Origin of the sequence: Pseudomonas sp. C6002 (assembly GCF_013385805.1) — a bacterium.
Taxonomy (GTDB): Bacteria; Pseudomonadota; Gammaproteobacteria; order Pseudomonadales; family Pseudomonadaceae; genus Aquipseudomonas.
In genome coordinates, this window is sequence record NZ_JACAPH010000036.1 from 1 (window position 1) to 56,814 (window position 56,814).

At 61.5% G+C, this 56,814-nt stretch carries 52 protein-coding genes and 2 pseudogenes (1 of these 54 only partly in view); 20 read left to right on the top strand and 34 right to left on the bottom strand.

Annotated features, from left to right (window positions below; genetic code table 11):
* Positions 1-316: 316 nt before the first annotated feature.
* Positions 317-1,123 (bottom strand): helix-turn-helix transcriptional regulator, encoded by an 807-nt coding sequence (locus HX817_RS26570; protein WP_177041746.1) that lies wholly within the window; start codon positions 1,121-1,123, stop codon positions 317-319.
* Positions 1,124-1,238: 115 nt separating this feature from the next.
* On the opposite strand from HX817_RS26570, the gene HX817_RS26575 reads away from it, so the two are divergent.
* Positions 1,239-2,123 (top strand): EamA family transporter, encoded by an 885-nt coding sequence (locus tag HX817_RS26575; protein WP_087693085.1) that lies wholly within the window; start codon positions 1,239-1,241, stop codon positions 2,121-2,123.
* On the opposite strand, the gene HX817_RS26580 is transcribed toward HX817_RS26575, so the two are convergent.
* Complete coding sequence (locus HX817_RS26580; RefSeq protein WP_177041748.1) at positions 2,101-2,658, bottom strand: GNAT family N-acetyltransferase; 558 nt, start codon at positions 2,656-2,658, stop codon at positions 2,101-2,103. The genes HX817_RS26575 and HX817_RS26580 overlap by 23 nt on opposite strands.
* A gap of 147 nt (positions 2,659-2,805) precedes the next feature.
* Between HX817_RS26580 and HX817_RS26585 the strand changes: the two genes are divergently transcribed.
* The 5 genes from HX817_RS26585 to HX817_RS26605 all read left to right on the top strand — a co-directional run bounded on the left by HX817_RS26585 (position 2,806) and on the right by HX817_RS26605 (position 9,550).
* On the top strand, positions 2,806-3,306 hold the full coding sequence (locus HX817_RS26585) for a sigma-70 family RNA polymerase sigma factor (RefSeq protein ID WP_003219490.1): 501 nt from the start codon (positions 2,806-2,808) through the stop codon (positions 3,304-3,306).
* A gap of 32 nt (positions 3,307-3,338) precedes the next feature.
* A complete protein-coding gene (locus HX817_RS26590; RefSeq protein ID WP_008432738.1) occupies positions 3,339-4,313 on the top strand; it encodes a FecR family protein in 975 nt (324 codons plus the stop codon).
* Positions 4,314-4,409: 96 nt separating this feature from the next.
* Positions 4,410-6,815, top strand: a complete 2,406-nt coding sequence (locus tag HX817_RS26595; RefSeq protein ID WP_177009178.1) for a TonB-dependent receptor — start codon at positions 4,410-4,412, stop codon at positions 6,813-6,815.
* Positions 6,816-7,037: 222 nt separating this feature from the next.
* Positions 7,038-8,009, top strand: a complete 972-nt coding sequence (locus HX817_RS26600; protein WP_177023251.1) for a type III secretion protein — start codon at positions 7,038-7,040, stop codon at positions 8,007-8,009.
* 926 nt (positions 8,010-8,935) lie between these two features.
* A complete protein-coding gene (locus tag HX817_RS26605; RefSeq protein ID WP_008432744.1) occupies positions 8,936-9,550 on the top strand; it encodes a hypothetical protein in 615 nt (204 codons plus the stop codon).
* 46 nt (positions 9,551-9,596) lie between these two features.
* On the opposite strand, the gene HX817_RS26610 is transcribed toward HX817_RS26605, so the two are convergent.
* Together HX817_RS26610 and HX817_RS26615 are read right to left on the bottom strand one after the other, a co-directional pair.
* Positions 9,597-10,748 carry an MFS transporter gene (locus HX817_RS26610; RefSeq protein ID WP_008432746.1) on the bottom strand — a complete coding sequence of 384 codons (1,152 nt, stop codon included), beginning with the start codon at positions 10,746-10,748 and terminating at the stop codon, positions 9,597-9,599.
* A 278-nt stretch (positions 10,749-11,026) separates the two neighbouring features.
* Positions 11,027-11,272, bottom strand: a complete 246-nt coding sequence (locus HX817_RS26615; protein ID WP_003219506.1) for a hypothetical protein — start codon at positions 11,270-11,272, stop codon at positions 11,027-11,029.
* 92 nt (positions 11,273-11,364) lie between these two features.
* On the opposite strand from HX817_RS26615, the gene HX817_RS26620 reads away from it, so the two are divergent.
* Positions 11,365-12,186, top strand: coding sequence for a helix-turn-helix domain-containing protein (locus tag HX817_RS26620; RefSeq protein WP_168197514.1), 822 nt, complete (start codon positions 11,365-11,367; stop codon positions 12,184-12,186).
* Here the strand turns inward: HX817_RS26620 and HX817_RS26625 are convergent.
* Genes HX817_RS26625 through HX817_RS26655 form a run of 7 tightly spaced genes read right to left on the bottom strand, consistent with a single transcriptional unit; the run spans position 12,128 to position 18,324 of the window.
* On the bottom strand, positions 12,128-13,348 hold the full coding sequence (locus tag HX817_RS26625) for a sugar MFS transporter (protein ID WP_008432753.1): 1,221 nt from the start codon (positions 13,346-13,348) through the stop codon (positions 12,128-12,130). The two genes, HX817_RS26620 and HX817_RS26625, sit on opposite strands and share 59 nt — an antisense overlap.
* 51 nt (positions 13,349-13,399) lie before the next feature.
* The gene (locus HX817_RS26630; protein WP_177041749.1) at positions 13,400-13,747 is read right to left on the bottom strand and encodes an L-rhamnose mutarotase; all 348 of its coding nucleotides are present in this window, start codon (positions 13,745-13,747) and stop codon (positions 13,400-13,402) included.
* Positions 13,744-14,517 (bottom strand): SDR family oxidoreductase, encoded by a 774-nt coding sequence (locus tag HX817_RS26635; protein WP_177041751.1) that lies wholly within the window; start codon positions 14,515-14,517, stop codon positions 13,744-13,746. Before HX817_RS26635 ends, HX817_RS26630 begins: the two co-directional genes overlap by 4 nt.
* Positions 14,514-15,374, bottom strand: a complete 861-nt coding sequence (locus HX817_RS26640) for an amidohydrolase (RefSeq protein WP_023658957.1) — start codon at positions 15,372-15,374, stop codon at positions 14,514-14,516. The genes HX817_RS26635 and HX817_RS26640 overlap by 4 nt, the downstream gene beginning before the upstream one ends.
* A gap of 37 nt (positions 15,375-15,411) precedes the next feature.
* Positions 15,412-16,689 carry an L-fuconate dehydratase gene (locus HX817_RS26645; protein ID WP_177041753.1) on the bottom strand — a complete coding sequence of 426 codons (1,278 nt, stop codon included), beginning with the start codon at positions 16,687-16,689 and terminating at the stop codon, positions 15,412-15,414.
* 20 nt (positions 16,690-16,709) lie between these two features.
* On the bottom strand, positions 16,710-17,555 hold the full coding sequence (locus tag HX817_RS26650; protein WP_102604551.1) for an ureidoglycolate lyase: 846 nt from the start codon (positions 17,553-17,555) through the stop codon (positions 16,710-16,712).
* 28 nt (positions 17,556-17,583) lie between these two features.
* Positions 17,584-18,324, bottom strand: coding sequence for an SDR family oxidoreductase (locus HX817_RS26655; RefSeq protein ID WP_177041755.1), 741 nt, complete (start codon positions 18,322-18,324; stop codon positions 17,584-17,586).
* A gap of 234 nt (positions 18,325-18,558) precedes the next feature.
* Here HX817_RS26655 and HX817_RS26660 point away from each other — a divergent pair, with 234 nt between their 5' ends.
* From HX817_RS26660 to HX817_RS26685, 6 genes are all read left to right on the top strand, one after another.
* A complete protein-coding gene (locus HX817_RS26660; protein WP_177036036.1) occupies positions 18,559-19,320 on the top strand; it encodes a FadR/GntR family transcriptional regulator in 762 nt (253 codons plus the stop codon).
* On the top strand, positions 19,317-20,306 hold the full coding sequence (locus HX817_RS26665) for a diaminopimelate epimerase (protein ID WP_177041757.1): 990 nt from the start codon (positions 19,317-19,319) through the stop codon (positions 20,304-20,306). The genes HX817_RS26660 and HX817_RS26665 overlap by 4 nt, the downstream gene beginning before the upstream one ends.
* 311 nt (positions 20,307-20,617) lie before the next feature.
* Positions 20,618-22,660 (top strand): type VI secretion system tip protein TssI/VgrG, encoded by a 2,043-nt coding sequence (gene tssI, locus HX817_RS26670; protein WP_177041765.1) that lies wholly within the window; start codon positions 20,618-20,620, stop codon positions 22,658-22,660.
* A complete protein-coding gene (locus HX817_RS26675; protein WP_177041800.1) occupies positions 22,660-23,502 on the top strand; it encodes a DUF4123 domain-containing protein in 843 nt (280 codons plus the stop codon). Before tssI ends, HX817_RS26675 begins: the two co-directional genes overlap by 1 nt.
* Positions 23,495-24,289, top strand: a complete 795-nt coding sequence (locus HX817_RS26680; RefSeq protein ID WP_177041768.1) for a hypothetical protein — start codon at positions 23,495-23,497, stop codon at positions 24,287-24,289. Before HX817_RS26675 ends, HX817_RS26680 begins: the two co-directional genes overlap by 8 nt.
* An 11-nt stretch (positions 24,290-24,300) precedes the next feature.
* Positions 24,301-26,451 carry a lipase family protein gene (locus HX817_RS26685; RefSeq protein ID WP_177041769.1) on the top strand — a complete coding sequence of 717 codons (2,151 nt, stop codon included), beginning with the start codon at positions 24,301-24,303 and terminating at the stop codon, positions 26,449-26,451.
* A gap of 2 nt (positions 26,452-26,453) precedes the next feature.
* Here HX817_RS26685 and codA read toward each other — a convergent pair whose 3' ends face one another.
* From codA to HX817_RS26720, 7 genes are all read right to left on the bottom strand, one after another.
* On the bottom strand, positions 26,454-27,689 hold the full coding sequence (gene codA / locus HX817_RS26690; protein WP_177041771.1) for a cytosine deaminase: 1,236 nt from the start codon (positions 27,687-27,689) through the stop codon (positions 26,454-26,456).
* A 27-nt stretch (positions 27,690-27,716) separates the two neighbouring features.
* Positions 27,717-28,934: a PucR family transcriptional regulator ligand-binding domain-containing protein gene (locus HX817_RS26695; RefSeq protein ID WP_177029075.1), complete on the bottom strand. Its 1,218-nt coding sequence runs from the start codon at positions 28,932-28,934 to the stop codon at positions 27,717-27,719.
* Positions 28,931-30,199, bottom strand: a complete 1,269-nt coding sequence (codB, locus tag HX817_RS26700) for a cytosine permease (RefSeq protein WP_003219542.1) — start codon at positions 30,197-30,199, stop codon at positions 28,931-28,933. The genes HX817_RS26695 and codB overlap by 4 nt, the downstream gene beginning before the upstream one ends.
* Positions 30,200-30,400: 201 nt before the next feature.
* Complete coding sequence (locus tag HX817_RS26705) at positions 30,401-31,024, bottom strand: NUDIX hydrolase (protein ID WP_008432778.1); 624 nt, start codon at positions 31,022-31,024, stop codon at positions 30,401-30,403.
* Positions 31,025-31,034: 10 nt separating this feature from the next.
* Positions 31,035-31,487, bottom strand: a complete 453-nt coding sequence (locus HX817_RS26710) for a GNAT family N-acetyltransferase (RefSeq protein WP_087693060.1) — start codon at positions 31,485-31,487, stop codon at positions 31,035-31,037.
* A gap of 89 nt (positions 31,488-31,576) precedes the next feature.
* A complete protein-coding gene (queD, locus tag HX817_RS26715) occupies positions 31,577-31,933 on the bottom strand; it encodes a 6-carboxytetrahydropterin synthase QueD (RefSeq protein WP_003190259.1) in 357 nt (118 codons plus the stop codon).
* 180 nt (positions 31,934-32,113) lie between these two features.
* On the bottom strand, positions 32,114-33,193 hold the full coding sequence (locus HX817_RS26720; RefSeq protein ID WP_177041774.1) for a patatin-like phospholipase family protein: 1,080 nt from the start codon (positions 33,191-33,193) through the stop codon (positions 32,114-32,116).
* Positions 33,194-33,352: 159 nt separating this feature from the next.
* Between HX817_RS26720 and HX817_RS26725 the strand changes: the two genes are divergently transcribed.
* Genes HX817_RS26725 through HX817_RS26740 form a run of 4 tightly spaced genes read left to right on the top strand, consistent with a single transcriptional unit; the run spans position 33,353 to position 35,965 of the window.
* Entirely contained in the window at positions 33,353-33,661 is a 309-nt protein-coding gene (locus HX817_RS26725) for a PepSY domain-containing protein (RefSeq protein ID WP_008432789.1), read from the top strand.
* Positions 33,661-33,984 (top strand): PepSY domain-containing protein, encoded by a 324-nt coding sequence (locus HX817_RS26730; RefSeq protein ID WP_102369441.1) that lies wholly within the window; start codon positions 33,661-33,663, stop codon positions 33,982-33,984. The genes HX817_RS26725 and HX817_RS26730 overlap by 1 nt, the downstream gene beginning before the upstream one ends.
* A complete protein-coding gene (locus HX817_RS26735) occupies positions 33,984-34,652 on the top strand; it encodes a response regulator transcription factor (RefSeq protein ID WP_003219550.1) in 669 nt (222 codons plus the stop codon). The genes HX817_RS26730 and HX817_RS26735 overlap by 1 nt, the downstream gene beginning before the upstream one ends.
* Positions 34,649-35,965 (top strand): sensor histidine kinase, encoded by a 1,317-nt coding sequence (locus HX817_RS26740; RefSeq protein WP_177041776.1) that lies wholly within the window; start codon positions 34,649-34,651, stop codon positions 35,963-35,965. The genes HX817_RS26735 and HX817_RS26740 overlap by 4 nt, the downstream gene beginning before the upstream one ends.
* A gap of 89 nt (positions 35,966-36,054) precedes the next feature.
* Here HX817_RS26740 and HX817_RS31665 read toward each other — a convergent pair whose 3' ends face one another.
* Positions 36,055-36,810: a methyl-accepting chemotaxis protein gene (locus HX817_RS31665; RefSeq protein ID WP_371132963.1), complete on the bottom strand. Its 756-nt coding sequence runs from the start codon at positions 36,808-36,810 to the stop codon at positions 36,055-36,057.
* 102 nt (positions 36,811-36,912) lie between these two features.
* Positions 36,913-38,202, bottom strand: a pseudogene (locus tag HX817_RS31670) (HAMP domain-containing protein); the annotation flags it as partial.
* A gap of 248 nt (positions 38,203-38,450) precedes the next feature.
* Between HX817_RS31670 and HX817_RS26750 the strand changes: the two are divergent.
* The 3 genes and pseudogenes from HX817_RS26750 (at position 38,451) to HX817_RS31680 (ending at position 41,520) form a co-directional block, all read left to right on the top strand.
* A complete protein-coding gene (locus HX817_RS26750; RefSeq protein ID WP_177041802.1) occupies positions 38,451-39,770 on the top strand; it encodes a Na+/H+ antiporter NhaC family protein in 1,320 nt (439 codons plus the stop codon).
* A 70-nt stretch (positions 39,771-39,840) separates the two neighbouring features.
* A pseudogene (locus HX817_RS31675) lies at positions 39,841-40,662 on the top strand (cache domain-containing protein); the annotation flags it as partial.
* Between the two features lie 102 nt (positions 40,663-40,764).
* Complete coding sequence (locus tag HX817_RS31680; RefSeq protein WP_371317785.1) at positions 40,765-41,520, top strand: methyl-accepting chemotaxis protein; 756 nt, start codon at positions 40,765-40,767, stop codon at positions 41,518-41,520.
* Between the two features lie 60 nt (positions 41,521-41,580).
* Here the strand turns inward: HX817_RS31680 and HX817_RS26760 are convergent, their stop codons facing one another.
* The 14 genes from HX817_RS26760 to HX817_RS26825 form a co-directional block, all read right to left on the bottom strand.
* Entirely contained in the window at positions 41,581-41,895 is a 315-nt protein-coding gene (locus HX817_RS26760) for a DNA-binding transcriptional regulator (RefSeq protein WP_177041779.1), read from the bottom strand.
* 263 nt (positions 41,896-42,158) lie between these two features.
* Positions 42,159-43,622 (bottom strand): NADH-quinone oxidoreductase subunit NuoN, encoded by a 1,464-nt coding sequence (gene nuoN / locus HX817_RS26765; RefSeq protein ID WP_003219557.1) that lies wholly within the window; start codon positions 43,620-43,622, stop codon positions 42,159-42,161.
* 7 nt (positions 43,623-43,629) lie between these two features.
* Positions 43,630-45,162: an NADH-quinone oxidoreductase subunit M gene (nuoM, locus tag HX817_RS26770; protein ID WP_003219558.1), complete on the bottom strand. Its 1,533-nt coding sequence runs from the start codon at positions 45,160-45,162 to the stop codon at positions 43,630-43,632.
* Positions 45,163-45,211: 49 nt separating this feature from the next.
* Positions 45,212-47,065 (bottom strand): NADH-quinone oxidoreductase subunit L, encoded by a 1,854-nt coding sequence (nuoL, locus tag HX817_RS26775; protein WP_003219559.1) that lies wholly within the window; start codon positions 47,063-47,065, stop codon positions 45,212-45,214.
* Positions 47,062-47,370 (bottom strand): NADH-quinone oxidoreductase subunit NuoK, encoded by a 309-nt coding sequence (nuoK, locus tag HX817_RS26780; RefSeq protein WP_003219560.1) that lies wholly within the window; start codon positions 47,368-47,370, stop codon positions 47,062-47,064. The genes nuoL and nuoK overlap by 4 nt, the downstream gene beginning before the upstream one ends.
* Positions 47,371-47,372: 2 nt before the next feature.
* Positions 47,373-47,876, bottom strand: a complete 504-nt coding sequence (nuoJ, locus tag HX817_RS26785; RefSeq protein ID WP_003219561.1) for an NADH-quinone oxidoreductase subunit J — start codon at positions 47,874-47,876, stop codon at positions 47,373-47,375.
* A gap of 9 nt (positions 47,877-47,885) precedes the next feature.
* Positions 47,886-48,434: an NADH-quinone oxidoreductase subunit NuoI gene (gene nuoI, locus HX817_RS26790; protein WP_003174725.1), complete on the bottom strand. Its 549-nt coding sequence runs from the start codon at positions 48,432-48,434 to the stop codon at positions 47,886-47,888.
* A gap of 11 nt (positions 48,435-48,445) precedes the next feature.
* On the bottom strand, positions 48,446-49,453 hold the full coding sequence (gene nuoH / locus HX817_RS26795; RefSeq protein WP_003219563.1) for an NADH-quinone oxidoreductase subunit NuoH: 1,008 nt from the start codon (positions 49,451-49,453) through the stop codon (positions 48,446-48,448).
* A complete protein-coding gene (nuoG, locus tag HX817_RS26800) occupies positions 49,450-52,164 on the bottom strand; it encodes an NADH-quinone oxidoreductase subunit NuoG (RefSeq protein WP_102369437.1) in 2,715 nt (904 codons plus the stop codon). Before nuoG ends, nuoH begins: the two co-directional genes overlap by 4 nt.
* A 135-nt stretch (positions 52,165-52,299) precedes the next feature.
* Positions 52,300-53,655, bottom strand: a complete 1,356-nt coding sequence (nuoF, locus tag HX817_RS26805) for an NADH-quinone oxidoreductase subunit NuoF (RefSeq protein ID WP_003219566.1) — start codon at positions 53,653-53,655, stop codon at positions 52,300-52,302.
* Positions 53,652-54,149 (bottom strand): NADH-quinone oxidoreductase subunit NuoE, encoded by a 498-nt coding sequence (nuoE, locus tag HX817_RS26810; RefSeq protein WP_003219568.1) that lies wholly within the window; start codon positions 54,147-54,149, stop codon positions 53,652-53,654. Before nuoE ends, nuoF begins: the two co-directional genes overlap by 4 nt.
* A gap of 2 nt (positions 54,150-54,151) precedes the next feature.
* On the bottom strand, positions 54,152-55,936 hold the full coding sequence (gene nuoC, locus HX817_RS26815) for an NADH-quinone oxidoreductase subunit C/D (RefSeq protein ID WP_003219570.1): 1,785 nt from the start codon (positions 55,934-55,936) through the stop codon (positions 54,152-54,154).
* 72 nt (positions 55,937-56,008) lie between these two features.
* A complete protein-coding gene (locus HX817_RS26820) occupies positions 56,009-56,683 on the bottom strand; it encodes an NADH-quinone oxidoreductase subunit B family protein (protein ID WP_003219572.1) in 675 nt (224 codons plus the stop codon).
* Positions 56,684-56,693: 10 nt separating this feature from the next.
* A protein-coding gene (locus tag HX817_RS26825) for an NADH-quinone oxidoreductase subunit A (protein ID WP_003219575.1) crosses the window boundary here: on the bottom strand, positions 56,694-56,814 show its 3' portion. 293 nt of this gene lie beyond the right edge of the window; 121 of the gene's 414 nt are visible here — the last part of the coding sequence; its start codon lies off the right edge, out of view; the stop codon is at positions 56,694-56,696.

Below are 56,814 nucleotides of genomic sequence, written 5' to 3' on the forward strand. Positions count from 1 at the left end.
CCTGAGAGCCGACCTGAGTGTTGAATGCCAGATCAAAAGCCAGAGCTGCTCTTCTGTAGGAGCTGGCTTGCCGGCGATGCTGACAACTCGGTGCATCAGGTACACCCAGTTGATGCCATCGCAGCGATGCGGCGACCCGACAAGCCAGCTCCCACATTTGAACCGTGCCCGCTTTAGCTTTTGATCTTAGGCACACCGCGCCTAGGCGAGGTGCCGAGTGGTGGGGCAGGAGTGTTTTGCTTGCTTTTGACTGGGCCGGCATTCCGGCTGTTCAAAAGTGACCCGCTGTAAGAGCGGAATCCTAGGTGGTCGTTACCTAAATAACGGATATGTACCGCGACCCACCCCCCCGCAACTCCCTGGTGAAATAACGGCTCGGTACCTCACCCAACACACGCTTGAACACCGTGGCAAACGCACTCGGGCTGCTATACCCCAGATCCAGCGCCACCCTGGTCACCGGTTCCCCATTGCCCAGCCGCACAATCGCCGCCAGCAAACAGGCTTGCTGGCGCCATTGCAGGTAACTGATCCCCGTGGCCTGGCGGAACTGGCGGGTAAAAGTCCGGCGGCTCATACCCGCGCAGAGGGCCATGGCATCAATGCCGATTTCCAACGAAGGCCCGGCCAGGAACTCTTCGCAGGCCTTCGCCAATCGAGGCTCGGCCGGCAACGGCGCACACAGCGGCAGCACCGGCATCCGGGCGATCTCGTGCAGCAGCAAGCCCATCAAATAGCTGTCGCGGCCACCCATCGCGTAACGCGCAGGTACCTCGACGGCCTTCTCCAGCAACTGCCCAAGCAGCGGCGACACATCCAGCACCTGGCACTGTTGCGGCAACTCCAGCCGCCGCGCCGCCTGCGGGCGAATGTAGGTGTTGAGCATCGTCACCGGCCCGCGCATCAGCATGGCGTGGGACACATGCGGCGGCACCCAGATCGCGCGGCAGGGCGGCACCACCCAGTTACCGGTGGCGCTGTAGACGGTAATGACACCCTGGCTGGCATAGGCCAACTGGCCTCGCGGGTGCGCGTGGGCGGGGAACAGCTCGCCGTCGGCATAGTCGATGGCGGTCACGACCACGTCGCGCGGGGTGTTTTCGTAGGGATGAATATCGGACATGGCCTGATTCTAGCCTTTGTTGACCCACAATCGCAGGCGGGCCATCGCGGTTTACGAAAAAATCTGTCGGATGCACGGCCTCCTGTCGTGCCACCGAGTCAATGGACCCGTCACGATGAAGCAAAAACACCTGTTACTGGCCGTCCTGGTGACGGCTGTGTGGGGACTCAATTTCCCCATTACCAAACTCGGCCTGGCCGAGATCAACCCGCTGTTGCTGACGGCCCTGCGGTTCACCCTGGCGGCGTTGCCCTGGGTGTTTCTGGTGCGCCGGCCCCAGGTCGCGGTGAAGTGGCTGGCGGCCTATGGCTTGATATTCGGGGTGGCGATGTGGGCCTTGATCAACCTCGGGATCGCCATGGGCGTGCCGCCCGGCAGCGCGTCGTTGCTGATCCAGTTCAGCGCATTTTTCACCATGGGCTGGGGCGTGCTGCTGTTTCGTGAAAGCCTGTCCGTGCCGCAATTGATCAGCGTGGCGCTGGCGGCCATGGGCCTGGTGGGCATGCTGTTGAGTGTGCAGGGCGCGGCCACGCTGCTGGGGTTTGCCTTGGTGCTGTTCAGCGCGTTGGCCTGGAGCATCGGCAATATCATCATCAAGGTCTCCGGGGTGCGGGAGATCTTTGCCTTCGTAGTCTGGGCCAGCCTGTTTGCGCCGTTGCCGCTGGTGCTGTTGACGTGGCTGCTGGATGGCTCGCAAGCCTTTATCGCTTTGCCTGCTCAACTGAACGGCGTGGCGTTGTTCTCGCTGGCGTTCCAGGTGTATGGCGCGACGCACTTCTGTTACTGGGGCTGGAACCTGCTGTTGCGCGAGTACCCGGTTTCCCGGGTGGCGCCCCTGTCACTGCTGATCCCGGTGTTCGGCATCGTCAGCTCAATGCTGATCCTGGGTGAGCGCCCCGGGGTTTCGCAGTGGCAGGCCATGGGCTTGATCCTCTTGGCCCTGATCGTCGGCCTGAAGAAGGGGCGCCCGTTGTGGGTCAGGCAGGACGGTCACGCTTGAGCAGGCCATACAGCGCGCTGTCCGAGATCTCGTCGCCGACCACCCAGCGCTCGCGCAGCAAGCCTTCGCGGACGAAACCCAGGCGCTCAAGCAGCTTCGCGGAGCCCAGGTTGCGTGGGTCAATGTCGGCTTCAAGGCGGCGCAGCCCGGCGGTGTTGAACCCATGGTCGATCACGGCGCGGGCGGCTTCGCTCATGTAGCCCTTGCCCCAATGCTGGCGGCCCAGGGTAAAGCCGATTTCAGCGCGGCGGCATTGCTCGTCGACATTGAACAGGTCGCAACTGCCGATCACCTCGCCGGTGGTCAGCAACTCCACCATGCACACCAGGTCTTCACCGGCAATCGAGGCTTCCATCAGTTGGCCGAAGCGTTCAACGGCCTGCTCGGCGCGGGTCATGGTGGGAAAGGAAAAGTAGCGCATGGCCTCGGGGTCGGACCAAATGGCAAACAGCGCGCGCCAGTCATCCTGATGGGGAGGGCGCAGGCCCAGGCGTTCGGTGGTGAGGAGAAAGGGGGCGAAAAAGGGCAGGGTCATAAGGTGCTCGTCCGTGAAAGTCACGGGCGAATGCTGCCGGGATTGGGCGGGATGTACAAGGGTCAAGGAAAGAGGACGACGGGAAGCAATTGCTCCACTTAATAGGAAGCATTACTATTCACGCCCCGCCTCCCCAGTGCTTCCTTGATGACTCCTCAGCCGCCCCGCAGAACAGGCTTTTTCGAGCACTACGAAGAGTTGATCGGGACCTGGACGCGCCGCCTGAGAAACCGTCAGCAGGCCGAAGACCTGGCCCACGACACTTTTGTGCGGGTGCTTGAGTCCAGCGCCACCAAGGTTGAGCAACCTCGCGCCTATCTGCATCAAACGGCGCGCAATATCGCCGTTGACGCCTATCGCCGCGAGGACCGGCGGGAAGCGATGGCCCTGGAAGCCTTTGACCAGAGTTCGCCCCACAGTGGCGACCCGGAGCATTTCATGCACGCGATCCAGCTGGCGGATTCCATCGAGCGAGCCCTGGCCGAGCTGCCGCTCAATTGCCGCAAGATTTTCATCTGGCAGAAAATCGAGGGCCTGACCCAGCAGGAAATCGCCGAACGCCTGGGCCTGTCTAAAAACATGGTGGAAAAGTATATGATCCGCACCCTGCGGCATTTACGTGACCGCCTGGATGCGATGGCACCATGACCAATGCCCGCTTTGAAACAGGATCTTCCATGATGGATACCCGTGAGTGTGCCTGCGGCAGCGCGACGGCCCGCGACGAGGCGGCGCAATGGTTTGTGCGTGTGCAGGACAGCCCATTGAGCGCAGAAGAACGCGAGCGTTTTGATGCCTGGCGTGCAGAGCATGCCGAGCACCAGTACGAATTTGATGTGCTGCAAGGTTTGTGGAGTGCCACCGACCTGGTGCCCAAGGCGCGCTTGCAGGCGTTGTGCGATGCCCCGCAGCCGCGTGCGAAGCGCCGGCCCGTGCTGCGTTATGCAGTGGCTGCAAGTGTGCTGGCGGTGGCCCTGGGCCTGGGGTTGTTCAGTGGCCTGGATCATCCGGCGACGTATAACGCCGAGTTCCGCACCGCACTGGGGGAGCGCCGGCAGGTGGCGTTGCCCGACGGCTCACTGATGGACTTGAACAGCCGCAGCGTGGTGGCCGTGCACTATGTAAAAGGCCAGCGCGGCATCGAGCTCAAGCAGGGCGAGGCCATGTTCAGCGTCGAGCACGACACCAGCCGGCCCTTCGTGGTGGACGCCGGGGCAGGGCAGGTGACGGTTACCGGTACGCGTTTCGACGTGCGCCGCGATGACGACCAGACCCGCGTGGTGGTCGAGGCCGGTACGGTCAAAGTGCAAGGGCGCTCATCCGATGACATCGTGATGCTCACGGCCGGTCGGGGCACCCATGTGGATACCCGGGGCCAGGTGGCGGCTGCCTACGCCGTCAACCCTGAAGAGCTCACGGCCTGGCGCACCGGCAAGCTGGTGTTCAACAACGCCACTCTCGGCGAAGTGGCTCGGGAGGTCTCACGTTACCGCGAGCAACCTTTGCGGGTCAGCGCGCCCGCGGTGAGCAACCTGCGCTTGACCAGCGTGTTCAAATCCACCGACACCGACGCCTTGCTCAAGGCCTTGCCGCACATTCTTCCGGTGGCCTTGCGCACCTTGCCGGACGGTAGCCAGGAAATAATTTCGCGATAGATTCAGGTTTTTTTCGAGTTCTTCGTCTTCTTGTGCAACTGCAACTGGTTTGCATTAACAGCCGCACTCTCTTGCGATCACAGGACTACGTTCGACGTGAAAAAACTCGCCATGAAAAACAATAAATCATCCCGCTGGGCACCCCTCGCCCTGGCGCTGGCCGTCAGCGCCGCACTGCCGGCGGCCTATGCTGACGATGGCATTCATATCCAGGCCCAGTCCCTGGGTTCGGCCTTGAGCCAATTGGGTCAGCAGACGTCGCTGCAAGTGTTCTTCAGCCCCGACATGGTGGCCGGCAAACAAGCCCCGGCCGTCGACGGCAACCTGTCGCCCGAACAAGCGCTGCGCCAGTTGCTGCAGGGCAGCGGCCTGGATTACCAGATCGATGCGGGCTCCGTGACCCTGCGCCCGCTGGGCAAGGGCACCGGCGAAGCCGGTTCGCCGCTGGAGTTGGGTGCCACCGACATCAAGGTGGTTGGCGACTGGCTCGGCGACGCGAATGCCCAAGTGGTGCAGAACCACCCGGGGGCGCGCACCGTGGTGCGCCGTGAAGCCATGGTGGAGCAGGGCGCGATGAACGTCGGTGACGTGCTGCGGCGCATTCCCGGGGTGCAGGTGCAGGAGGCCAACGGCACCGGTGGCAGTGATATTTCCCTCAACGTCGGGGTACGCGGCCTGACCTCGCGTCTGTCGCCACGCTCCACGGTATTGATCGACGGCGTACCGGCAGCGTTTGCACCCTACGGCCAGCCGCAGTTGTCGATGGCGCCGATTTCCTCCGGCAACCTCGACAGCATCGACGTGGTGCGTGGCGCAGGCTCCGTACGTTATGGACCACAGAACGTCGGCGGCGTGATCAACTTCGTCACCCGGGCCATCCCGGAAAAATTCTCCGGCGAAGTCGGCACCACCCTGGAAACCGCGGCCCACGGCGGCTGGAAACACATTGAAAACGCCTTCATCGGCGGCACCGCCGACAACGGTATCGGTGCTGCGTTGCTGTATTCCGGGACCAAGGGCGATGGTTACCGCGACCGCAACAACTCCAACGACATCGACGACGTGATCTTCAAGACCCACTGGGCGCCGACCGATCAAGACGATTTCTCGCTGAATTTCCACTACTACGACGCCAGCGCCGACATGCCCGGCGGCCTGACCCAGAAGCAGTACGACGCCAACCCGTATCAATCGGTACGTGACTGGGACAACTTCAATGGCCGGCGCAAGGATATGTCCTTCAAGTACATCCGGCAGATCGACGACCGCACCCAGGCTGAAGTGCTGACCTACTATTCCGACAGTTTCCGCGGCAGCAACATCGCCAACCGCGACCTGAAGACCCTGGGTTCCTACCCGCGCACCTACTACACCTTCGGCATCGAGCCGCGTGTGTCCCATGTATTTGACCTGGGGCCGAGCACCCAGGAAGTCAGCGTCGGTTATCGCTACCTCAAGGAAGGCATGCACGAGCAGGCCACCAGCCTGGCGCTGGTCAACAACGTGCCGACGCCCGTGGGCCAGAGTGACGGCCACGTGTACCAGGACCGTACCGGTGGCACCGAGGCCAACTCGTTCTATATCGACAACAAGATTGATATCGGCAAATGGACCGTCACCCCGGGCATTCGCTTTGAGCAGATTCGCACCGAATGGCACGACCGTCCGGTGGTAGGCCTCAATGGCGCCACGGTTCAGGAGAAACGTCGCGAGATCCACAACAACGAACCGCTGCCGGCCTTGAGCGTGATGTACCACGTCTCCGATGCCTGGAAGCTGTTTGCCAACTACGAAACCTCCTTCGGCAGCCTGCAATACTTCCAGCTGGGCCAGGGCGGTAACGGCGACCAGACCGCGAACGGCCTGAACCCGGAAAAAGCCAAGACCTACGAAATCGGTACCCGCTACAACGACAGCGTCTGGGGCGGCGAAGTGACGTTGTTCTACATCGACTTCTCGGACGAGTTGCAATACGTCAGCAACGATGTGGGCTGGACCAACCTCGGCGCTACCAAGCACGAGGGCATCGAAGCGTCGGCCCATTACGACCTGTCGAACCTCGACCCGCGCCTGGACGGCCTGACCGCCAACGCCGGCTTTACCTACACCAGGGCCACCTCCGAAGGCGACGTTGCCTTCAAGGGCCGCGACTTGCCGCTGTACTCCCGTGAAGTGGCCACCCTGGGGCTGCGTTACGACATCAACCACTGGACCCACAACCTGGACGTCTATGCCCAGTCCGGCCAGCGTGCGCCGGGCACCGGTACCACCTACATCACCCAGCCGACTGCTGATGGCCAGTACGGGGATATTCCCGGCTACGTCTCGGTCAACGTGCGCAGCGGTTATGACTTCGGTGCGCAACTGTCGAACCTGAAGCTGGGCGTCGGGGTAAAAAACGTGTTCAACCAGGAACACTACACCCGCTCCAGCGACAACAACTCCGGGATCTACCTGGGTGAACCGCGCACGTTCTTCGTGCAGGCCAGCGTCGGCTTCTGATGCGTGCCTGATCCCAGGTATCGACAGTGACGAGGGGGCGCAAGCCCCCTCGCCATAGCCCTTCTTCCTACTCTTTTTCTAACGATTTTCTGCGTCCGCAGGAACTGAATCCGACAGGTCTACCACACAAGGAGGTGCCCACTTTCCATGGGATACCTTGTATCGCCGAGGTGTCTTTGAGCCGGGAGTGAATCGTGTCAATACGCCGAACTGGAGATGCCTATGTCGGTAACCTTATCCAACTCAACTGTTGCCAACCCCTCTGATAACGCCGCGCAGCCGCATACTGATGCCGCCACATCGACGCAGTCACGCTCACGCTCCGGGCAGGGGTCGATCCACATCAGCTTCAACTTGCCACAGAATGGGATCGGTCCGGGATATTCGAATTGGACGACGACGCAGAGCACGATGGATCGCCATGGTGCCGCCAACAACTCATTCCGGGCGTCCTATGCAAACTCGTTCCTGGGCGGGCTGATCGGACAGCTTCAGGACTTTCTGCATAAACTGTTCAATCCGTTCCGGCCTCACCCCGGTTATGGTCGTCCTGACCCTTCCATTCCACTCAGGCCTCTTCCCGGACACTGCCGTCCGACCCCCTGCAAGCCTGACCCGGGATACGGTCGCCCGGACCCACACTTTTCGAGGCAAACCCCCGATCAACTGGGGAACCTCCTCAAGAACAAATTTGATGCGTTCACGGTGCCGGGCCAGCCCTTCATCACAAAACAAAGCCTGGAGGAGATGGCGGGCAGACGGTTGACCAACGACCAGGACCGTAATGAGAACATTCTGTTGGCCCGGGAACTGCTGCGACGCCCAGACGTAATACAAGCCTTTGACCGAGCCGGCAGGACCGGTGATCTGGATGGTCGAATCTCCCGGCGGGACCTCAACGCCGTGCTCGACTCCGGCAACGCCTTGAAGTACAAGACCGACAAACAGCTCGCCGAACAGATGTTGAAGGACTTCGACGCCCTGAAGGGTATCTGGAGCCGCTCCATCAGTATCAAAGATTTGAAAAAATTGGCCGCATCGTCGTCGAGCGACCCAAAGCAACAGCGGCTCATCGAGTTGGCCAAGGAAGTCACTCAGCGCTCAAGCCTGTTAACGCTGATGGACTCTCTTGACCGGTATGACGGCAAGATCGGCAGAGCCGCCCTGCGCCACCTCTCTCTGAACCTGTTTTAGCTCGATCACGCCGCGACCCTCTCGCGGCGTGATGACCTGCCTTGCTCAATCCGCTGCTTTCAAACTCTCAGCCAGGGCTCAGACATGGCTACACCTTCGTGTGGATCGCAAAATCCTGGCTATCAGCCAGCCTGTCTTGCGCCGACGGGCAGCGATACCCTGCAACCGCCCCCCGTTGCCGCACCGGGCAAACGGTGCGAAGAGGGCGCCGAAGCCCGGCGAGTGAAGAACTTCACCGGGCAGCACACATTCCAGGCCCCGGCGGCTGACGACTTCATCAAAGGCATGTTGCCGCACGGGCAGTTGCCTGCCTCCCGCGCGCCTGGGTTACGCCCGTTGCGCGCGTTGATGGGCGCTATGGTCGCAGCGATCAAAGACCTTTGGCAGGAGACAAAACCGACCTCGCCAGGGTCTCGAAAAGCCGACTGATTCTTCGGTTTTTACATGTTGTCATTGGAACGCTGCTCTATCTCGGAACCATTGCCACCGGCACACCACACACCTTTGGCCTGTTTTCACCTGAGCGATACGGCGATTGCCGGGATGATGACCAGGTCAATGTGGAACCGGAAAATGGTGGAGATGAATCATGACAATCAACGGCGGGTCGGTCTGCCAGCACCTCGGTGCTACACCCTGTATTGCCCCGGCACTGGACGGCGGTACACGGGCAATTCACGCCGCTTCAAGTGAACCCGGTGAGGCTGCGCGAAAGCACAGCCATCAATCCGGCGGGGCGCCTGTCCGCTCATCAGGCTATCGGCCTCCTCTGCGAGGGGAGAGTCACTGCAGGAGTCTGCTGCAACACCTGGGGCTTCAGAACGAAGTGGCCAGCCGCCTCCGCGGGCCCAATCCCTACATTCGTTTGCCGGACAGCGATTTGGTGAGCGCGGCGAACGCCCAATTTGCCATGCTGAAAAAACTCCATGAGAACTGACGGACTGAAGCTGTCTTCACTGCAACGAATCGCCAGTAAAAAGCTCGGTGCCAGCCGAGAGGCCGACAGCGCTATCCTGCTTGCCAAGGCGATCATCCAGCGTCCGCGCCTGATCGATGCGATCCTCGACCAGGACGGCTACATCACCCGCGAAAGCCTGGCACAGGCCGAGAACGTCGTGTTCGGCAACAGCGATCCCAGTGCCTTCAGCCCGGACCCTTTCCACACAAAAAACAATGCCGATCTCGTCCGTCTGTTCAAGGAAATGTTCACCGAGTTACGGGACCGGTCGCGGGACCGCATGGGGTTTTTCGAGCAGATCTGCTACGTCAATATCGAGGTGCTGGCGATGATGAGCAAAGACCCGGATGAGCTCGACAGCCATGGCCAAGTTGTACTGGACCCGGCCACGGGGCTACCGAAGAAGAAATACGACGAACAGCAGGTGTATATGGCGAAAAACCTTGTGGACCGGCCGGGCTTGTTGCGGTCGCTGGAAAACACCGCCGACAGCGGTCGGCGAATTTTCGGCAGCCATCACCAGGCGGGCTGGCTCAGCAACAAAACCCTTGATCGCTGGCTGGAACTCCAGAAAGCCAAATGACCCCGGGTTGACGCCTCAATGTACGAGGCGTGATGGGGCTGGGTGGTCAGACCCGCAGTATTTTCCCGCTGATCGCCACACCGATCAGCAGTACGGCAATCAGCACAAAGGCAGTGCTCAAGCTGCTGCCATGGGCGATGAAGCCGATCACCGCAGGGCCGGCGAGAATGCCGGTGTAGCCCAGGGTGGTGATGGCGGGCACCGCAATGTGTTCCGGCATGACGGTCTGCTTGCCGACGGCGGTGTACAGCACCGGTACGATGTTCGAACACCCGGCACCGACCAACGCATACCCCAGCAGGGCGGTTTCCCACGCAGGTAATAGCGTCGCCAACAGCATGCCGCCGGCGGCGAGCGCGCCACCGAATACAATCACCCGGGTTGCGCCCAGGCGGCGAACTATCCTGTCGCCGGTAAGGCGCCCGACGGTCATGGTCAAGGCAAAGGCTGCGTAGCCAAGGCCCGCATAGGCCTCGTCAAGGCCGCGCTCGGCACTCAGGAACACCGCGCTCCAGTCCAGTACGGCGCCTTCGGCAAGAAACACGATGCAGCACAGGCAGCCGATAAACAGCACCACGCCGTGGGGCACGGCAAAGGCCGGCCCGGAGCTTTCACTGCCGTAGGGCAGCAGGTGTGGCCCGGCCTTGAGCAAGGCCACTACGATGACGACGATCACCGCGAGGGTGGCCTGCAACGGCGACCAGCCCAACCCCAGCAGCCCGCTGACACCTGCCGCCCCGACGATCCCGCCCAGGCTGAACAGCCCGTGGAAGCCCGACATCATGGTCTTGCCGCTGGCCCGTTCGACCATCACCGCTTGCAGGTTGACCGTGGAGTCCACCGTGCCCAGGCCGGCACCAAACACAAACAGCGCGGCCATCAGCAAGGGAATCGAGGTGACGGTGGCCAGCATCGGCAGGCCCAGGCAGATCAGGAGGGTGCCGCCGGTGGCCACTCGCCGGATACCGTAGCGCGACGCCAGGGCCCCGGCGACCGGCATCGCGATCATCGAGCCCACCCCCAGGCACAACAGCAAAAGGCCGAGGGTGCCCTCATTGAGTTGGGCGCGGGCCTTGGCATAAGGCACCAGTGGTGCCCAGGCGGCGATGCCGAAGCCGGCGATGAAAAACGCGATGCGGGTCGACATTTGTTCCAGCCGCCCGGGTACCACGGGCGCTGGGGTGCTGATGGCGGTCATGAAAAATCCTTGGTTTTGCGTTCAACGAACGATGTGCAGCGCAACATCCTTGCACATCAGGCCGTATCGAGCGAGCCGGGTTCCCTTGGCATGCCTGAACACAGGGCCAAACATTTTTTCCAGGATCATGGAACGCGACGGGCCTTTCCAACCACTATCAGTTCGTAGGACAAGTAACCACTTGAGGTGCGAGGTGGCCTGGAAGGTGCGTAATCCCCGCGAGAACTGGTGAACCCCGGGCTTCCAGCGACGGATTACCACCTTCCAGGCCGATCCTCTCACTTCAGCAGCCGCGCCAGTTTCGCATCCCGCACCTGCAACACTTCAAACACGCCCAGGGCCTGCAGGGCGGGGAGGGCTTGCAGGATGTCCTGTTCGGCCAGCAAGCGCTGCTCGTCCGGGGTGGCCGGATCGCACCAGGTTCTGGCGTTGGCGAGGAATGCGCCCACCGTGCCCTTGCGCACGGTCACGCCATTGAATTGGCCTTGGTCGAGATGGTCGGGAAGCACGTCTTCTGCACGCATGGCGGAGCCCTCAATGAATGAATCCGCAGTCTGGGCGTGCGCAAATGGCTACACTGCCTTATCCAGGTCATTCAATACGGTAAAGCTGCCATATGCCGTCAACACTCGTTTCAGCCCAGCTCGCCAACGCGACCGGCGGTCCGTTGCTGGTGGCGACGTTGCGCAGCAGTCCGGTAGCACGCACCACGGCCCTTCATCAGCATGCCCGCGGGCAATTGCTCGGAGCCCAGCGCGGGTTGTTGTCGGTGCAGGCGGCGCACCAGCATTGGGTAGTACCGGCCACCCACGCGGTGTGGATTGCCCCCGATTGTTCCCACGCCTTGCGTTCCCACGGGCCGTTTGATGGCTGGAGTGTGTATGTCGAACCCCAGGCATGCGCAGGGCTGCCCCGACAGACGTGCGTTATCGCCACGTCGGCCTTGTTGCTGGAAGCCGTCAGGCGCGCGGCAACCTGGAGCCAGCCGCTGCTCGAGCCGCCTCAGTCACGGATCGCCCAGGTGATCCTTGATGAAATCGCCGGGTTGCCCCAGGAGCCATTCGGCTTGCCGCTGCCCCGGGACCCGCGCCTGTTGCGCATCGCCCAGGCGCTGGCCGACAGTCCCGACGACAACCGCCTGCTGGAACACTGGGCGCAGTGGGCCGGTGTCTCGCCGCGCACCCTGGCCCGGCGGTTTGTTGCCGAGACCGGGTTCACCTTCAGCCAGTGGCGCCAGCGCGCACGGTTGTTGCGCGCCCTGGAGTTGCTGGCGGCGCATGCACCCGTGACCCGGGTTGCGCTGGACCTGGGTTATGAAAACGTCAGTGCCTTTATTGCGATGTTCCGGCGTACGTTCGGGACGACGCCGGGGCGGTACTTCACGGATGGCGCAAGCGACTACGGGCATACACCGCCACAATCACGAAACACCCCATAGGCAACAGGTAAGCCAGCGCCACTGTGCTGTTGTCCGCCACCTTGCCCATCAAGTAGGGCATCAGGGCGCCGCCGACGATCGCCATGATCATGAACGAACTGCCGCGCTTGGTGTGCGGACCGAGGTTCTTCACGCCCATGGCGAACAGCGTCGGGAACATGATCGACATGAAGAAGAACACTGCGATCAGCGCGATCACCGAGATACCTTCCAGGCCGATCACCACCAGGCCGCACAACGCGATATTGATCAGCGCATAAATCAGCAGCAGCTTCTGCGCGCTGACCCGGCCCATCAGCCAGGTACTGAAAAAGCGCCCGAACATGAAGGCCAGCATTGCGATCGACAGCAGGTAGGCGGCTTGCTGATTGCCCATCTGTGCCCAATGCTCGGTGACGTAGTTGATGAAAAATGCGCCGACTCCGACCTGGGCCGCCACATAGAAAAACTGCGTGATCACCCCACCGACGAACTCCCGGTGCTGCCACAGACCCTTGCCGGCCGTCGGTTGCAGTGCCTGTTCCTGTGCGCGCAAATCCGGCAGCGGCGTGCGGGCGATCAGCAGCGCCACCAGCAGTACCAGAACCGCGATCACCACGTAGGTGGTCTGCAACGAACTCATGTCCGAGGCCGGTGTGCTGCCGGCGCTGAAGAACATCGCGCCGCCAATCAGCGGGCCGAAGAACTGGCCAAGGCCATTGAATGATTGCGCCAGGTTCAACCGCCGCTCGGCGCCCTGGGGTTCCCCCAGCACCGTGGCATAGGGGTTGGCAGCGGTCTCCAGGCAGCCCAGGCCGCAGGCGATGACAAACAGCGCGAACAGGAAAAACGGAAAGCTCGCCGCCGCAGCCGCCGGCATGAACAGCAGCGCGCCCGTCGCATACAGGCACAGGCCCAGCAGGATCCCGGCCTTGTAGCCGTGGCGGTCCATCAACAACCCGGCCGGCAGGGCAATCAGGAAGTACGCGCCGAAATAGGCGCTTTGCAACAGCCCGGACTGGGCCTTGCTGACGTGCAGGACTTCCTGGAAGTGCTTGTTCAGTACGTCGAGCAAACCGTAGGACAAGCCCCAGAGGAAAAACAGACTGGTCACCAGCATCAGCGCCCAGCGATAGGTCGGCACGGCACGGGTGCCTGGCAGGTGTGTATCTTTGCTTAACATGACGCTTCTCCTGTTGTTTTTATGGGATCAAGGCGTGCGATGCAGCGGGTATCAGGGTTGGTCGGTAAGGCGGAAAATCTGCTCCAGGGGCTGCCATTTGCCGCCGGGGTCAGTCCACGGCGTGGGGGCCTGGAAGCGCCACATCAGGGTTTCCCAGGCTTGCACGTCGGGGTTGGCGCGTGCAGCGTGGTCCAGCCCTTCGAAGCTGAACCCGGCCGCGGTGTCCATGACCATGAACAGCCGCGTGCCCAGGCGCCAGATCTGCATTTCCAGGATTTGCTGGCTGCGCAGATGCTCTGCCACGGCAGGCCAGATGCGTCGATGCAGCTGCTGGTACTCGGCGATCAATGCCGCATCGTCGATCAGGTCCAGCGCCAGGCAGTAACGTTGGCCGCTCATGTCAGCGCCCGGTCGAGGTGGGTGTAGCCTCCATCCACCACCAGCCACTGTCCGGTGGTGTGGGAGGCGCGGGGTGAGAGCAGGAACAGCACGCTGTCGGCAATTTCCTCGGGAGTGGTCATCCGTTTGCCCAAGGGGATTTTTTCGACGATGGCGGCGAGCTTGGCCTCGGGGTTGTCGAAGCCGTCGATCCAGCGTTGATACAGCGGCGTCAGCACCTCGGCGGGCACCACGGCATTGACCCGGATGCCGAACTCCAGCAAGGAGGCGGCCCATTCCCGGGTCAGTGACAGCTGCGCACCTTTTGCGGCGGTATAACCGCTGGTACCGCCCTGGCCGGTGAGGGCCGTCTTGGAGCTGATATTCACGATTGCCCCGCGGCTGGCCTTGAGGGCATCGAGGCACAGGTGGGTCATCAGGTAGTAATGAATCAGGTTCTTTTCCAGGGATTCGACGAAGGCTGCACGGCCCGCATCCAGGCCCACGCCGTCGTTGACCCCGGCGTTGTTCACCAGGCCGTCGATGCGTCCGAAATGTCGCAACACTTCGTTGACGGCTGCGCGGCAGGCGTCCTCATCGCGCAACTCGACACGGATGAAGTGGCTTTGACCGTGCTGCTCAAGCTCGGCCGCGAACGCCGCGGACAACGGTTGATGACCGAAAATCACCGGGATTGCGCCTTCGGCAATCAACCCCAGGGAAATGGCGGCGCCAATCCCCGAGCCGCCGCCGGTGACGATGATCACGCGGTCCTGCAAATGCAGATTCATGGGCAATTTCCTTCAAGGTGATAGACCCGCTGGGCCGTGCCGCCCCAGATGGCCTGCTGTTCATCGGGCGACAGTGGGCCGAGGGTCTGTTGCAGCAATTGGCAGGTGCCCTGGTATTCCCCGGCCAGCAGGCACACCGGCCAGTCCGAACCGAACATCAGGCGCTCGGCGCCGAACAATTCCAGCGCCAGTTCGATGTAGGGGCGCAGGGCTCGGGCGTTGCGTTGCTCGGGCCCGGCTTCGGTGAGCAGGCCCGACAGCTTGCAACTGACGTGGGGCAGGGCGGCCAGTGGCGCCAGGTGTTCGGCCCAACCGACGGGGCCGTTGGCGATGTCCGGTTTGCCCAGGTGGTCCAGCACCAGATGATGCCGGTCGTGGCGCTGGCACAGGGCTGTCGCGGCGTCGAGGTCGGCGCAGCGGATCAGCACCTCGTAGACGTAGCCTTGTTGCTGCAGGTGTTGCAGGCCACGGGAGAACCTGGCGTCGGCCATAAAGCTGGCAGGCGTAGGCTCATCCTGAATCTGATGCCGAAAGCCCTTGAGTCCCGGTGCGTCGCGCCACTGTTCCAGGTGCTGTTCCAGGCGTGGGTCGCACAGGTCGACCCAGCCGACGACGCCGAGTATCCATGGGTGCTGCCGCGCCATTTCCAGCAGCGCGTCGGTTTCCTGCTCACCGGCGCGGGCTTGCACGGCAATGCAGCCATCCAGGTCGGCAGCGTCGAGCAACGGCCGCAAGTCCTGTGGGAGAAAGTCCCGCCGCAGGTCAGCCTCAGCCGTACCGATCCACGGATAATCAGCGGCCCGGTAGCGCCAGAAATGCTGGTGCGCATCGAGCCTCAAAGGTGATGGGGACGACATTGTTATTGTGCTCCGTCCATTCAAATTGCGGTTCAGCTCACGGCCGGTGGCGGTATTGCTCCCGGGACGCGGCTTTCATCTGGATCGAAAAGCCCGGCGCCTTCGGCGGCAGATAGGCCGCACCGCGCACCACGCAAGGTTCCTCGAAATGCTCGTGCAAATGGTCGACATACTCGATCACCCGGCCTTCGTGGGTGCCGGCAATGCACAGGCAGTCGATCATCGACAGGTGCTGCACGTACTCGCAAAGCCCGACACCGCCGGCATGCGGGCACACGGGCAGGCCATATTTGGCCGCCATCAGCATCACTGCCAGCACCTCGTTCACCCCACCCAGGCGGCAGGCGTCAATCTGCACCACATCAATGGCTTCGCGCATGATCAATTGCTTGAAGATGATCCGGTTCTGGCACATCTCGCCGGTGGCGACCTTGACCGGCGCCACGCCCAGGCGAATCTTGCGATGGCCCTCGATATCGTCGGGGCTGGTGGGTTCCTCGATGAACCACGGCTTGGCAAACGCCAATTCGCGCACCCAATCGATGGCGGTGTCGACTTCCCACACCTGGTTGGCGTCAATCATCAATTGGCGGTCCGGGCCCAATACTTCGCGGGCGATGCGTACGCGCCGCAGGTCATCCTGCAAGTCGTGGCCGACCTTGAGCTTGACGTGGTTGAAGCCGGCATCCACCGCTTCCTGGCACAGCCTGCGCAGCTTTTCGTCGCCGTAACCGAGCCAGCCGGCGGAGGTGGTGTAGCAGGGGTAGCCATTGGCTTGCAGGTCGGCCAGGCGTTCAGCCTTGCCTTCGGCACGTTGGCGCAGCAAGGCCAGGGCTTCGCTGGAGGTGATGCAGTCGGTGATGTAGCGGAAATCGATGCAGCGCACCAGCTGTTCCGGGCTCATGTCGGCGACCAGGCGCCACAGGGGTTTTCCTTCGGCCTTGGCCCACAAGTCCCACGCGGCATTGACGATCGCGCCGGTGGCCAGGTGGATCGCGCCCTTGTCCGGGCCGATCCAGCGCAACTGGCTGTCACTGGTGACATGCCGCCAGAAGCGGCCCATGTCTTCGGCGATCCATTCCAGGGTCAAGCCCACCAGCAGCGGCTGCATGGCCTGGATCGCCGCGCAGCAAATCTCGTTGCCACGGCCGATGGTGAAGGTCAGGCCATGGCCTTCAAGGGCCGGGTTGTCGGTCTGCAAAATCACATAGGCGGCCGAGTAGTCCGGGTCCGGGTTCATGGCGTCGGAACCGTCCAGGGACTGGGACGTAGGAAAGCGGATATCTTCGACGCGAATCGCGGTAATGGTAGTCATGAACGGCTCCTAGTCTCTTGTCAGGCGTCGACCGTGGTCTGGTTCTGTTCGCCGAGGCCTTCGATACCCAGGCGGATTTTTTGCCCGGGCTTGAGGTAGACCGGCGTGGGCTTGATCCCCAGGCCGACACCGGGCGGGGTGCCGGTGGAAATCACATCCCCCGGTTGCAGGCTCATGAACTGGCTGAGGTAGCTGATCAGTTTGGGGATTTGGAAAATCATCGTGCGGGTGTTGCCGTTCTGGTAGCGGTGGCCGTCGACTTCCAGCCAGATCGACAGTTGGTGCGGGTCGGCGATCTCATCGCGGCTGACCAGCCAGGGGCCGAGCGGGCCGAAGGTGTCGCAGCCCTTGCCCTTGTCCCAGGTACCGCCGCGTTCCAGCTGGAACTCGCGCTCGGAGACATCGTTGATCACGCAGTAGCCGGCCACGTGCTGCATGGCCTGGCTTTCTTCGATGTAGCGGCCACCCTGGCCGATCACCACGCCCAACTCCACTTCCCAGTCGGTCTTGGTGGAGTGGCGGGGGATTTCGATGTTGTCGTTGGGGCCGACGATGGCGCTGGTCCACTTGTTGAAGATGATCGGTTCGTCAGGGATGGGGGCGCCGGTTTCGGCAGCGTGATCGGCGTAGTTCAGGCCGATGCAGATGAATTTTCCTACCTGGCCGACACAGGCGCCCAAACGGGGATTGCCCGGTACCAGGGGCAGGCTCGCGGGGTCGAGTTCTTGCAGGCGAGCGAGGTTTTGCGGGAGCAGGGCGTCACCGGCGATATCACTGATGTGAGCGGACAGGTCACGCAGACGTCCATCAGCGTCCAGCAGGGCCGGGCGTTCCTGACCTTTTTCACCATAGCGCAGCAATTTCATGAGCAATCCTCTTATTGGAAGTGGGCGGTCAGTTGCTCCAGCCGCCGTCAATGATCTGGGTGGTGCCGGTGGTAAACGCGCTGGCATCGGAGCCAAGGTACAGCGCCAACTGGGCAATTTCCTGGGGCGTGCCCAGGCGTCCCATCGGCTGGCGCGCAGTGAAGGCGGCGTACACCTCGTCCTGTTGACGGCCTTCATGGCGGGCTTGTTCGACGATGCGTTGCTGCAGCGAAGGCGACTCCACGGTGCCCGGGCAGATAGCGTTGCAGCGGATGCGCTGGGTGACAAAGTCGGCCGCGACGGATTTGGTCAGGCCGATGACGGCCGCCTTGCTGGCGCAATAGGCAAAGCGGTTGGGCACGCCCTTGAGGCTGGAGGCCACCGACGACATGTTGATGATCGAGCCGCCGCCCGCCGCCAGCATCCCCGGCAGAAACGCGCGGATCATGCGGTACATGGCGGTGACGTTCAGGTCGAGGGCAAACGTCCAGTCGCTTTCCGGGCATTCGAGGATATTGCCGGCATGCACCACGCCTGCGCAGTTGAAAAGCACGTCCAGAGGGCCGATCTCGGCGGCAAGGTGTTGGATGGCGCTGGCGTCGGTGACATCCAGCACCACCGTTTGCGCACCCGGCAAGCCGGCGAGCGCCTGTTGATTGATGTCGGCTGCAATCACTTCGGCCCCTGCCGCCAGATAGGCTTCGACGCTGGCGCGGCCAATGCCCTGGGCGGCGGCGGTGATCAGCACGCGTTTACCGGTGAGGTCCATGACAGACTCCCTTGATTATTGTTATTGGCTCAATGGTCAGGCCATTGAGGGCGTGAAACACCTGCATCTGCGGCATAGCGAACCCTGGTGGGTTTGCTATGATCAGCACACTGGAAACGATCCAATGGTCAGGCCATTGATCCAATTTTTAGCATGGGTCATCCCGGTCAACAAGCGGCTTTTTTGCGGGTTGATCGCTTTGACCGTGCTGTGCATGAATCGAGCTGAGCCTAGATGCCATTTCAAGTGATTGATAACCAACGTCTTTATCGACAGATTGCCGACCAGTTGCGAGCGTTGATCGACAGCGGAGAATTTCCGCCGGGCAGTCGACTTCCAGCTGAGCGTGAACTCGCCAAACTGCTGGGCGTGAGTCGCGCTTCCGTGCGTGAGGCGATGATTGCCCTGGAGGTGATCGGCCTGGTAGACGTGCGGGTGGGCAACGGCGTGCTGGTGTGTGAACCCGTGAAACCGACAGTCAGCCAGGAACCGGTGATGGCCCAGGCCACCCGGGATCAATGGAAAGAGTTCGATCCGGAACTCAACCTGCACGTCGACTTCAATGCCGAGATTCCACCGTTTTCCCTGCTCCAGGCCCGTCGCCTGATTGAGCCGGAAGCCGCCGCCCTGGCCGCCAAACATGCCACCGACGAAGAGCTGGCGGGGATCCGCGAGGCCTTCGAGCGTAATGTGCAGGACAACCGCGACGGCTCCCATACCCATCCGGGCGATCGCCTGTTTCACATTCGCATCGCCCAGGCCTCGGGCAATCCGGCGTATGCGTTGATGATTGCGCACTTGCTGGGGCATCGTTACGGCAGCATGTTCCAGCGGTTGCAGGCGCATTACACCTCGGACGACATGCCCCATCGCTCGGAAGACGAGCACCGCAAGATCCTCGATGCACTGGAATTGCGAGACGTGGAGGGTGCGCGACAGGCGATGCGCAAGCACCTGGAAGAGGTGGTACGAATCTTTATGCGGACTGCGCAATGACCCTGTTCTACGACGCCCGCGGGAATATCTACGGGGTGGTAAGCCCGGCGCAGTTAGGCAGCAAGGGTATCGACGTGCCGGACCGTGCCGACTTGGCCGCTGGCACCCGAGGTGTTTGGGCATTGGCGGCGATTGCCGCCGAGTGCGGTTGGGATGAGTTGCCGCGCCCGGCAGAGGCCAAGGCGCATCGTTGTGACGGTTTGTTGGTGGGGCCGTTCCAGGCCGCGCCGCCTTTTGACCTGTTGATCGTCAACACCGACGGTTCCCTGGCCGAACGCAGTGGCAATGGCCTGACGATCTTTGCCCAGTCGTTGACCGACCAGGGATTGATGGCGCAAGGCTGTGAGTTGCGGGTGCATCACGACAAGACAGACGCACTGTCGCCGGTGGTTACGCGGGTTGAGCCGGCGGAGTACGAACAGGTCCAGGGGTTTTGGCTGGCGCTGGGGCGTCCCGAGTTCGGGCCTTTGGCGGTAGGGGCTGTTGATGTGGGCGCGGTCTCGCTTGAGGGAACTGAGGTGAGCCATGTTTCGCCACTGGCTGCGCTCAACCCCGAGTGGAATCACAGCCAGTTTGTGCGTGTGGGCAACCCGCATTGTGTGACGCTGGTACAGGACGCGTCAGCGTTGCCGGACAACGCCCAGCTGCATCGATCAGCCTGGTTCGATCCGCTGAGGGCGATTGCTTTCGCACCACCTGCCGGGGCCGGCCAACCTTGTATTTCCGGGGTCAACCTGCAATGGGTCGCCCGGGATTCAGGCAATCGCGTGATCGCGCGGGTGTTTGAGCGTGGTGAGGGGCCCACGGCGTCCTCCGGGACCAGCGCCAGTGCGGTGGCATGCGCCGCCTGGTCTGTAGGATGGGTGACGGCGGGTCAGGTGGCGGTGGTGATGCCGGGCGGTACCGCACCCGTACGGTTGCAAGCAGAGCCGGGTGAGTTGCCGAGCGTTAGCCTGTTCGGGACTGCGCGGCTGCAGGAAGTTTGAAAAAGGCAGTGGCGGGCTTAATCATCTTTGTCAGCTGTTTCTCTATTAATAAGCAGCTCTGGTGAATGGTGGTGTAAGAGTATTCTCGTTAGTCAGTACTGGCTGTTTAACTGCATTTCTGTATTTATAAAAGACCCTTCCAATATCGGTGTGCGAATCTTCTTTTTTATTTTGAAGCGGCCGAATTTCGCCTGAAATCGCTAGTGTTCCTGGGGTTCAGGCACTTTTTATCGGCTTCGAATTGAGTGGCTTTATCTGCGTTTTACGGGAGAAGTTATTTCAGCTCGACAATGAATGGCGGGTAACAACGGATGTTCAATACGCTTGTTTCGTCACGTTTCAAACTGGTCGTTGCAGGAATGAACCAGGCATTTCAGGTGCTGGCTTTTAAAGGCAGCGAAACGATTGACCAGCCTTTTTTCATTGAAGTGCAGTGGGTCAGTGAAAACCCCAGCCTGGATCTGGAGAAGTTACTTCACCAACCGGCCTATCTGGATTTTGGCGAGCCCGGTGAAGGCCTGCACGGGCAAATCTACAGCATTGGCCGGGAAGGCCCGGGGCAGCGGCTGACCCGCTACCACCTCACCCTTGCGCCGCGCGTGGCGTACCTGGCCCATCGTTGCGACCAGCGGATTTTCCAGCAGCGCAGCGTGCCGCAAATTATCGCGGCAGTGCTTGAGCAGCACGGCATCCTTGCTGATGCCTATACCTTCGAACTGGGGCCGGTGGTTTACCCGCCGCGTACGTTCTGTGTGCAATACGCGGAAACCGACCTGCACTTTATCCAGCGGCTGTGCGAGGAAGAGGGCATTCACTACCACTTTCGCCACAGTGCAGACGCCCATGTACTGGTGTTGGGTGATGACCAGACGGTGTTTCGTCGTTTGCCGGCGCAACGCTACTGCCCGGCCGGAGGCCCGGCTGCCGAAACGCTGGTGATCCAGCGTTTCGATGTGCGCCTGGCCACGCGCAGTGCTCAGGTTGTTCTGCGTGACTACGACTTCGAACATCCGTCGCTGCGCTTACAGGAGCAGGCCGGATCTTTCCCGGCACTTGAAGACTATCGATACCCTGCGGGATTCACGGGGCATCTGCGAGGTTCGCAGTTGGCCCGGCGTGGCCTGGAACGTCATCAACGCGACCGCCATCGGGCCCTGGGCCGCAGTGACCAGCCGGCTTTGCGCAGCGGGCATTTCCTGGAACTGCGCGGCCATCCGGACCGCACCTGTAATGACTTGTGGCTGATCACCGGCGTGCGTCACGAAGGCTATCAACCGCAGGTGCTGGAGGAGGCGGTGGTGGATGTCGAGGCATTCCACGGCTACCGCAATCGATTTACCGCAACGCCCTGGCGCGCCGCTTACCGCCCGCCGCTCAAGCACGTCAAACCGCGTATCAGTGGCAGCCAGACCGCAACCGTCACCGGGCCCGAGGGTGAAGACGTGCATTGCGACGCTCGCGGCCGGGTGAAAATTCGCTTTCATTGGGACCGCCTGGACCAGCACGACGACAAGAGCAGTTGCTGGGTGCGTGTGGCGTCCGGATGGGCGGGTGACAGCTATGGCGCGGTGATGATCCCGCGTGTGGGCATGGAGGTACTGGTGACGTTCCTGGAAGGTGATCCAGACCGGCCAGTGATCAATGGTTGCCTGCCCAATACCTTGCAGCCTGTTGCCTATCCGTTGCCCCAACACAAGACCCGCAGTGTGCTGCGCAGCCGCAGTTCGCCGGGCGGGACGGGGGCCAACGAGCTGCACCTTGAGGACCGCAGCGGCCAGGAACTCATCTACCTGCGCGCCCAACGCGATCTGGAGCAGCAGGTCGGCCACGACAGTCGACTGGAGGTGGTGGGCGAACGTCGGGAAACCATCCACGGCTTGAGTGCCACCACCCTGGAAGACGAGGAACACCGCAGCATCGCCGGCGACCGCAAGGTTCGGCTTGGGGCTGATGATCACTTGTACGTGCAGGGCAACAGCCAGACCCTTGTCGGCCAGACCCTGGTGATCGAAGCGGGGCAACAGGTCCATCTGAAGGCGGGGGCCAATCTGGTTATCGATGCCGGTGCGCAGTTGTGCTTCAAGGCCGGTGGTGAGCATTTGCTGATTCAGGCCGGCGGGATTTTCAGCAGTCGGCCGATCACGTTGGGCGGTGCGCCTGCCGTGATTCGCACAGCCAACCCAGTTGGACCGGGTGACGTGGCTGCTTCGTCCGCATTTGCAGCGGATGGGCCGAAGGTTTCGGTTATCCAAGGCGCAGTCATGGAGCTGGCCAGAAGACTGGATGCAGACTTCTGTCCAGTGTGCGAGCGCTGCCGTGAAGGCCTGTGCGAATCCACGGGGAGGGCGGCTTGATGGAGATCGCGCCTGGCCAGTGGATGGCTGAACAGCAGCAGGCAGGGCGCCGGCTGTGCCTGGTTCTACAGGGTGAAAGCGATGCGCGTGGGGTACTGCTGGCGACACGCACGGTCGCTGAGTATCGCTGCCTCTTTGGTGAAACCGTCGCATCGGAAATGGCAGCGGATGGGCCGATGCTCCTGTTGCTCGACCATGTCAGCGAGCCCGCATTGGTGGGTTTGCTGCAAAACCCCCAGCGTAATTGGGGCTGGTTGGGCAGCCTGCCTGGTGATGATTTGTCGGGTGTTACCCGGCACTGGCGCGACAGGTTAGTGGTGGGAACGGCGGGCAGTCAGGCGCTGTACCGCTTCCACGATAACCGCACCTTGGCGCGGGCCTTGGTTCACCTGCCTGCTCGGGACTGGCCTGTTTTTCTCGGGCCGCTGATCGGCGTGTGTTACTGGCAGGGTGAGCGTTGGAGTTGTGTCGATAACCCGGCTCCGGGGGCGTATCCGGTACCCGATCCTGCGCCGTGGCTAGAGGTGCCGAATCCCCAGGCGGGAGTGATTCTGCAAGCCAATATCCTGCGTTACCTGCTGGCTGAGTACAGCGAGGCGTTGAGCGCACTGGTTGAATTTCAAGACCCGAGAATCTGGTTGGCGCAGGTGCTGGAGCAAGCGCGGGCCTGGCAATGGGACAGGCCGGAACAGCTGGAGTTTTTGGTCGTGCGGCGGCTGTTGGAAGCCACTGGGGACGTGCTTATTCGATGGCAGCCGATGCGTGGGGAAGTGGCGGAGGATCATTTTCAGCGGGTGGTTGGGGAGTGGCGTCGGGTGGAGCGGGAGCAGCAGGATGCGTAGGGGATTTATGTCGGGCGTGTGGCGAGGGCTGTTCGTTTGTGGCGGGCTGGCTGTTTCTGGCTGTGCGATGAAGCCGGCGGACAGTTTCATCTTGGAAGTCGATTTGCCGGCGAATTTTCGCTTCAAGAGTGATGCGGCTTACCGGCCCGCAACGGGTGAGACCTGCACCCTGCCCAAACGACGGGGCAAGCGGCCGGAGGACAAGGTTTTTGAAACCCTCGGCAAGCCGGTGGCTCATCGGGTGAGCTTTGAAGTACCACTGACGGAAGTGGTGGATGGGTGCCCGTTGGTGTTACGCAGTATTACGTTTGATATGTACGCGAAGTGGGGGGAGCGGTCGGCGGATGTCGGGGGGGATTTCGCAATTATTAATGTGCGGGATCGGTTGGAAGAGGGTATGGCCGGAATGCCTGAGCCGGGTGTTCAGGAGTTATGGGGGCGGTGTCAGTGGTTTTTCAGGACGATCGGACCGCTGCATGCGATCAGGAAAATCCTTATGTGTAATTCGTTGGACGCCATTGGACAGCCGAGTAAGTCACGAGCAGGAGGCTTTGTACAACGGGATCAGTTAGAGGGGAAAACACTGAGGATGGTGCTGGCAGTAGCAAGCGAGGAGCTACCCGCTGTAGACGACAACTGGGTTGCCGTTCCGGGAGGCTGGAGACGCTGTATGGGGGAAAGCTTGGGCGATGTGTTTGCGTATTGCCGTGGGAATACTACTGATTTCAAAGCTATCAAAATGCCGGATGGACGCGTATGCGACGTCTATCCAACGTGTACAGAATAGGAGGCTTATTCATGAAACAGGATGCATGGAAGCAACCGTTTTTTAGCGACAAGGCACCTGCTTGTTCGTTAAGAGGACATTGGGCAAGTTTCTGCCTAGTAGATGAGTTTGGGGACGGAAAGGCCTACGGCGGTCTGCCTTACACATTTTATGACAGTGCGGGGTGTGAGTACTTCGGTCGTTTGGATGGTGAGGGCTTTGCCAGGCGAGATGATTTTTACTGTGGTCCGCTCGTCATTAAGTTGGATGAACCCTACTCCGGTTCAGAAAAGCCTTATACCGATTTGATGACGCGTCTGGCTTACAAGCTACCCATCACCGAGCTCCAGGTTCGTGCGGAACAAACCCGCTTTCTCCGGGCCAATGGCAAGCGTGTCGAACGAAGCCTTTCGAAAAATCAGACGGACCTGTTCTATCAGGTCGAAGTACGTGATCTGGTCCGATACGCCGCTCACTTGCCACGCATCGTATCCCGTACTCATCGGCCCCCGCGACATGCACTAAAAATGATGGCCGACCTTGGATTCGGGCCACCCCAGCCGACGTTGGTTGGTGTCGTTTTATTTCCCAACCGGCACACAGTACTTGAGGTTCGCCCATTGCGAGCACTGCGCCCTATGCTGTCCATCGAGGATCAATTCTGTGCCTTGAACCTCTATCAGTTGGCACTTATGTCCACGTTGAGCTATTGCGATTTTGGACAGGAGCCCCCAGCAAAACCCATAGACCAAGTCAGCTTTCAACGGGACCCTAGCGTCGGTCATTTCTTTGCCGACAGACTATCGGGCTATCAGGAACCCTGGAAGGTCGATGCTAAGCAAGTACAACACTTTTATCCGTTATTGGAAGAGGTACCGTATTCCCTGCGTTTCGAAATTTTGCCCTTCGATCCTGAGTTGTATCAGCAAAATCGCTCCGAGTTGGGTGAAGAGCAGGAACATCCAGCACGTCTGCACTTTTTCGACGACGAAAAGGATGGCACTGATACTCAGGCATTTATCAGTCATCACGATGAAGTGATCATTATTGCCGTAAGGGGCACGGCCAGCGGAGTCGACATACTGAGGGATGTAAATGCCCATCAAGTGAATTTCATTGATGGTGTCGGCAAGGCTCATGAAGGCTTTTACCAGGCTTATCAAGCCATGCATGATTTTGTACGGCGCTACCTTGACCAATTTTATACGGGGCAGCGCATCGTGATTTGCGGGCACAGCCTCGGCGGTGCGATTGCCTTGTTACTGGCTGAGGGATTACGTCGAACCGAAGATACCCACTACAACATCCTCCTATACACCTACGGAGCCCCCCGAGCTGCCGACTCCGAATTCACCGACGGTGCCTCCGCTCTGGTGCACCACCGCATCGTCAATCACAGTGACCCTGTCCCGAGTGTGCCTGCGCCCTGGATGAACACCACCGCCAATATCTGGATTCCTGGCGCCGTGGTGCTATTCAGTAACCCAGCGCCCGGGGGCCTGCTGTTTGCCTTGGGCCTGGTACGGCTGACCGGCAACCCTTACCAGCATCACGGCGCGCAGCAGCACTTCATGCCGATACTCCTACCGGACGGTACACGGTCCTCCGTTTTGTGGACCCCTGGCTGTGAATCCATTGAGGACGCAGCCTGCAAACGCGCATTGAGGCTCAATGGCGATATGCCGGATCGCGCCAACCTCATCAAACAGCTTGTTCAGAGTGCCCATCACTCCATGGTCGTCAGCTACATCCCCGCCGCCTGGGCCACGTTGCGCCGCTGGCAACAAACACTCGACACCCATGGCACCCTCGTAACTGCCCGTGAGTTTGAACTGATCGACGAAGCCCTGTTCACCATGCAGCACCAGCTACGGGAGCAACGAAAGAAACTGGATCTGCATCGCCCTGCCAACCAGCGTGGCTACGAACACCACGACCCCTTGAGCCAGGAAGTCGACCGGCTGAAAGACAGTCGCGACCGCCTGACAACCCTCCGCTGGCGCCGCCTCCAGGCCCGCGACGTCTACGGCAGCCACGCTTCATCCCCATCCCTGCAATCCAGCCTGAAACGCTGGTTCGCTCACCCGCAAAACCGCGTACTCACCCAAGTGGCGAGCATCCCGCCACAGTCGGATGATGGCTGGGGAAAGCCACAAACCCTCGATATAGATTCAATCGTATGAGCCTACAAAAACTCCACCTGCGCCGGCCGGCGTTTCATCAACACTTTGCCCGCGCGAATCGAATAAAACGGCAAGCCCTGGCTGCGAATCACTTCATAGTCGCTGTCTGCAGACAGGATCAACAGATTCGCCGGGCGTCCCGGTTCCAGGCCATAACGATCCCCCAGGGCCATCGCCCGGGCGCTGTTGTCGGTGACCAGGTCGAGGGCACTTTGCAGGTTGCGGTAGCCAAGCATGTGGCAGATATGCAACCCGGCTTCCAGCACCCGCAAAATGTTGCCGTTACCCAAGGGATACCAAGGGTCGACGATGGAGTCCTGGCCGAAGCAGACGTTCATGCCAGCCTCCAGCAGTTCGTTGACCCGGGTCACGCCGCGGCGTTTGGGGAAAGTGTCGAAGCGGCCCTGCAAGTGGATGCTTTCGGTAGGGCAGGAGACAAAGCTGATGCCCGAATGCCCCAGCAGGCGGAAGAGTTTGGCGCAGTAAGCATTGTCGTAGGAGCCCATGGCCGTGGTGTGGCTGGCGGTCACGCGGGCGCCCATGTCGCGGCTGCGGGCCTCTTCGGCCAGCACTTCAAGAAAGCGCGAGTGTGGGTCGTCGGTTTCGTCGCAATGCACATCGACCAGGCAACCGGTGCGTTCGGCCAGGTCCATCAGGAACTTCACCGAACTCACCCCTTGGTCACGGGTGTATTCAAAGTGCGGGATGCCGCCGATCACGTCGGCGCCCAGGCGAATGGCCTCTTCCATCAGCTCGCGGCCATTGCGGTAGGACTCGATGCCTTCCTGGGGGAACGCGACGATTTGCAGGTCGATCAGGTGGCCGCTTTCCTCGCGTACTTCAAGCATGGCCTTGAGCGCGGTGAGGTCCGGGTCGGTGACGTCGACATGGGTGCGCACATGCTGGATGCCATGGGCGGCCAGGGTCTGGATGGTTTTTTTGGAGCGGGTCTTGGTGTCTTCCAGGGTGATGGTGGCCTTGCGCTCGCCCCAGCACTCGATGCCTTCAAACAGGGTGCCGCTCATGTTCCAGCGCGGCTCGCCGGCGGTCAGGGTGGCATCGAGGTGAATGTGCGGCTCGACGAAAGGCGGGACCACCAGGTTGCCGGCGGCGTCCAGGTCGTCGGGGCCTGCCAGGGGGGCCGCGCCTTGTTGGGTGATGCTGGCGATCCGGCCGTGTTCCAGGTGCAGATCATGCAGGCCTTCACGGTTGCGCAGGCGGGCGTTGATGATGTGCATGGGCAAGTTCCTCTTGGCAAAAAACAGTCAGGCAGACAGCCGCCAGATCATCAGCGCGATGCCGATGTCCAGGCGGTCATAAGCATTGTCCAGCGTCAGCCCGCACAGGGCTTCGATACGCTGGACGCGGTGCGTCAGGGTGTTGCGGTGAACCGCCAGCCGTTGGGCTGCGGCCACAAGGTTACCATTCTCGTGGAACCAGGCCTCCAGGGTCGGCATCAGGCTTGGGCCATGGTGCAGGTCGTGGCGCAGCAGCGGCCCCAGGCGTTCGTTGAGGAACTGATCGAGCAGGGCGCGATCACGTACGCCACTGAGCAGCTTGAGCACGCCCAACTCATCGTAGACACACAGCCCGGCGCGTTCACTGAACCGTCGCGCAGCGGCCAATGCCTGGCGCGCCTCATCCAGGGCCTGGGCCAGGCGCGCGGGTGGGTGCGCGGCAGCACTCAGGCCGATAAACAGTTTCAACGGTGCCAGGCGCAGATTCAGTGCCTTCAACCAACCCGCCAACAACTGACGGTTGGCCAATGCCGCACCCGCGTCTATCGCAGGCAGCAGCAACGTCCATTGTCCGGCACGCCCCAGCACGGGCAGGCGCGAGGGATGCTGCGCAGCAAACTGGCGCAGACGGCGGGTAATCGCATCGTGTTGTCGGGCAAGCTGCGCCTCGACCACTGGCGCCTCACCCTGGGCAAACAGCGCGTCGCTGCCGTCCAGTTGCAACTGGACGAGTTGCCAATGGCCGGCCAGCGGCATGTCCAACTGCGCAGCGCGGTGCAGCAGCAAATCCAGGGATTGATAATCACCGGCCAGCAGGCGCTCCAGCACATCGTGTCGCGAGCGCCCCAACTGCTGCGACTGGATCAACGCCGAACCGATGGCCTGGGTCACCAGTACCATCTTCAACGAGTAAGGCTGTTCGATCAGCGGCATGCCCGCCGCTTGCGCCGCTTCCAGCAAACGCTGGGGAATCGCCTGGATATAGTCCGGCCCCGTGAGGATCACCAGGCCGGCGACCTGGCGCTGACAGGCTTCGTCCAGCAGCACCAACAGATTGGCCTCGTCCCGTGGGTGATTGATACCGGTGACGAACACCAGTTCGCCCCCCAGCACCCATTCGGCAATGCCGCTGTTTTCTGCGACATAGGGCCAGCGCACCGTGTTCTCCAAGCCGGCTTCCCCGGCCCGCAGGCACATCGATTCAAGGCCGGGCAAGGCCAGCACATCGGCGACTGTCAGGCTCATGCCTGGACGTCAGCCAAAGGTGCCCGCACCCGCAATACGCTGGTCAGCACGATGTAGGTCAGGGACGCCGCCACGATCCCCACCAATGGCGCCACCCAGGGTGAATGAAAGGCCAGCACCGTACCCACGGCATAGGCGATCAGCCCTGGCCAGTTGAAGGCCGGCAGGCGTGTATCGGCCAGGCGCGGATAGTGGCCGCGGTAGCGATAGAAGAAATCCGCCATGATCACCCCGCCAATCGGTGGGATCACCGTGCCCAGCAGGATCAGGTAGGGCACCAGCATGTCGTACATGCCCAGCAACGCCAGCAGGGTGCCGATCACCGCACCGGCCAAGGTCACCGTTTTGCGGCGCTTGGTGCGCAGCAGGTTGCAGCCGGCGACGGCGAAGTTGTAGATGGTGTTGTCCTGGGTGCTCCAGATATTCAGCAACAGCATCGCCATGGCCGCCATGGCGAAGCCTTGCAGCAGCAACACTTCGACCACGTCGGGCTGCTGGTAGACGATGGCGCCATAGGCACCGATCAACACCATCAAGCCGTTGCCGATAAAGAAGCCGATCAGGCTGGCCAGCACCGCGACCCTGGCCGAGCGTGAGAACCGCGTCCAGTTGGTAGCCTGGGTCGCGCCGCTGACAAAGGTGCCGAACACCAGCGTGATAGCCGTGGACATGTCCAGCTCACCGGTCGGCACCACCGCCAGCAGTCCATCGAGCCCGCCGACCTTGACGGTGGCGACCCACATCGACAGAAACAACAAAATACCCATGGCCGGCACGGCGATGTAGGACAGAATCTCCAACCCGCGATAGCCCACGTAGGCCGTCGCGCAGAACACCATGCCAAACAGCACCATCAGCCCGAGTACGCTGCCCTGGCTCAACTCGAAATACTTGCCCAGTACTACGGCTGCGGTGGCGGTGCCCCAGGCGTACCAGCCGATCTGGGTAAAACCGAGAATCAAGTCGCTGAGTTTGCTGCCCACTTCACCGAAGCAGAAGCGCCCCATCAATACTGAATTCAAACCGCTCTTGAACGCGATGTAACCCAGGCCTGCGGCGTAGATACCCAACAGCAGGTTACCCAGGGCCACGACGCCGAGCATCTGGGTAAAGCTGAAGGCCACCCCCAGCTTGCCGCCGGCGAACATGGTCGCGGTAAAAAAGGTAAAGCCCAGCAGCACCATGGCGGTGGAGGCCAGGCCTTTGCGGGCATGCATGGGCACCTCGCTGAGAGGGTAGTCATTGCCCGGTTCGTTCTGCGTCATGTGCCGTTCTCCCTGAATGAGTGACGCAGGCCTATTGCACCCGTCGTGCCAAGTGCGAGGCAGTGACGGGCGCACGGTCAGGACTGTGCAGGTTGCACAGTATTTATAGCCAAACAGGGGAAACACGCAGGCGGGATTGGTCTTTCTGCCCACTCAGGCGCGAAAGCGGTGCAGGGTGATACAAATTGGATCACCCGTGATTCAATCGAACAGGGTGTGAGTGGTCTGCCCGCGATGAAAGGCAAAAGCGGCCTCAAGGTCGCTTTCAATGGTGCGGCCACGGGACAGCGGCGGCAGATCGTCCAGGCTGAAGAAGCCAACTTCGGTGGTTTCGAAACCGGCCGCCGGCGCCAGTTGATCAACCCGTTCGCACAGAAAGTAGAGTTTGTAGAAGTCCCGGATATCCGGCCGGTACAAGCCTTTGGCCTTGTGGGTGACGCTGTACAGCGCCTTGGCCGTGACCGTCAGCCCGGCCTCTTCGCGAATTTCCTTGACGATGTTTTCAGCCGCCGACAAACCAATATCCGCATAACCGCCGGGCAATGCCCAGCAGCCATCCGTGAGCTCGCGGACCAACAGGATCCGGTCACCGTCAATCACTGCGCCCCGCACATCAATCATGGGCGTCGAATAACGTTTGGCAAAATCCGGCACCAGCCCGGTGATGCGCTCCAGCGGTACTTCGCCCAATTGCGCCAGCATGCTGTGGGCAATCTGGGCGATTTCCTCAAGGCGCTCGCGCTCGAAGTCATCGGTGCAGAAGTGCAGCCCCGTGGAGGCCAATGCTTGCAGGCGCTTGGCCTGGGCCAGCCAGGTGTTTTCCATGGGAGCTCCTTCAGTGCGAGGCGGTGAGGTCTTTTTGCATGTAGACCCGACGCAGGCCGTTTTCCTCGGCCCGGTGGGTTTCCACATAGCCTTTGCGGGTGTACAGCGCGATGTTTTCGGTCATCGCTTCATTGGTGTAGAGACGGATGGAGCCATGCCTGGCCTGGCCTTCCGCGAAGCCCAGCAACAGGCGCCCGTAACCCAAGCCCTGGGCACCGGGGTCGACGGCCAGGTTATCCAGCAGCAGGTACTCATCGTGATGAATCAGTACGACAAAGCCGTGGACCTGGCCCGCACTCTCCAGCACATGCACCCGTTCGGCAGCGACCTGCTGGCGATAGTCATCCAGCATCGGCCCTGGCTTGCGCCCGATTCGCTGGATGTAAGGGGAGTAGGCGGCGTGGACGATCGCTTCAATTGCGGCGATATCGTCGCCGGTAGCGGGGCGGATATGGGTTGGCATCGCAGCGCTTCCTGTACAAGAGGCCACGACTGTAAGGGAGTCACCGGCATAAAAAAACCACCGCAAGGGTGGTTTTTTACATCGCCGGCTTATTCGCCGCGATAGATGCAGCCGCTGGTGCAGGTCTCATGGATGCGAATCGCGCTGAGTTCCGGCAACAGCGGTTTCAGTTCATTCCAGATCCACTTGGCCAGCACTTCGCTGGTCGGGTTTTCGAGGCCCGGGATGTCGTTGAGGTAGTTGTGGTCGAGGCGTTCGTAGAGCGGCTTGAAAATCGCCTTGATCTCCGAGAAGTCACGGATCCAGCCGGTGTGCGGGTCGAGGTCGCCGCTGAGGTGGATCGCCACCTTGAACGAATGGCCATGCAGGCGCCCGCATTTGTGGCCTTCCGGAACATGGGGCAGGCGGTGGGCGGACTCGAAGGTAAACTCTTTGAAGATTTCCACAGGGTTTTTCAGCTCGGTGAGGTGTCTGGCAGGCGGCGAGTTTAACAGTTTGTCGCGGCCGCGCGCATACCGCGTAGCAGCTGTCGAGCCATGGCGAGGCTGCGTTTGCGATTTGTCTGGCAAACCGAGGTGCTGCCGACGCAGCCTCGCTTGGGCTCGACAGCTGCTACGGAGAGGGCGCTAGAGAGCCAGCAGGCGTTCGCCCAATTGGCCATTGTCGGCCAGTTGCAGAAACTCATCCCCCAGCCGCTGGCTTTCGCTCATTGCGGTTTGCCAGTACTTGTTGCGGCCCGGGTCATCCCCCATGAAGCGCTTGAAGTCACTGCGGTCCGGCAGTTTGCCGTGGGGCAGTCGCGCCAGGTATTCCTTCGACGGCGCCAGCAGCAGGACATCCTGCAAACCCTGTTGATTGGCGCGGCGCCACGGCAAGCCTTTGTCGAACCAGCCGGGAATGACCCGGTCGGTGAAGTGCGGGTACAGCACGATGTCATCGCCGTGGTAGGGCAGGTCGAGGTGATAGTCCAGCAGGCCGCCATCGCGGTAAGTGCCTTGGCCTGCACCCGGCAGGTCGCGTACGCCTTGCATCACCATGGGGATCGAGCCCGACGCCAGCAAGGCCTGGCGCAGGTTGCCCAGTTCCAGATCAAGGAAGCGCGACGGGAAATCCTTGAGCGCATGCAGCGGTGGCGGCTGGCGTGGGTCGTGGACGATCAGCCGTTCGAAGTGCCGGGACAACCGCGCGCGGCCCCTCAGGTTGTCGGCGATCACCGAGGACAACCCCAAACCAAGCCGACCGCGATGATCGTCGGCGAGCAGGCCATGGCTTTTGACCACCATGATGTTCAGCCGGTAGTGCGGGTTGTCGAGCACGCGGGCATCGCGGCCGGCCAGCAAGTCATCGAGCATGCGCACGCAGCTCTGGCTGACTTCGGCCATGGTCACGCCTTTGGCAAAGCTTTGTTCGTTGTACAGCCGGCCCAGGTCGAGCAGGCCTTGCATCGGGTCGGGCAGGCACGCACTGGCAAACCGCCAGGAGCCTATCGAGGCGCCGATCAGCGCACGCTCGCGGGGCGCCCGGGGCAGCCAGTCACCAAACAGCGCCAGGTCCAGACCCTGGATGCCCAGCGCCTTGGGCCCGCCGGCAGCGCCGGGAAGGATGCCGACGTCCGCAGGCGCAAGCCCCTGCTCACGAATGCGTGCAAAAGCGCGTTTACCGGCCTTGAGGGTCAAGGCGGGGAACTTCATATGGATAGCAGTCATACCGGTCTCATTTACCGCGAGCAGGGCAGTATAGAAAATCTTGCCCGGTTGCAGGCAAAGGTCTCGCAGAGAATTGCCATGGTGGCAATTCAGTTTCAGTTAAGTTGGATCCAGTACCGTGAGCCCCGTAGGCAAAATATCCCGAAACGGAGACTCACCATGAAAACCCTCACAGCCTTGATCGCCAGCAGTATCATCGCCCTCACCGCAGGCGTCGCCCAGGCTCGCGACCTGGGGCCGGACGAAGCACTGAAGTTGCGCGACGCTGGTACCATTGTGTCTTTCGAGAAGCTCAATGCTATCGCACTGGCCAAACATCCCGGCGCCACCGTGCATGAAACCGAGCTTGAAGAGGAATACGGCAAGTACCTTTATCAGGTTGAACTGCGCGACGCCCAGGGCGTCGAGTGGGACCTGGAATTGGATGCCGTCACCGGCGCCGTCCTCAAGGATCATCAGGATACGTAATGAAGGTAAATCTACGCACCAGCGTTCAAGTGGCGCTGGTGCTCCTGGCATTTTGCTCAGGCCTGGCCGCTCGGGACCTGGGCCAGGATGAAGCGCTGCGCCTGCGCCAGAAGGGCGTGATCGCGCCGCTTGAGCATCTGCTGGGCCCGGCTTTCGAGCGCTACCCGGGCGCCAAGCTGCTGGACGCCGAGCTTGAAGAGCACAAGGATCGCCCTGTGCGCTATATCTATGAAATCGAACTATTGACGGTGGAAGGCGTGGTGCGCGAGATCGAACTCGATGCCAACACCGGTCAACTGCTCAAAGACAAGGAAGACGACTGATGCGCCTGCTGCTGGTGGAAGACCACGTACCCCTGGCCGATGAGCTGATGGCCGGACTCAATCGCCAGGGCTATGCCGTCGACTGGCTGGCGGACGGGCGCGATGCGGTGTACCAGGGGCGCAGCGAACCCTACGACCTGATCATCCTTGACCTCGGCCTGCCGGGTTTGCCCGGGCTTGAGGTGTTGACGCAATGGCGTGCCGCCGGCCTGGCCACGCCGGTGCTGATCCTCACTGCCCGCGACTCCTGGGCCGAGCGCATCGAAGGGCTCAAGGCCGGGGCCGACGACTACCTCAGCAAACCGTTCCATCCCGAAGAGCTGCACCTGCGTATCCAGGCCTTGCTGCGTCGTTCCCATGGCCACGCCAATCAGCCCACCTTGCAGGCTGCCGGCTTGCACCTGGATGAGGGTCGCCAGTGTGTGATGCGTGATGGCGAGGAGATCCAGCTGACCGCCGCCGAGTTTCGGCTGCTGCGTTACTTCATGCTGCACCCCGAGCAAATCCTTTCAAAAAGTCACCTGGCCGAACATTTGTACGATGGCGAGACCGAGCGTGACTCCAATGTGCTGGAGGTCCACGTCAACCACCTGCGCCGCAAGTTGGGCCGCAGCGTGATCGAGACCCGGCGCGGCCAGGGTTATCGGTTTGGCGCCAGCCCGGCATGAAGTCGATCCAGCGGCGCCTGAGCCTGGGGCTGATCAGTGTGATGGTGATCGTCGGCCTGGTGCTGGCGCAGACCAGCCTGTGGCTGTTCGAAATGGGCCTGCAACGTTACCTGGAGTCCGGCTTGCGCAACGACAGCGAGAACCTGCTGGTGGCGCTGGTGCGCGGGCCGGCGGGGGTGCAACTGGATGAGCAGCGGTTGTCTCCTGCGTACCAGCGTCCGTTTTCCGGGCACTATTTCCGTATCGATTTTGCCGACACCCATTGGCGTTCCCGCTCGCTGTGGGACCAGGAACTGCCGCAGTTGCGCCACGCCGGGCTCAAGGGCAACCTGCAGTTGGGGCCGGAAGGCCAGCAGTTGCTGGTACTGCGTTCGGACTACAAACGGTTTGGCCAGTCGATTTCCATCAGCGTGGCCCAGGACTACACACCCGTCAGAGAAAGCTTTCGGCTGATGCGCCAGATCGGCCTGGTGCTGGGGCTGGCGGCGCTGTTGCTGATCCTGATTCTGCAACGGGTCACCGTGCGCCGCGCCTTGCGCCCGCTGGAGACCGCGCGCAACCAGATCGCCCAACTGCAGCAGGGCCAGCGCTCGCAACTGGATACCCAGGTGCCGGTGGAGCTGGAGCCGCTGGTGGCGCAGATCAACCATCTGCTGGCCCACACCGAAGACAGCCTCAAGCGCTCGCGCAATGCCCTGGGCAATCTCGGCCATGCCTTGAAAACCCCGTTGGCGGTGTTGCTGAGCGTGGCATCCAGCGAACAGCTCAAGGACCATCCGCAACTGAGCAAGCTGCTGCGGGAACAGTTGGAGCAGGTGCAGCAACGGCTTAATCGTGAACTCAATCGTGCCCGCCTGGCCGGAGAGACACTGCCGGGTGCCTTGTTCGATTGCGACGGCGAATTACCGGGGTTGCTCGCGACCCTGAACATGATCCACGGCGAACACCTGGATTTGAGTTACCGCGTGCCGCCCGGTTTGCAATTGCCGTGGGACCGCGAAGACCTGCTGGAACTGTTGGGCAACCTGCTGGACAACGCGTGCAAATGGGCGGACGCGGAGATTGTGTTGAGCATCGGCGAAACCCCGGAAGGCTTTCGGTTGGCTGTCGAAGATGACGGGCCGGGGATTCCCGAGAGCCAGCGTGATCAGGTGTTCAGCCGAGGCACGCGGTTGGATGAGCAGACTGACGGGCATGGTCTGGGGCTGGGGATCGTGCGGGATATTGTCGAGGTGTGGGGTGGGGTGCTTCTGTTGCAGGAGAGCGAGCTGGGCGGATTAAAGGTCATCATCGACCTGCCACGCCGCCATTGAAAACAAACCGTAGCAGCTGTCGAGCCTCGCCAAGGCTCGACAGCTGCTACGGGATGCTCGGGCTGATTGCCGGAGTATCCCGCAACTCATCAAACCCTGAACTGATCCATCAGGCCCTGCTGCTGATTCGCCAGGCTGTTCAACGCCTGGCTGACCCGCGCCGATTCATTCGCCTGTTCGGACAACGACTCCGTCACATCCCGAATCGTCGCCACGTTGTTGTTGATCTCCTCGGCCACCGCACTTTGCTCTTCGGCGGCGCTGGCGATCTGCAGGTTCATGTCGCTGATTACCGTTACCGCATCGCCGATCTGGCGCAAGGCGGTCACGGCCTGGCCCACTTGTTCGACGCTGCCCTGGGCCTGGCGATGGCTGTTGCTCATGGAACCGACCACTTCCTGGGTACCGCTTTGCAGTTGCTCGATCACCAGGCGGGTTTCTTCCACCGACTCCTGGGTACGTCGCGCCAGGTTGCGCACTTCATCGGCGACCACCGCAAAACCACGACCGGCTTCACCCGCACGGGCGGCCTCGATAGCGGCGTTCAGTGCCAGCAGATTGGTCTGCTCGGCGATTGCACGAATCACTTCCAGTACCGAGCCGATCTTCTCGCTGTTGGCCGCCAGTCCTTCAACCTGGGTCATCGCGGTGCTCATATCCGCCGCCAGGTGGCCGATGCTGGTGGTGGTGCGGTCGATCACGGTCAAACCTTCACGCGTCGCCTGATCGGCATCGCGGGCCGCCTGGGCGGCTTGCGCTGCACTGCGGGCGACGTCCTGGGCGGTGGCGCTCATCTCGTGGGAGGCGGTGGCCACCTGGTCGACCTGACGGTATTGCTGCTCCATGCCGGCACTGGTTTCAGTGGCGATGGCGGCCGACTGGTCGGCGGTGCCACGGGCGTCCTGCACTGAGCGTTTGACCTGGGCAATGATCGGCTGCAGCTTGTCGAGGAAGCGGTTGAACCAGCCGGCCAATTCGCCGAGTTCGTCGTGTTTGTCGTAGGCCAGGCGGCGGGTCAGGTCACCTTCGCCACTGGCAATGTCTTCCAGCATGCGCGCCACACCGAGGATCGGCCGGGTCACGCTGCGGGCCATCAGCCACACCAGCAACAGGCCGACGATTGCTGCCAGCAGGCCCAGGCTCAGTTCCAGCAGGGTGCCCTTGGCGTTATCGGCGTCCAGTTTGGACTTCAGGGCCTCAGCCGGAGCCACCAGGACTTTTTCTGGAACATCCAGCAACACGCCCCACGGCTTGCCATCGGGGATCGGCTGGAACGGCGCGAGCACCTTGAGTTGGTGGTCGGTGCGCACGCTGCGGGTCTGGGTGCTGGTGGAAAGCGAACTGATCAATTGCGCGCCGTTGGCGGTGTCGACGGCATCCAGGCGCTGGCTGAGTTTGCCGGCGTCCGGACTGTAGCCGGCCAGCAGGCCCACCGGGCTGATGATGCTGACGCTGGTCTGGCCGTCGTAGAGTTTCTGGCTGGCGCCCTGGCTGACGGCTTGCAGGCTGTTGAGGTTGATGTCCACCGACAGCGAGGCGATGACTTTGCCGTTGACCATCAGCGGGAAGACGATGCTGGTCATCAGCACCTTTTGCCCATCGATCACATAGAAGTACGGCTCGATCACGCAGGGCTTGAGTGTGGTGCGCGGGCAGGTGAACCAGGCGTTGGCTTTTTCGCCGCTGGGTCCGACGCTGGTGTCGGACATGTCGCTTTCGGGCAGCGACATTGAAGTCAGCTTGCCCGCAGTCGGCTGGGACCAGTACAGCGCAAAGCGGCCCTTGTCGTTGCTGCCCAGCTCTTGCTGGTTGGCGAACAGTTCGTCCTTGCCATCCAGTGCGTTGGCCTCGAATACCAGGGACAGGCCCAGCAGTTCCGGATTGGCCTGCAGCGCGGCCTTGACCTGGCGGGTCAGGTCTTCGCGCAGGTCGAAGGCATCCAGGAAGCGTTTCTCGGCCTGTTCGCGCAGGAACAACACCTGCCGGGAAAAACCGTGGCCGTATTGATAGGCGTCCATGAACTGCTGGCGAATGCCCAAGGCCTGGACCTCACCCTGGGCTTCGATGCGCGCCTGGGCGGCTTCGTCGAGCATTTCCATACTGGAAGCCTTGACCAGGTCGGAGCTTTGCGCCATGCGGTACAGCGAGAGACCTACCAGCAAGGTCACGATGCCCAGCAGGCAAAGACCGGCCAGCAGGGTAATTTTCCATTGAATGGACAGCTGTCTGAGCGACATGGAGCCTTCCTTAACCTTTCGATACGACAGAGACGATCTGCCTGTATCGGCCGCTCGGAAATTTTCTTTATTCAAACGATCAATTTAAAGCTGTTTGCGACGTCGTGCTTTGACATGCCCGCCCACCTGCTGCAAAGTGCGCGCCCTCTAATAAAACTCCCTTAAAACCTGGTTTGCGGCAGCCGTTCCCGACAGCAGCCCGGGCAGGTGCGTGCTGTTTTCATGTTTTCTGTCTTGAGGTAACGATGATTAATGCAGTAATCGCCGCGGTCGGCACCATGCTGGTGCTCAGCTTGTCCCGCGTGCATGTGGTGATCGCGATCATTGTCGGCGCCCTGGTGGGTGGCCTGACCGGCGGCCTGGGTATCGACGCGACGCTCAAGGCGTTCAACAGCGGCCTGGGTGGCGGTGCGACGGTGGCGTTGTCCTACGCGCTGCTCGGCGCGTTCGCCGTGGCGATTGCCAAATCCGGCCTGGCCCATGCGCTGGCCGATAAAGCCCTGCTGCTGGTGGATCGCCAGGAAGCCACGGGCGGCAGTCACGTCAAATGGCTGCTGATCGGTCTGCTCTGGGTGGTGGCCATCGCCTCGCAGAACATCCTGCCGATCCACATCGCGTTTATCCCGCTGCTGGTACCGCCGCTTTTATATGTGCTGACCAAACTGCAGCTGGACCGCCGTCTCATCGCCTGCGTCATGACCTTCGGCCTGATCACGCCCTACATGTTTCTGCCGGTGGGCTTCGGCAACATCTTCCTGAATCAGATCCTGCTGGCCAACGTGGCCAAGAGCGGTGTCGACATCAGCCAGGTCAATGTCACCCATGCCATGGGCCTACCGGCCCTGGGCATGGTGGTAGGTTTGCTGGTGGCGGTGTTTGTCAGCTACCGCAAGAAGCGTGTGTACGACCTGGAGAAGATCGAGCGAGTCGAGCAGGTGGCGGTGCACTACAACCCGCTGACCCTGCTGGTGGCCGGCCTGGCGATTGCGGCAGCGTTCATTATCCAGCTGTGGCTGGACTCGATGATCATTGGCGCCCTGGCCGGGTTCCTGATCTTTTCGGTGTCGGGCATCGTGCGCTGGCGCGACACCGATGACCTGTTCACCGAAGGCATGAAGATGATGGCGATGATCGGCTTCATCATGATCGCCTCGTCAGGCTTTGCCGAAGTGCTCAAGGTCACCGGTGAAGTGCAGACACTCGTGCAAGCCTCCGCGGCGTTTATCGGCCATAGCCGCGGTGTGGGCGCGCTGCTGATGCTGCTGGTGGGCTTGCTGGTGACCATGGGCATCGGCTCGTCGTTTTCCACGGTGCCGATCCTGGCGGCGATCTTTGTGCCGCTGTGCGTGCAGCTGGGCTTCAGCCCGCTGGCGATCGTGTGCATCGTCGGCACGGCCGGGGCATTGGGTGATGCCGGCTCGCCTGCGTCGGACTCCACCCTGGGCCCGACTTCCGGTTTGAACATCGATGGCCAGCACCACCATATCTGGGACACCGTGGTGCCGACCTTCCTGCACTACAACATTCCGCTGCTGGCGTTTGGCTGGTTTGCCGCGATGACGCTCTGACGGGATTGTCCTACAGATTTATTGTAACTAGCCGTTAACCTCTTGAGTTGTCCCTCAAGAGAGAAGAGCCATGCGTCTGAGTCTAAAGGCCAAAGTACTGTCCCTTGCTGTCCTGCCCGTGTTGTTGTTTGCCGTGATCATCAGCCTGACCACGGTGTGGATCCTTCGGGAGCAGGCCCGCAACGAGGTCGAAGAAACCCGTCAGAACCTGCTCAACGACGCCAAGACCACCTTGCGCGGCTACGTCGAGGTGGCGATGACCACCATCAAGCCGCTGTACGACGCTGCCGCCCAAGGCGATACGGCCGCACGGACGCAAGTGGTCAAGCTGCTGTCCAACACCAGCTATGGCAAGGACGGTTATTTCTTCGGCTACGACTCTGAGACCATTCGCCTGTTCAAGGGCAACAGCCCGGACGGCGTCGGCAAAAGCTTCAAGGACAACCGCGACCCGAACGGCGTCTACGTCAACCGCGACCTGGTGAAAGTCGGCAAGGACGGCACCCACTACCTGCAATACAGCTCGACGCAGCCCGGCCAGACCGAGCTGGTGCCCAAGCTTGGCTACACCGAATACTTGCCCAAGTGGGACATGGTGATCGGTACCTCGGTGAACCTGGACGGCATCGACGCCCAGGTTGCCGAGGTTCAGGCCAAGGTGGAGAAACGCATGGAAGGCGTGGTGCTGAGCATCATCGGCATTGCCGTGGTGGTGCTGTTGGTGATTGCCGCCGTGGGCATGCTGGTGGCCAATACCATCCTGCGGCCGTTGCACCTGATGAAGATCAACCTCGACGACATTGCCGCCGGTGAGGGTGACCTGACCCGCCGCCTGGCCATCACCAGCCAGGACGAGCTTGGCGAACTGGCAGGCTCTTTCAACCGCTTTGTCGACAAGATCCACAGCCTGGTACGCCAGATCACCGAGATGACCTCCCAGCTTACCGGCCTGGTGAGCCAGGTCGCCGAGCAAGCCAACCGCTCGGAAAAGGCCATGGAGCGCCAGCGACACGAGACCGACCAGGTGGCTACCGCCATCAACGAAATGTCCTCCGCGGCCCATGAAGTGGCGCGCAGTGCCCAAGGCGCAGCCGTCGCTGCGCAGCAAACCGACGCCGAAGGCCAGGCCGCGAAAAAAGTCGTGGATGGCAGCATCGCGCAGATTCACGCGCTGGTGAACGACATCCGCAGCAGCGGCGTGTCCCTGGACAGCTTGCAGCAGGATGTGTCGTCGATTGTCAGCGTGCTTGGCGTGATCCGCTCGATTGCCGAGCAGACCAACTTGCTCGCCCTCAACGCCGCCATTGAAGCCGCGCGGGCAGGGGAGGCAGGCCGTGGGTTTGCCGTGGTCGCCGACGAAGTACGGGCGCTGGCCAGCCGCACCCAGCAAAGCACCCAGGAAATCCAGGGCATGATCGACCGCCTGCAAAAAGGCACCGAGGCCGCCGTGGAATCCATGCGCCGCTCCAGCGATGCCGGCGACGGCACGTCCGCCCAGGCCAACGAAGCCGGAGCGTCCCTGGACACCATGGCGCAACTGATCGGCACCATCAACTCGATGAACGCGCAGATCGCCAGCGCGGCGGAAGAACAAACCGCCGTGGCCGAAGAGATCAACCGCAGCGTGCATCAGATCGCGGTGGCGGTGGACAGCGTGGCCGATGAAACCCAACAGGGGGCCCAGACCTCCCGCAGCCTGGCGGACCTGGGGCAGCCGTTGGGTCAGTTGGTGGGGCAGTTCAGGATTTGATTGCAGGCTTTCGCCCATCGGCAACGTCCTGTTGCCGATGGGGTTGGCTGGATTGATCGATCAGGTCAACAGCGCCAACCGCTCCACCGTCTCCGGAAACCTCGCCACCAGCCGAATCAACGTTGCCGCCTGAGCATTGGGTTTTGCTCGGCCTTGCTCCCAGTTTTCCAGGGTCCGGGTATTGGTGCGCAGGTACATCGCAAATACCGAGCGCGACAGATTGAGTTGTTGGCGCACAGCAATCACTTCGTCGGCAGTGAGAGGTGCCAGTTTGTTCAACTGCACTTTGTGGCTACGCAACGTTACCTTGCCTTGTCGTTCATCTGCCAGCGCGTCGAAGCCTTCGACCCGTTCGGAAAAGATGTCACGTTTCACGAGTGTACCTACGTAGATTGCGTATAGGTCGACAACTCTACGGTGGCGCTTGGGAGGGGGATATCAGGAGAGATTGTGTGTCGAGTCAGATAACTCCGCCGTTTCTGTAGGAGCGAGCTTGCTCGCGAAAAACTGAAAAGCGCCGCGTTGTTTCAGATACACCGCGTCATCGTTAACGACCATCCCGAGCAAGCTTGCTCCTACAGCGGAAAGCAAAACGGCGCCCGAAGGCGCCGTTTTGCTTGCTGCGTTTAACTAAGCGATCAACCCGCCATCACCGCATGCTGCACCAGGGTGAGCAACGGTTGTGGGTACACACCCAGGAAGAACGCCAGCAGGGCGATTGCCAGCAGCATCACGCCGCCTGCTTTCTGTTCCCAGTGCAACTCGGCGTCCACACGGCGCAGGTTTGGCTCGATCAGGTACAAGGTCACCATCACGCGCAGGTAGTAGAAAACGCCGATGGCGCTGCCCAGTACCAGGGAAGCAACCAACCACCATTCGTGCGCTTCAACACCGGTGGCCACGATGTAGAACTTGCCGATGAAGCCCGCAGTCAGCGGGATACCCGCCAGGGACAGCATCATCACGGTCAGTACGGCGGTCAGGTACGGACGGCGCCAGAACAGGCCGCGGTATTCGTACAGGGCGTCGGCGTCGCGGCCTTTGTAAGGCGAGGACATCAGCGTGATCACACCGAATGCACCCAGGCTTGTGATCACGTAGGTGACCAGGTACACGCCGATGGCTTCCATCGCCAGGCCCTTGCTCGCCACCAGGGCGATCAGCAGGTAACCGAAGTGCGCGATGGACGAATAACCCAGCAGACGCTTGAGGTTGTTCTGGGTCAGCGCCAGCAGGTTACCGAACAGGATCGAGGCGATGGCGATGATGGTCAGCACGTTGCTGAGTACACCGGTGTTGGCCGCAGGGGAGATCTGGAACAGACGCACCATCACGGCAAACACGGCGACTTTCGACGCGGTAGCCAGGAAAGCAGCCACCGGCGCCGGGGCGCCTTCGTACACGTCCGGGGTCCACAGGTGGAACGGCACCAGCGACAGCTTGAACGCCAGGCCGATCAGCATCATGGCCAGGCCCAGTTGGGCGATTGGCGCAGGGCTGCCGGAGGCTGCCAGGGCGTGACCGATACCGCTGAAGCTCAGGCTGCCGGCTTCTGCGTAGAGCAGGGCCATACCGAACAACAGGAATGCCGAACCGGCAGCCGACAGCACCATGTACTTGATGCCGGCTTCCAGGGAGCGCTTGTTGAAGAAGGCATACGCTACCAGGCCGTAGACCGGGATCGACAGCAGTTCCAGGCCGATGAACAAGCCGGCCAGGTGCTGCGCGCTGACCAGCACGATACCACCGGCCGCAGCCAGCAGGATCAGCAGGTACAGCTCTTCGCGGTTGCCCGGGTAGCCGGTGCCGCCTTCGCCGAGGTAGGCGTGGGCAAGCGTGACGCAGGCCAGGGTGGCAACCAGGATCAGCGCGATATACAGCAGCGCGAAGTCATCGACCATCATCAGCGGGGTCACGGCCAGTGGCGCGACCTTGAGTGCCGGGATAATCGACAGCAGGGCCAGGTTCAAGCCCGCACAGGACAGCAGGAACGTTTGCGAGTGATTGCGGCGCCAGGCGATCGCCAGCATCACCACCACGATGGTGAGGCTGGTGATCAGCAGCGGCGCAAGCGCGATAAAGTGTTGGATCGTGAATTCCATAGCGCTCTTACCGGGCCGAAGCGAGTTGAGAGAAGGCGGTGCCGAACCACTGCTGCACGCCATGCATCGTTGCGGCAGAAGTATCCAGGAACGGTTGCGGGTACACGCCGATAAACACCAGCAGTACCGCAAGGCCGAGCACCATGATCAGTTCGCGACCGTCCATGCCGTGCAACACGGTGTCGGACTTGGCCGGACCGAAGTATGCGCGGTGGATCATGATCAGCGAGTAGACCGAACCGAACACCAGGCCAGACGTAGCGATCGCACTGACCCACGGCGTATGCACGAAGGCACCCATCAGGATCAGGAACTCGCCGATGAAGTTACCGGTACCCGGCAAGCCCAGGGATGCGGCGGCGAAGAACAGGCTGATGGCCGGCAGGTAGGCGATACGTGACCACACGCCACCCATCTCGCGCATGTCACGAGTGTGCAGGCGCTCGTACAGTTGGCCGCTGAGGATAAACAGTGCCGCAGCCGACACACCGTGAGCCAGCATCTGGATCACTGCGCCTTGCAGCGCCAGTTGGCTGCCGGAGTAGATGCCGATCAGTACGAAGCCCATGTGGGAAACGGACGAGAAGGCAATCAGACGCTTGATGTCGGTTTGGGCGAAGGCCAGGAACGCACCGTAGAAGATCCCGATCAGACCAAGGGTCATGGCGATCGGCGCGAACTCGGCCGAGGCATTCGGGAACAGCGGCAGGGCGAAACGCAGCAGGCCGTAGGCCGCCGTCTTCAAGAGGATACCGGCCAGGTCGACGGAACCCGCAGTCGGCGCCTGGGCGTGAGCGTCAGGCAACCAGGAGTGGAACGGCACCACCGGCAGCTTCACCGCGAACGCGATGAAGAAGCCCAGCATCAGGATGTACTCGGTGGTCAGGGACATCTTGGTTTTCAACAGGTCGGCGTAGTTGAACGTGATCACGCCCGTGCTGTTGAAGTTGACCAGTACCAGGCCCAGGATCGCCACCAACATGATCAGGCCGGAAGCCTGGGTGAAGATGAAGAACTTGGTCGCCGCGTAGATCCGGGTTTTCTTGCCGTCCGAAGAACTGTGACCCCAGAGCGCGATGAGGAAGTACATCGGCACCAGCATCATTTCCCAGAAGAAGAAGAACATGAACAGGTCGAGGGCGAGGAACACGCCGACAACGCCGCCCAGGATCCACATCAGGTTCAGGTGGAAGAAGCCCACGTGACGCTGGATCTCTTTCCAGGAGCAGAGTACCGAGAGGATACCCAGCAGGCCGGTCAGCAGGATCATCAACAGCGACAGGCCGTCGAGGGCCAGGTGCACGTTGATGCCGAAGCGCTGGATCCACACGTGCTTGAATTCAAGCGCGAAGGTTGGATCGACACCCGGTGCCGGAGCAAATGAATAGTCGCCATGGGCCCACAGCCAGAGGCCGAGCGCGAGTTCCAGGGACATGGTCAGCAACGCAATCCAGCGGGGGAGGGTGGCGCCGAAGCGTTCACCCATCCAGCAGAGCAGGCCGCCGATAAAGGGGATCAGGATTAGCCAGGGCAGAATCATGACGGGCTCGTTTCCTTTCGCAAGTTCGCAAAGTTCGCAATGTGCATAGTCAGACCGCGACCACGATGATGGCGCCGATTACCAGGACGGCACCGGCCGCCATTGAAGCTGCATACCAGCGCAATTGGCCGGTCTCGCTGCGGCTCAGGGCGGTGTGACCGGCCTTGGCGGCACGCGGGATCAAACCGATGGTCTGGTCGAGCGGGTCTTTGCGCAGTACGTGGCTGATCGCAAGGTACGGCTTGACGAACAGTTTGTCGTAGATCCAGTCGAAGCCCCAGGCAGCGAACCACCAGGCCGAAAGGAAGCGGCCAATGCCACTGTTGGCGATGGCGGTGACGAAGCGGCGCTTGCCGAGGAACAGCAGGGCCGCCAGCAGGATACCCGCGATGGCGATGGCGCCCGAGGCGATTTCCAGGCTGTGCTTGGCTGCACCACCGGCATGGCCGGCGCTTTCCGGCAAAACACCGGCCAGTGGCGGGGTGATCATGGCGCCGACGAAGGTCGACAGGATGATCAGCACCGACAGTGGCAGCCAGTGGGAAATGCCATGGCCTGCGTGGGCTTCAGTCTTGGCTTCACCGTGGAACGTGATAAAGATCAGGCGGAAGGTGTATAGCGAGGTCATGAACGCACCTACCAGGCCGGCGTACAGCAGGCCGTGGTTACCGCTGGCAAAGGCTTCCCAGAGGATTTCGTCTTTCGAGTAGAAACCTGCGGTCACCAGTGGCAGGGCCGACAAGGCCGCGCCGCCGACGATGAAGCTGGCGTAGGCCAACGGCAGTTTCTTCCACAGGCCGCCCATCTTGAAGATGTTCTGCTCGTGGTGGCAGGCAACGATCACCGCACCGGAAGCAAGGAACAGCAGGGCCTTGAAGAAGGCGTGGGTCATCAGGTGGAAGATCGCGCCGTCCCAGGCGCCAACGCCCAGGGCCAGGAACATGTAGCCGATCTGGCTCATGGTCGAGTAGGCGAGGATACGCTTGATGTCGGTCTGAACCAGGGCAGCAAAACCTGCCAGTACCAGGGTCACGCCACCCACCAGGCCCACGAGGTGCAGAATCTCCGGTGCCAGGGTGAACAGGCCGTGGGTACGGGCAATCAGGTAGACACCGGCGGTTACCATGGTCGCGGCGTGGATCAGTGCCGAAACCGGGGTAGGACCGGCCATCGCATCCGCCAGCCAGGTTTGCAGCGGCAGTTGCGCGGATTTACCGACAGCGCCACCCAGCAGCATCAGGGTCGCCAGGGTGATCCAGAAGTCGCCGACCTGGAATTTCTGCGGTGCCAGCACCAGCAGTTCCTGGATGTTCAGCGTGCCCACCTGTTGGAACAGGATGAACAGGCCGATGGCCATGAACACGTCACCGATCCGGGTCACGATAAAGGCTTTGAGTGCGGCGTTACCGTTGTTGCGGTTGCTGTAGTAGAAACCGATCAACAGGTACGAGCACAGGCCCACGCCTTCCCAGCCGAAGTACAGGAACAACAGGTTATCGCCCAGCACCAGGAACAGCATGCTGGCGATAAACAGGTTGGTGTAGGCGAAGAAGCGCGAGTAACCGGCTTCACCGCGCATGTACCAGGACGCGAACAGGTGGATCAGGAAGCCTACACCGACGACCACGCCGAGCATGGTGATCGACAGGCCGTCGACGTAGAGGGCGAAGTTGGGCTTGAAGCCCTCCACCGACATCCACTGCCACAACACCAGGGTGTAGTGACCGCCTTCAGGCGGTGCGACGTTGAATTGCCAGATGACGTAGGCGGCGACAATTGCCGACAGGCCAATGGAACCCACGCCGACCAGGGCCGAGAGGTTTTCCGACCAGCGTCCACGGGAGAACGACAGCAGCAGGAAACCGATCAGGGGAAATACGAAAGTCAGAAAGATCATGTTCATCCGCGCATCTCACTGGCAGCGTCGATATCAAGCGTGTGGAAGCGACGATACAGTTGCAGCAGGATCGCCAGGCCAATACTGGCCTCGGCGGCTGCCAGGCTGATCACCAGGATGAACATCACTTGTCCATCCGGCTGGCCCCAACGGCTACCGGCCACGATGAACGCGAGTGCCGCGGCGTTCATCATGATTTCCAGGCTCATCAACACGAACAGAATGTTGCGGCGAACCATCAGGCCGACCAGGCCAAGGCAGAACAGGATGCCGGCGACCGCCAGACCATGCTCCAAAGGGATAGCAGGCATCGTCATTGCTCCTTGGCTTCGTTGCGGCCCAAGTGGAAGGCGGTGATGGCTGCAGCGAGCAGCAGCATCGAAGCCAGTTCGACCACCAGCAGGTACGGGCCGAACAGGCTGATGCCCACGGCTTTCGCGTCTACGGTGGTGTGGCCGATGGCCTGGCCGCTCTGGTGAGCGAACAGCACATACAGCAGTTCACCCAGCAGCAGGGCTGCGAGGATCACCGGGCCGAGCCAGATGCCGGGCTTGAGCCAGACGCGCTCCTGGGCGACAGACGCCGGCCCCAGGTTGAGCATCATCACCACAAACACGAACAGCACCATGATGGCGCCGGCGTAGGCGATCACTTCCAGCACACCGGCGAACGGTGCGCCGAGGCTGAAGAAGGTCATGGCCACGGCGATCAGCGAAATGATCAGGTAGAGCAGGGCGTGCACGGGGTTAGTGTTGGTGATCACGCGAAGCGTGGACACCACTGCAATACCCGATGCGAAATAGAAAGCGAATTCCATCTTTCTTCCTTAAGGCAGCAAGCTCTTCACGTTGATCGGCTCGGCTTCGTTTTGTGCGGCGCCTTTCGGCTTACCGGCAACGGCCATACCTGCAACACGATAGAAGTTGTAATCAGGGTTTTTACCGGGACCAGAGATCAGCAGATCTTCTTTCTCGTACACCAGGTCCTGACGTTTGAACTCGGCCATCTCGAAATCCGGTGTCAGCTGGATCGCGGTGGTCGGGCAAGCTTCCTCGCAGAGGCCGCAGAAAATGCAGCGCGAGAAGTTGATGCGGAAGAAGTCCGGGTACCAGCGACCGTCTTCGGTTTCAGCTTTCTGCAGCGAGATGCAACCCACCGGGCACGCCACGGCGCACAGGTTGCAGGCCACGCAGCGCTCTTCGCCGTCGGGGTCGCGGGTCAGGACAATGCGGCCGCGATAACGCGGCGGCAGGTACACCGCTTCTTCCGGGTATTGCAGGGTGTCGCGTTTGCGAAAGCCGTGACCGAACACCATCACCAGGCTTCGCAACTGGGTACCGGTACCCTTAACGATGTCGCCAATATATTTGAACATGGGTCAAATCCTCACTGAACCGCGCCCGCTGGCGTGTTCAACAACACAACGGCAGCAGTCACCAGCAAATTGATCAGGGTCAGCGGCAGGCAGAATCGCCAGCTGAAATCCATCACCTGGTCATACCGTGGACGCGGGATGGAAGCGCGCAGCAGGATGAACAGCATGATGAAGAACGCGGTCTTCAGGAAGAACCAGAAGAACGCCAGCTGCGGCAGGATGCCGAACGGACCGTGCCAGCCGCCGAAGAACAGCGTGACCAGCAGGGCCGAGATCAAGATGATGCCGATGTATTCACCAACGAAGAACATGCCCCATTTCATGCCGGCGTATTCAATGTGGTAACCGTCGGCCAGTTCCTGTTCCGCTTCCGGCTGGTCGAACGGGTGACGGTGAGTCACGGCGACGCCAGCGATGAAGAAGGTACAGAAGCCGAAGAACTGCGGAATGATGAACCACAGGTTCTGCGCCTGGTACTCGACGATGTCGCGCATGTTGAACGAGCCCACCTGTACCACGATGCCCATCAGCGCGAGGCCCATGAACACTTCGTAGGACACGGTCTGGGCCGAGGCCCGCAAGCTGCCCAGCAGGGCGAACTTGTTGTTGCTCGACCAACCGGCGAACAGCACCGCGTAGACCGACAAGCCGGCCATGGCGAAGAAGAACAGCAAGCCGATGTTCAGGTCCGCCACGCCCCAGGTCGGGGTGATCGGGATGATTGCGAAGGCAATCAGCAAGGCGCTCATGGCCACGACCGGTGCGAGGGTGAAGATCACCTTGTCGGCAAACGGCGGGGTCCAGTCTTCCTTGAAGAACATTTTCAGCATGTCGGCGGCGATCTGGAACATACCAAACGGGCCAACGCGGTTCGGACCGTAACGGTCCTGCCACCAGCCCAGCAGGCGACGCTCGACGAAGCTGAGCAGGGCGCCCGCCACGACCACGGCCAACAGGATCACGATGGCCTTGACCACCGCGATGATCACGTCGATCACTTCAGGGGTGAACCAGGTCATTGAGCTGCCTCCTGCAGACCGTCAACGGTAAGGCCGAAGATCGCCGGAGGAATCCCCGCGAGGCCTTTTGGCAATGCAACCAGGCCAGCACCCAACTCTTCGTCGATGCGCAGCGGCAGACGCAGGGTCTTGCCGGCGACGTTCACGCTGAGCAGGGCACCGTCGTTGACGCCCAGGCGGTCGGCTTCGGACTTGGCTACGGACACGTAGGCGGCTGGAATGCGCTCTTGTACCGGCGCGGCTTTGGAAGAAGTCTCTTCGCTGCCGAACAGGTGGAAGAACGGCACAACCTGCCAGGTACCCTGGGCCGGGTTGAACGGACGCGGAACGCTGGCGAACCAGTTCAGCGAGTCACCGGTGCTTTCGATCAGGCGGGTGCCCGGGTCGCCGGCACGGATGTGGCCACCGACTTCGTCCTGGAACTTGTTCCAGGCTTGCGGCGAGTTCCAGCCCGGCGACCAGGCAAATGGCACCTGCTGACGTGGCTCGACCGAACCCGAGTAACCTTCCATGGAGAAGGCAAACGCGGTGTCGTTGTCTTGCGGTGTACGTGGCTCATGCACGCTGATGTCAGCCCGCATGGCGGTACGACCGGAGTAACGCAACGGTTCACGGGCGAGTTTCATGCCCTTGATGCGGAACGCGGCGGACGGTGCAGCGTCGACGATGCGTGCCAGTTGCGGTGCAGCGGCAGCGGCGGCAGCGGTCACGTGGTCGAGCTGGGTCCAGTCGATCGGCTGGTTCAGCAGGGTAGCGCGCAGGGCATGCAGCCAGCGCCAGCCTTCGTGAACCAGGATGCTGGCGTCCATGTACTTCGGATCGAACACCTGGAAGAAGCGCTGGGCGCGGCCTTCCTGGCTGACCAGGGTACCGTCGCCTTCAGCAAAGCTGGCGGCGGGCAGTACCAGGTGGGCACGGTCGCTGGTGGCGGTTTTCTGGTGGTCGGCAACGATCACCACTTTGGCCGCGTTCAGCGCTGCGTCGACCTTGGCCGAATCAGTGCGGGTGTACAGGTCGTTTTCCAGTACCACGATCGCATCGGCGCTGCCGTCGGTCACGGCTTGCAGGGCGGCGTCCAGGGACTCGCCACCGAGCATGGCCAGGCCGAGGCTGTTGGCCTCTGGCACGATCAGGCTGATGGAACCGTTCTTCTCGCGCAGCTTCAAGGCTTTGGCGATGTTGGCCGCGGCTTCGATCAGCGCCTTGGAACCCAGCGAGGTGCCGGCGATGATCAATGGACGCTTGGCGGCCAGCAGGGCGTCGGCGATGCGCTTGGCCAGTTCAGCGGCTTCAGCGTCCAGGCCTTCTACGGCAGGCGCGCTGGCGTCGAGGGCGTGGGCCACGGCGAAACCGATGCGGGCCAGGTCGTCAGGCGCGGCGTGTACGCATTCTTCTGCGATGTCGTCGAGCTTGGTGGCGGTCAGGCTGGCGATAAACAGCGGGTTCAGCGCGTGCTGGCCGATATTTTTCACCGCAGCGTCGAGCCATGGCTGGACGCGCATGGCGTCGGCCATGTCTTCGGCCTTGCCTTTTACCGACTGGCGCAGGGACAGGGCGACACGGGCAGCGGTCTGGGTCAGGTCTTCACCGAGGACGAAGATCGCGTCATGGTCTTCGATGTCGCGCATGTTCGGAACCGGCAGCGGGCTGTCGTTCAAAACTTGCAGCACGAGGCGGATGCGCTCCAGTTCACCGGCTTCGATACCCGAGTAGAAGTGCTCGGCACCCACCAGTTCGCGCAACGCGTAGTTGCTTTCGAGGCTGGCGCGGGGCGAACCGATACCGACGATGTTGCGACCGCGCAGCAGGTCAGCGGCTTTATCCAGTGCTTCGTCGAGGCTCAGCTTGGCGCCGTCGGCCAGCAGTGGCTGACGCGGGCGGTCTTCGCGGTTGACGTAGCCGTAGCCGAAACGGCCACGGTCGCACAGGAAGTACTGGTTGACCGAACCGTTGAAGCGGTTTTCGATCCGACGCAGTTCGCCGTAGCGTTCGCCCGGGGAGATGTTGCAACCGCTGGAGCAGCCATGGCAGATGCTCGGCGAGAACTGCATGTCCCACTTGCGGTTATAGCGCTCGGAGTGAGTCTTGTCGGTGAACACACCGGTCGGGCAGACCTCGGTGAGGTTGCCGGAGAATTCACTTTCGAGGGTGCCGTCTTCAACGCGACCGAAGTACACGTTGTCGTGGGCGCCAAACACACCGAGGTCGGTACCGCCGGCGTAGTCCTTATAGAAGCGCACGCAGCGGTAGCAAGCGATGCAGCGGTTCATCTCGTGGGAAATGAACGGGCCCAGTTGCTGGTTCTGGTGAGTACGCTTGGTGAAGCGATACCGGCGCTCGTTGTGGCCGGTCATCACGGTCATGTCTTGCAGGTGGCAGTGGCCGCCTTCCTCACACACAGGGCAGTCGTGCGGGTGGTTGGTCATCAGCCATTCGACGACGCTGGCGCGAAACACTTTCGCTTCTTCGTCTTCGATGGAGATCCAGCTGCCGTCGGTGGCAGGGGTCATGCAGGACATCACGATACGACCACGGGTGTCGTTCTCGTCGGTGTACTGCTTGACCGCGCACTGGCGGCAAGCGCCAACGCTGCCAAGGGCGGGGTGCCAGCAGAAATATGGAATGTCGAGGCCTAGCGACAGACACGCCTGTAACAGGTTGTCTGCCCCATCGACTTCGAGCTCTTTGCCGTCTACGTGGATAGTGGCCATGGTTCAAAGTTCTTCGTTGGCCCGGTGTCAGCGGGCGTGGCTAATGGAATCTTGTTATTCATGTGCATCAACACAGCCTTGAAGGCGTCAGCACATGAGAAAGCGAAGGGCACGGACCCTTCGCCTTTTTAAGCGTTACGCGCCGACTACGATCGGCCTTGCCAGAGGCGGGACGGCGGCGCTGGTAGGCGCGATGCCGGCTTCGAACTCCGAGCGGAAGTATTTGATCGCGCTGCCCAATGGCTCCACGGCGCCCGGTGCGTGAGCACAGAAGGTCTTGCCTGGGCCGAGGAAACCGACCAGACCCAGCAGGGTCTCGATGTCGCCCTCGCGGCCTTCGCCGTTTTCCAGGGCCATCAGCAGCTTGACGCTCCATGGCAAACCGTCGCGGCACGGGGTGCAGAAGCCACAGGATTCGCGGGAGAAGAATTGCTCCATGTTGCGCAGCAACGACACCATGTTCACGGTGTTGTCCACGGCCATGGCCAGGCCGGTACCCATACGGGTGCCCACCTTGCCGATGCCGCCGGCGTACATTTGCGCGTCCAGGTGTTCTGGCAACAGGAAGCCGGTACCGGCGCCGCCTGGCTGCCAGGCCTTGAGGGTGTAGCCATCGCGCATGCCGCCGGCGTAGTCCTCGAACAGCTCCCGTGCGGTCACGCCGAAAGGCAGCTCCCACAGGCCCGGGTTCTTGACCTTGCCGGAGAAGCCCATGAGCTTGGTGCCCATGTCTTCGCTGCCTTCGCGGGCCAACGATTTGTACCACTCCACGCCGTCGCCGATGATTGCCGGCACGTTGCACAGGGTTTCAACGTTGTTCACGCAGGTCGGCTTGCCCCACACGCCCACGGCGGCAGGGAAGGGCGGCTTGGAACGCGGGTTGGCGCGGCGGCCTTCGAGGGAGTTGATCAGTGCGGTTTCTTCACCGCAGATATAACGCCCGGCGCCGGTGTGCACGAACAGTTCGAAGTCGAAACCCGAACCAAGGATGTTCTTGCCCAAGAGGCCAGCGGCCTTGGCTTCTTCCACGGCACGGTTCAGGTGCTTGGCGGCGGTGGTGTATTCGCCACGCAGGAAGATGTAGCCACGGTAGGTTTTCAACGCGCGGGCACTGATCAGCATGCCTTCGATCAGCAGATGGGGCAGTTGCTCCATCAGCATGCGGTCTTTCCAGGTGTTCGGCTCCATTTCATCCGCGTTGCACAGCAGGTAGCGGATGTTGATGGATTCGTCTTTTGGCATCAGGCCCCACTTGACACCCGTGGGGAAGCCTGCACCGCCGCGGCCCTTAAGGCCTGCGTCTTTCACGGTCTGGACGATGTCGTCCTGGGCCATGTCGGCAAAGGCTTTGCGCGCGGCCGCGTAACCGTTCTTGGCCTGGTACTCGTCAAGCCATACAGGCTCGCCGTCGTCACGCAGGCGCCAGGTCAGCGGGTGAGTCTCGGCCGACCGCTTGATGCGGTTGGCAGGACCGAAGGAAGTCAGGGTCATGGGTAGCCCTCGAGCAATTGGGTGACGCCAGCAGGCTGCACGTCGCCGAATGTGTCGTCGTCGATCATCAACGCCGGCGCCTTGTCACAGTTGCCCAGGCAGCACACCGGCAGCAGCGTGAAGCGCCCGTCCGGAGTGGTTTGGCCCAGGCCGATGCCCAGCTTGCTCTGGATCTCGCTGACCACGGACTCGTGGCCACCGATGTAGCAGACCATGCTGTCGCACACGCGAATGATGTGGCGGCCGACCGGCTGGCGGAAGATCTGGCTGTAGAACGTCGCCACGCCTTCAACGTCGCTGGCGGGGATGCCGAGGATCTCGCCGATGGCGTAGAGGGCGCCGTCCGGCACCCAGCCACGTTCCTTCTGGACGATCTTCAAGGCTTCGATCGACGCCGCGCGCGGGTCTTCGTAGTGATGCAGCTCGTGCTCGATGGCCGAGCGCTCGGTTTCACTCAAGGTGAAACGGTCTGTCTGGATAAGCGTGCTATTCATGCTTAGCGGTCCACGTCGGCCATAACGAAATCGATACTACCCAGGTACGCAATCAAGTCCGCGACCATTTCACCTTTGATCACCGAAGGGATCTGCTGCAGGTGCGGGAAGCTTGGCGTACGAATCCGGGTGCGGTAGCTCATGGTGCCGCCATCGCTCGTCAGGTAATAACTGTTGATACCCTTGGTCGCTTCGATCATCTGGAAGGACTCGTTGGCCGGCATTACCGGGCCCCACGAAACCTGCAGGAAGTGCGTGATCAGGGTTTCGATGTGTTGCAGCGTGCGCTCTTTCGGCGGCGGCGTGGTCAGCGGGTGATCCGCCTTGTACGGGCCTTCCGGCATGTTGCGCATGCACTGTTCGATGATCTTCAGGCTCTGGCGCATTTCTTCGACGCGCACGATGCAGCGGTCGTAGGCATCGCCGTTGGCCGCCAGCGGCACTTCGAATTCGAAGTTCTGGTAGCCGGAGTACGGGCGTGCTTTACGCAGGTCGAAATCGCAACCGGTGGAACGCAGGCCAGCACCGGTGACGCCCCATTCCAGGGCCTCTTTGGTGTTGTACTGGGCGACGCCGATGGTCCGGCCCTTGAGGATGCTGTTGTCCAGGGCGGCTTTCTGGTATTCGTCCAGACGCTTGGGCATCCAGTCGATGAATTCCTTGACCAGGCGTTCCCAGCCACGTGGCAGGTCGTGGGCGACGCCGCCGATGCGGTACCAGGCCGGGTGCAGGCGGAAACCGGTGATGGCTTCGATGACCTTGTACGCACGCTGACGGTCGGTGAAGGTGAAGAACACCGGGGTCATGGCGCCGACGTCCTGGATATAGGTACCCAGGAACAGCAGGTGGCTGGTGATCCGGAAGAACTCGGCCATCATGATGCGGATGGTGTCGACCTTGTCCGGCACCTTGATGCCGGCCAGCTTCTCGACCGAGAGCACGTACGGCAGGTTGTTCATCACGCCGCCGAGGTAGTCGATACGGTCGGTGTACGGGATGAAGCTGTGCCACGACTGACGCTCGGCCATCTTCTCGGCACCACGGTGGTGGTAGCCGATGTCCGGTACGCAGTCGACGATTTCTTCGCCGTCCAGTTGCAGGATGATGCGGAAGGCACCGTGAGCAGAAGGGTGGTTCGGGCCCAGGTTGAGGAACATGTAGTCCTCGTTGGTGCCGGAGCGCTTCATGCCCCAGTCTTCCGGACGGAAGCGCGCAGCCTCTTCTTCAAGCTGTTGCTTGGCGAGGGTCAGGCTGAACGGATCGAATTCGGTGGCGCGGGCAGGGAAGTCCTTGCGCAGCGGGTGACCTTCCCAGGTCGGCGGCATCATGATGCGCGACAGGTGCGGGTGGCCCGGGAAATCGATGCCGAACATGTCCCACACTTCACGCTCGTACCAGTTGGCGTTGGGCCAGATACCGGTCACGGTCGGAACGCTCAGGTCGCTCTCGGAGAGGGCCACCTTGATCATCACGTCGCTGTTACGTTCAAGCGACATCAAGTGGTAGAACACGGTGAAGTCGGCGCCGCTCGGCAGCCCCTGGCGCTTGGTGCGCAGGCGCTCGTCCACGCCATGCAGGTCATAGAGCATGACGTACGGCTTGGGCAGGTTGCGCAGGAAGCTCAGGACTTCGACGAGCCTGGCACGTGCCACCCACAGCACCGGCATGCCGGTGCGTGTGGCCTGGGCGGTGAAGGCGTCAGGGCCAAAACGGTTGTTGAGTTCGACGACCACATCCTGGTCGTCTGCCTTATAAGGCGGGATGTACAGAGCACTGCCTGTAGTCATGGTTTTTTATCGCTTTCGGTCAACGTAAAGAATGAAGCCAGGTTTTCGTTCTATAAAAGAAGCGGTTCTGGATCAGACTTCGTCGGGGCTGCGCAGGTTGGTTACCTGAATACGCTGTTCGCGGCGCTGTTCCTTTTGTGACGGCATCTCGGCGCGGTATACGCCTTGATCTCCGACAACCCAGGAAAGTGGGCGACGCTCCTTGCCAATCGATTCCTGCAACAGCATCAAGCCTTGCAGAAATGCTTCAGGGCGGGGCGGGCAGCCAGGCACGTAGACGTCCACGGGCAGGAACTTGTCCACCCCCTGAACCACGGAGTAGATGTCGTACATGCCACCGGAGTTGGCGCACGAACCCATGGAGATAACCCACTTTGGCTCAAGCATTTGCTCGTAGAGACGCTGAATGATCGGCGCCATCTTGATAAAGCAGGTACCGGCGATAACCATGAAATCCGCCTGACGCGGCGATGCCCGGATAACTTCGGCGCCAAAGCGCGCGATGTCGTGGGGCGCCGTGAAGGCGGTGGTCATTTCCACGTAGCAGCAGGACAGACCGAAGTTGTACGGCCACAGGGAGTTCTTACGTCCCCAGTTGACCGCGCCACTCAGCACGTCTTCCAGCTTGCCCATGTAGATGTTTTTGTGGACTTGGTCTTCTAACGGGTCGGAAACGGTTTCCCGTTCGCCGATTGGGTACTGCTCGTTAGGAGCATCCGGGTCGATCCTGGTGAGATTGTATTGCATCGCCAAAGCCTCATTGTTTCAGCTTCGCTTGCCGCTTGCGACGAGCTTCCGGAGCCCAGTCAAGGGCGCCCACTCGAAATAGGTAGACAAGGCCTGCCAACAGAATTGCTATGAAAACGAGGGCTTCGACG

What these genes read in the sequence shown, in the direction of transcription:
- HX817_RS31680 (WP_371317785.1), top strand. Translation starts at nt 40,765, where the DNA reads ATGGAGCGCCAGCGACACGAGACCGACCAGGTGGCTACCGCCATCAAC.
- nuoE (WP_003219568.1), bottom strand. Translation starts at nt 54,149, where the DNA reads ATGAATAGCACGCTTATCCAGACAGACCGTTTCACCTTGAGTGAAACC.
- tssI (WP_177041765.1), top strand. Translation starts at nt 20,618, where the DNA reads ATGTTCAATACGCTTGTTTCGTCACGTTTCAAACTGGTCGTTGCAGGA.
- HX817_RS26735 (WP_003219550.1), top strand. Translation starts at nt 33,984, where the DNA reads ATGCGCCTGCTGCTGGTGGAAGACCACGTACCCCTGGCCGATGAGCTG.
- HX817_RS26645 (WP_177041753.1), bottom strand. Translation starts at nt 16,689, where the DNA reads ATGACTACCATTACCGCGATTCGCGTCGAAGATATCCGCTTTCCTACG.
- nuoM (WP_003219558.1), bottom strand. Translation starts at nt 45,162, where the DNA reads ATGATTCTGCCCTGGCTAATCCTGATCCCCTTTATCGGCGGCCTGCTC.
- HX817_RS26630 (WP_177041749.1), bottom strand. Translation starts at nt 13,747, where the DNA reads ATGAGCGGCCAACGTTACTGCCTGGCGCTGGACCTGATCGACGATGCG.
- HX817_RS26720 (WP_177041774.1), bottom strand. Translation starts at nt 33,193, where the DNA reads ATGACTGCTATCCATATGAAGTTCCCCGCCTTGACCCTCAAGGCCGGT.
- HX817_RS31665 (WP_371132963.1), bottom strand. Translation starts at nt 36,810, where the DNA reads ATGGAGCAGCAATACCGTCAGGTCGACCAGGTGGCCACCGCCTCCCAC.
- HX817_RS26740 (WP_177041776.1), top strand. Translation starts at nt 34,649, where the DNA reads ATGAAGTCGATCCAGCGGCGCCTGAGCCTGGGGCTGATCAGTGTGATG.
- HX817_RS26585 (WP_003219490.1), top strand. Translation starts at nt 2,806, where the DNA reads ATGACTCCTCAGCCGCCCCGCAGAACAGGCTTTTTCGAGCACTACGAA.
- HX817_RS26580 (WP_177041748.1), bottom strand. Translation starts at nt 2,658, where the DNA reads ATGACCCTGCCCTTTTTCGCCCCCTTTCTCCTCACCACCGAACGCCTG.
- HX817_RS26705 (WP_008432778.1), bottom strand. Translation starts at nt 31,024, where the DNA reads ATGGAAAACACCTGGCTGGCCCAGGCCAAGCGCCTGCAAGCATTGGCC.
- nuoG (WP_102369437.1), bottom strand. Translation starts at nt 52,164, where the DNA reads ATGGCCACTATCCACGTAGACGGCAAAGAGCTCGAAGTCGATGGGGCA.
- HX817_RS26570 (WP_177041746.1), bottom strand. Translation starts at nt 1,123, where the DNA reads ATGTCCGATATTCATCCCTACGAAAACACCCCGCGCGACGTGGTCGTG.
- HX817_RS26695 (WP_177029075.1), bottom strand. Translation starts at nt 28,934, where the DNA reads ATGAGCCTGACAGTCGCCGATGTGCTGGCCTTGCCCGGCCTTGAATCG.
- HX817_RS26710 (WP_087693060.1), bottom strand. Translation starts at nt 31,487, where the DNA reads ATGCCAACCCATATCCGCCCCGCTACCGGCGACGATATCGCCGCAATT.
- HX817_RS26660 (WP_177036036.1), top strand. Translation starts at nt 18,559, where the DNA reads ATGCCATTTCAAGTGATTGATAACCAACGTCTTTATCGACAGATTGCC.
- HX817_RS26730 (WP_102369441.1), top strand. Translation starts at nt 33,661, where the DNA reads ATGAAGGTAAATCTACGCACCAGCGTTCAAGTGGCGCTGGTGCTCCTG.
- HX817_RS26620 (WP_168197514.1), top strand. Translation starts at nt 11,365, where the DNA reads ATGCCGTCAACACTCGTTTCAGCCCAGCTCGCCAACGCGACCGGCGGT.
- nuoK (WP_003219560.1), bottom strand. Translation starts at nt 47,370, where the DNA reads ATGCCTGCTATCCCTTTGGAGCATGGTCTGGCGGTCGCCGGCATCCTG.
- HX817_RS26675 (WP_177041800.1), top strand. Translation starts at nt 22,660, where the DNA reads ATGGAGATCGCGCCTGGCCAGTGGATGGCTGAACAGCAGCAGGCAGGG.
- HX817_RS26655 (WP_177041755.1), bottom strand. Translation starts at nt 18,324, where the DNA reads ATGGACCTCACCGGTAAACGCGTGCTGATCACCGCCGCCGCCCAGGGC.
- HX817_RS26590 (WP_008432738.1), top strand. Translation starts at nt 3,339, where the DNA reads ATGGATACCCGTGAGTGTGCCTGCGGCAGCGCGACGGCCCGCGACGAG.
- HX817_RS26685 (WP_177041769.1), top strand. Translation starts at nt 24,301, where the DNA reads ATGAAACAGGATGCATGGAAGCAACCGTTTTTTAGCGACAAGGCACCT.
- HX817_RS26665 (WP_177041757.1), top strand. Translation starts at nt 19,317, where the DNA reads ATGACCCTGTTCTACGACGCCCGCGGGAATATCTACGGGGTGGTAAGC.
- HX817_RS26725 (WP_008432789.1), top strand. Translation starts at nt 33,353, where the DNA reads ATGAAAACCCTCACAGCCTTGATCGCCAGCAGTATCATCGCCCTCACC.
- nuoF (WP_003219566.1), bottom strand. Translation starts at nt 53,655, where the DNA reads ATGACCCTGACTTCCTTCGGTCCTGCCAACCGCATCAAGCGGTCGGCC.
- HX817_RS26820 (WP_003219572.1), bottom strand. Translation starts at nt 56,683, where the DNA reads ATGCAATACAATCTCACCAGGATCGACCCGGATGCTCCTAACGAGCAG.
- nuoJ (WP_003219561.1), bottom strand. Translation starts at nt 47,876, where the DNA reads ATGGAATTCGCTTTCTATTTCGCATCGGGTATTGCAGTGGTGTCCACG.
- nuoH (WP_003219563.1), bottom strand. Translation starts at nt 49,453, where the DNA reads ATGACCTGGTTCACCCCTGAAGTGATCGACGTGATCATCGCGGTGGTC.
- HX817_RS26610 (WP_008432746.1), bottom strand. Translation starts at nt 10,748, where the DNA reads ATGACCGCCATCAGCACCCCAGCGCCCGTGGTACCCGGGCGGCTGGAA.
- codA (WP_177041771.1), bottom strand. Translation starts at nt 27,689, where the DNA reads ATGCACATCATCAACGCCCGCCTGCGCAACCGTGAAGGCCTGCATGAT.
- nuoC (WP_003219570.1), bottom strand. Translation starts at nt 55,936, where the DNA reads ATGACTACAGGCAGTGCTCTGTACATCCCGCCTTATAAGGCAGACGAC.
- nuoN (WP_003219557.1), bottom strand. Translation starts at nt 43,622, where the DNA reads ATGGAATTCACGATCCAACACTTTATCGCGCTTGCGCCGCTGCTGATC.
- HX817_RS26640 (WP_023658957.1), bottom strand. Translation starts at nt 15,374, where the DNA reads ATGTCGTCCCCATCACCTTTGAGGCTCGATGCGCACCAGCATTTCTGG.
- HX817_RS26650 (WP_102604551.1), bottom strand. Translation starts at nt 17,555, where the DNA reads ATGAAATTGCTGCGCTATGGTGAAAAAGGTCAGGAACGCCCGGCCCTG.
- nuoI (WP_003174725.1), bottom strand. Translation starts at nt 48,434, where the DNA reads ATGTTCAAATATATTGGCGACATCGTTAAGGGTACCGGTACCCAGTTG.
- nuoL (WP_003219559.1), bottom strand. Translation starts at nt 47,065, where the DNA reads ATGAACATGATCTTTCTGACTTTCGTATTTCCCCTGATCGGTTTCCTG.
- HX817_RS26605 (WP_008432744.1), top strand. Translation starts at nt 8,936, where the DNA reads ATGAGAACTGACGGACTGAAGCTGTCTTCACTGCAACGAATCGCCAGT.
- HX817_RS26600 (WP_177023251.1), top strand. Translation starts at nt 7,038, where the DNA reads ATGTCGGTAACCTTATCCAACTCAACTGTTGCCAACCCCTCTGATAAC.
- HX817_RS26680 (WP_177041768.1), top strand. Translation starts at nt 23,495, where the DNA reads ATGCGTAGGGGATTTATGTCGGGCGTGTGGCGAGGGCTGTTCGTTTGT.
- HX817_RS26615 (WP_003219506.1), bottom strand. Translation starts at nt 11,272, where the DNA reads ATGCGTGCAGAAGACGTGCTTCCCGACCATCTCGACCAAGGCCAATTC.
- HX817_RS26575 (WP_087693085.1), top strand. Translation starts at nt 1,239, where the DNA reads ATGAAGCAAAAACACCTGTTACTGGCCGTCCTGGTGACGGCTGTGTGG.
- codB (WP_003219542.1), bottom strand. Translation starts at nt 30,199, where the DNA reads ATGACGCAGAACGAACCGGGCAATGACTACCCTCTCAGCGAGGTGCCC.
- HX817_RS26635 (WP_177041751.1), bottom strand. Translation starts at nt 14,517, where the DNA reads ATGAATCTGCATTTGCAGGACCGCGTGATCATCGTCACCGGCGGCGGC.
- HX817_RS26625 (WP_008432753.1), bottom strand. Translation starts at nt 13,348, where the DNA reads ATGTTAAGCAAAGATACACACCTGCCAGGCACCCGTGCCGTGCCGACC.